General features: G+C 68.2%; 56 protein-coding genes, 1 rRNA gene, 2 pseudogenes, 1 riboswitch and 1 other annotated feature (2 of these 61 only partly in view). Of the genes and pseudogenes, 35 read left to right on the top strand and 24 right to left on the bottom strand.

Going from position 1 to position 55529, the window contains the following annotated elements; all coding sequences use genetic code 11:
• Positions 1-2475 (top strand) — a sequence feature (most likely nonfunctional fraction of RNA operon) (it extends 1685 nt beyond the left edge of the window).
• A gap of 79 nt (positions 2476-2554) precedes the next feature.
• From rrf to ACFVYE_RS21650, 11 genes are all read left to right on the top strand, one after another.
• A 5S ribosomal RNA gene (rrf, locus tag ACFVYE_RS21600) occupies positions 2555-2671 on the top strand.
• Positions 2672-2819: 148 nt separating this feature from the next.
• Positions 2820-3428, top strand: coding sequence for a CDP-alcohol phosphatidyltransferase family protein (locus ACFVYE_RS21605; RefSeq protein WP_093897307.1), 609 nt, complete (start codon positions 2820-2822; stop codon positions 3426-3428).
• A 114-nt stretch (positions 3429-3542) separates the two neighbouring features.
• Complete coding sequence (locus tag ACFVYE_RS21610; protein ID WP_383974862.1) at positions 3543-6038, top strand: sugar phosphate nucleotidyltransferase; 2496 nt, start codon at positions 3543-3545, stop codon at positions 6036-6038.
• Positions 6039-6136: 98 nt separating this feature from the next.
• Positions 6137-7060: a DUF881 domain-containing protein gene (locus ACFVYE_RS21615; RefSeq protein WP_383974860.1), complete on the top strand. Its 924-nt coding sequence runs from the start codon at positions 6137-6139 to the stop codon at positions 7058-7060.
• Positions 7057-7389, top strand: coding sequence for a small basic family protein (locus ACFVYE_RS21620; protein WP_003970459.1), 333 nt, complete (start codon positions 7057-7059; stop codon positions 7387-7389). The genes ACFVYE_RS21615 and ACFVYE_RS21620 overlap by 4 nt, the downstream gene beginning before the upstream one ends.
• Before the next feature lie 5 nt (positions 7390-7394).
• Complete coding sequence (locus ACFVYE_RS21625; protein ID WP_383974857.1) at positions 7395-8183, top strand: DUF881 domain-containing protein; 789 nt, start codon at positions 7395-7397, stop codon at positions 8181-8183.
• A 190-nt stretch (positions 8184-8373) separates the two neighbouring features.
• Positions 8374-9162 (top strand): FHA domain-containing protein, encoded by a 789-nt coding sequence (locus ACFVYE_RS21630; protein WP_383974854.1) that lies wholly within the window; start codon positions 8374-8376, stop codon positions 9160-9162.
• Positions 9163-9179: 17 nt separating this feature from the next.
• Positions 9180-9923: a MerR family transcriptional regulator gene (locus ACFVYE_RS21635; protein ID WP_389606923.1), complete on the top strand. Its 744-nt coding sequence runs from the start codon at positions 9180-9182 to the stop codon at positions 9921-9923.
• A 53-nt stretch (positions 9924-9976) separates the two neighbouring features.
• Positions 9977-10450, top strand: a complete 474-nt coding sequence (locus ACFVYE_RS21640; protein WP_006123076.1) for a bifunctional nuclease family protein — start codon at positions 9977-9979, stop codon at positions 10448-10450.
• Between the two features lie 168 nt (positions 10451-10618).
• Complete coding sequence (locus ACFVYE_RS21645) at positions 10619-11236, top strand: MerR family transcriptional regulator (protein WP_389606925.1); 618 nt, start codon at positions 10619-10621, stop codon at positions 11234-11236.
• Between the two features lie 58 nt (positions 11237-11294).
• Positions 11295-12755, top strand: a complete 1461-nt coding sequence (locus ACFVYE_RS21650) for a DNA polymerase IV (RefSeq protein ID WP_383974846.1) — start codon at positions 11295-11297, stop codon at positions 12753-12755.
• On the opposite strand, the gene ACFVYE_RS21655 is transcribed toward ACFVYE_RS21650, so the two are convergent.
• Entirely contained in the window at positions 12680-13048 is a 369-nt protein-coding gene (locus ACFVYE_RS21655) for a PRC-barrel domain-containing protein (protein ID WP_383974844.1), read from the bottom strand. The two genes, ACFVYE_RS21650 and ACFVYE_RS21655, sit on opposite strands and share 76 nt — an antisense overlap.
• A gap of 113 nt (positions 13049-13161) precedes the next feature.
• Positions 13162-13258: riboswitch (glycine riboswitch) on the top strand.
• Positions 13259-13452: 194 nt separating this feature from the next.
• On the opposite strand from ACFVYE_RS21655, the gene gcvP reads away from it, so the two are divergent.
• Entirely contained in the window at positions 13453-16338 is a 2886-nt protein-coding gene (gene gcvP / locus ACFVYE_RS21660) for an aminomethyl-transferring glycine dehydrogenase (RefSeq protein WP_389606928.1), read from the top strand.
• Positions 16339-16425: 87 nt separating this feature from the next.
• On the opposite strand, the gene ACFVYE_RS21665 is transcribed toward gcvP, so the two are convergent.
• Together ACFVYE_RS21665 and ACFVYE_RS21670 are read right to left on the bottom strand one after the other, a co-directional pair.
• Positions 16426-16632, bottom strand: coding sequence for a DUF5999 family protein (locus ACFVYE_RS21665; RefSeq protein WP_093897298.1), 207 nt, complete (start codon positions 16630-16632; stop codon positions 16426-16428).
• Positions 16633-16954: 322 nt separating this feature from the next.
• Entirely contained in the window at positions 16955-17548 is a 594-nt protein-coding gene (locus tag ACFVYE_RS21670) for a hypothetical protein (RefSeq protein ID WP_383974838.1), read from the bottom strand.
• A 484-nt stretch (positions 17549-18032) separates the two neighbouring features.
• Here ACFVYE_RS21670 and ACFVYE_RS21675 point away from each other — a divergent pair, with 484 nt between their 5' ends.
• Complete coding sequence (locus ACFVYE_RS21675; protein WP_389606931.1) at positions 18033-19538, top strand: glutamate-cysteine ligase family protein; 1506 nt, start codon at positions 18033-18035, stop codon at positions 19536-19538.
• A 51-nt stretch (positions 19539-19589) separates the two neighbouring features.
• On the opposite strand, the gene ACFVYE_RS21680 is transcribed toward ACFVYE_RS21675, so the two are convergent.
• Complete coding sequence (locus ACFVYE_RS21680; RefSeq protein WP_389606933.1) at positions 19590-21380, bottom strand: substrate-binding and VWA domain-containing protein; 1791 nt, start codon at positions 21378-21380, stop codon at positions 19590-19592.
• Positions 21381-21564: 184 nt separating this feature from the next.
• Between ACFVYE_RS21680 and ACFVYE_RS21685 the strand changes: the two genes are divergently transcribed.
• Entirely contained in the window at positions 21565-22344 is a 780-nt protein-coding gene (locus tag ACFVYE_RS21685) for a CPBP family intramembrane glutamic endopeptidase (RefSeq protein ID WP_383976232.1), read from the top strand.
• A gap of 125 nt (positions 22345-22469) precedes the next feature.
• Here ACFVYE_RS21685 and ACFVYE_RS21690 read toward each other — a convergent pair whose 3' ends face one another.
• Entirely contained in the window at positions 22470-23291 is an 822-nt protein-coding gene (locus tag ACFVYE_RS21690) for a PhzF family phenazine biosynthesis protein (RefSeq protein WP_383976224.1), read from the bottom strand.
• A gap of 212 nt (positions 23292-23503) precedes the next feature.
• On the opposite strand from ACFVYE_RS21690, the gene ACFVYE_RS21695 reads away from it, so the two are divergent.
• Positions 23504-23941, top strand: coding sequence for a VOC family protein (locus tag ACFVYE_RS21695; RefSeq protein WP_383976222.1), 438 nt, complete (start codon positions 23504-23506; stop codon positions 23939-23941).
• A 216-nt stretch (positions 23942-24157) separates the two neighbouring features.
• On the opposite strand, the pseudogene ACFVYE_RS21700 reads toward ACFVYE_RS21695, so the two are convergent.
• From ACFVYE_RS21700 to ACFVYE_RS21710, 3 genes and pseudogenes are all read right to left on the bottom strand, one after another.
• A pseudogene (locus ACFVYE_RS21700) lies at positions 24158-24628 on the bottom strand (DUF3995 domain-containing protein); the annotation flags it as partial.
• A 588-nt stretch (positions 24629-25216) separates the two neighbouring features.
• On the bottom strand, positions 25217-25861 hold the full coding sequence (locus ACFVYE_RS21705; RefSeq protein ID WP_389607022.1) for a class I SAM-dependent methyltransferase: 645 nt from the start codon (positions 25859-25861) through the stop codon (positions 25217-25219).
• 332 nt (positions 25862-26193) lie between these two features.
• On the bottom strand, positions 26194-26853 hold the full coding sequence (locus tag ACFVYE_RS21710; RefSeq protein WP_383976228.1) for a DNA alkylation repair protein: 660 nt from the start codon (positions 26851-26853) through the stop codon (positions 26194-26196).
• A gap of 202 nt (positions 26854-27055) precedes the next feature.
• Here ACFVYE_RS21710 and ACFVYE_RS21715 point away from each other — a divergent pair, with 202 nt between their 5' ends.
• A complete protein-coding gene (locus ACFVYE_RS21715; RefSeq protein WP_383976220.1) occupies positions 27056-27670 on the top strand; it encodes a PadR family transcriptional regulator in 615 nt (204 codons plus the stop codon).
• Positions 27671-27738: 68 nt separating this feature from the next.
• Here the strand turns inward: ACFVYE_RS21715 and ACFVYE_RS21720 are convergent, their stop codons facing one another.
• Positions 27739-28170: an SRPBCC family protein gene (locus tag ACFVYE_RS21720; RefSeq protein WP_383976218.1), complete on the bottom strand. Its 432-nt coding sequence runs from the start codon at positions 28168-28170 to the stop codon at positions 27739-27741.
• 61 nt (positions 28171-28231) lie between these two features.
• Positions 28232-28453, bottom strand: coding sequence for a hypothetical protein (locus ACFVYE_RS21725; protein WP_389606937.1), 222 nt, complete (start codon positions 28451-28453; stop codon positions 28232-28234).
• Between the two features lie 246 nt (positions 28454-28699).
• On the opposite strand from ACFVYE_RS21725, the gene ACFVYE_RS21730 reads away from it, so the two are divergent.
• Positions 28700-29269, top strand: coding sequence for a Clp protease N-terminal domain-containing protein (locus ACFVYE_RS21730; RefSeq protein WP_389606939.1), 570 nt, complete (start codon positions 28700-28702; stop codon positions 29267-29269).
• 24 nt (positions 29270-29293) lie between these two features.
• Here the strand turns inward: ACFVYE_RS21730 and ACFVYE_RS21735 are convergent, their stop codons facing one another.
• Positions 29294-29860, bottom strand: a complete 567-nt coding sequence (locus tag ACFVYE_RS21735) for a TetR/AcrR family transcriptional regulator (RefSeq protein ID WP_383976212.1) — start codon at positions 29858-29860, stop codon at positions 29294-29296.
• Positions 29861-29963: 103 nt separating this feature from the next.
• Here ACFVYE_RS21735 and ACFVYE_RS21740 point away from each other — a divergent pair, with 103 nt between their 5' ends.
• Positions 29964-30416, top strand: a complete 453-nt coding sequence (locus ACFVYE_RS21740; RefSeq protein ID WP_383976210.1) for a nuclear transport factor 2 family protein — start codon at positions 29964-29966, stop codon at positions 30414-30416.
• A 63-nt stretch (positions 30417-30479) separates the two neighbouring features.
• The gene (locus tag ACFVYE_RS21745; RefSeq protein WP_383976209.1) at positions 30480-31499 is read left to right on the top strand and encodes a DMT family transporter; all 1020 of its coding nucleotides are present in this window, start codon (positions 30480-30482) and stop codon (positions 31497-31499) included.
• Positions 31500-31684: 185 nt separating this feature from the next.
• On the opposite strand, the gene ACFVYE_RS21750 is transcribed toward ACFVYE_RS21745, so the two are convergent.
• Together ACFVYE_RS21750 and ACFVYE_RS21755 are read right to left on the bottom strand one after the other, a co-directional pair.
• Positions 31685-32419, bottom strand: coding sequence for an IS701 family transposase (locus ACFVYE_RS21750; RefSeq protein WP_383976207.1), 735 nt, complete (start codon positions 32417-32419; stop codon positions 31685-31687).
• A gap of 251 nt (positions 32420-32670) precedes the next feature.
• Positions 32671-33861 carry a serine/threonine-protein kinase gene (locus tag ACFVYE_RS21755; protein WP_389606942.1) on the bottom strand — a complete coding sequence of 397 codons (1191 nt, stop codon included), beginning with the start codon at positions 33859-33861 and terminating at the stop codon, positions 32671-32673.
• Between the two features lie 237 nt (positions 33862-34098).
• On the opposite strand from ACFVYE_RS21755, the gene ACFVYE_RS21760 reads away from it, so the two are divergent.
• Positions 34099-35055, top strand: a complete 957-nt coding sequence (locus ACFVYE_RS21760; protein WP_383958734.1) for a DMT family transporter — start codon at positions 34099-34101, stop codon at positions 35053-35055.
• Between the two features lie 56 nt (positions 35056-35111).
• Here ACFVYE_RS21760 and ACFVYE_RS21765 read toward each other — a convergent pair whose 3' ends face one another.
• Positions 35112-35807, bottom strand: a complete 696-nt coding sequence (locus ACFVYE_RS21765; RefSeq protein WP_383958732.1) for a pyridoxamine 5'-phosphate oxidase family protein — start codon at positions 35805-35807, stop codon at positions 35112-35114.
• A 35-nt stretch (positions 35808-35842) separates the two neighbouring features.
• On the opposite strand from ACFVYE_RS21765, the gene ACFVYE_RS21770 reads away from it, so the two are divergent.
• On the top strand, positions 35843-37174 hold the full coding sequence (locus tag ACFVYE_RS21770; RefSeq protein WP_383958730.1) for an aminotransferase class I/II-fold pyridoxal phosphate-dependent enzyme: 1332 nt from the start codon (positions 35843-35845) through the stop codon (positions 37172-37174).
• On the opposite strand, the gene ACFVYE_RS21775 is transcribed toward ACFVYE_RS21770, so the two are convergent.
• Positions 37165-38052 (bottom strand): DMT family transporter, encoded by an 888-nt coding sequence (locus ACFVYE_RS21775; RefSeq protein ID WP_389607025.1) that lies wholly within the window; start codon positions 38050-38052, stop codon positions 37165-37167. The genes ACFVYE_RS21770 and ACFVYE_RS21775 overlap by 10 nt on opposite strands.
• 126 nt (positions 38053-38178) lie before the next feature.
• Between ACFVYE_RS21775 and ACFVYE_RS21780 the strand changes: the two genes are divergently transcribed.
• A complete protein-coding gene (locus ACFVYE_RS21780; protein WP_383958726.1) occupies positions 38179-39093 on the top strand; it encodes a LysR family transcriptional regulator in 915 nt (304 codons plus the stop codon).
• 16 nt (positions 39094-39109) lie between these two features.
• Here the strand turns inward: ACFVYE_RS21780 and ACFVYE_RS21785 are convergent, their stop codons facing one another.
• Positions 39110-39586 carry a pyridoxamine 5'-phosphate oxidase family protein gene (locus ACFVYE_RS21785; RefSeq protein WP_383958724.1) on the bottom strand — a complete coding sequence of 159 codons (477 nt, stop codon included), beginning with the start codon at positions 39584-39586 and terminating at the stop codon, positions 39110-39112.
• 111 nt (positions 39587-39697) lie between these two features.
• Between ACFVYE_RS21785 and ACFVYE_RS21790 the strand changes: the two genes are divergently transcribed.
• The gene (locus tag ACFVYE_RS21790; RefSeq protein ID WP_383958722.1) at positions 39698-40345 is read left to right on the top strand and encodes a cysteine hydrolase; all 648 of its coding nucleotides are present in this window, start codon (positions 39698-39700) and stop codon (positions 40343-40345) included.
• Positions 40346-40369: 24 nt separating this feature from the next.
• On the opposite strand, the gene ACFVYE_RS21795 is transcribed toward ACFVYE_RS21790, so the two are convergent.
• Together ACFVYE_RS21795 and ACFVYE_RS21800 are read right to left on the bottom strand one after the other, a co-directional pair.
• Positions 40370-40822, bottom strand: coding sequence for a Rieske (2Fe-2S) protein (locus tag ACFVYE_RS21795; RefSeq protein ID WP_383958720.1), 453 nt, complete (start codon positions 40820-40822; stop codon positions 40370-40372).
• Positions 40823-40894: 72 nt separating this feature from the next.
• Positions 40895-41252 (bottom strand): annotated as a pseudogene (locus tag ACFVYE_RS21800) (alpha/beta hydrolase family protein); the annotation flags it as partial.
• A 207-nt stretch (positions 41253-41459) separates the two neighbouring features.
• Between ACFVYE_RS21800 and ACFVYE_RS21805 the strand changes: the two are divergent.
• Positions 41460-41840: a hypothetical protein gene (locus ACFVYE_RS21805; protein WP_389606946.1), complete on the top strand. Its 381-nt coding sequence runs from the start codon at positions 41460-41462 to the stop codon at positions 41838-41840.
• Positions 41841-42123: 283 nt separating this feature from the next.
• On the opposite strand, the gene ACFVYE_RS21810 is transcribed toward ACFVYE_RS21805, so the two are convergent.
• Positions 42124-42603, bottom strand: a complete 480-nt coding sequence (locus tag ACFVYE_RS21810) for a TetR/AcrR family transcriptional regulator (protein ID WP_389606948.1) — start codon at positions 42601-42603, stop codon at positions 42124-42126.
• Positions 42604-43087: 484 nt separating this feature from the next.
• Here ACFVYE_RS21810 and ACFVYE_RS21815 point away from each other — a divergent pair, with 484 nt between their 5' ends.
• The 7 genes from ACFVYE_RS21815 to ACFVYE_RS21845 all read left to right on the top strand — a co-directional run bounded on the left by ACFVYE_RS21815 (position 43088) and on the right by ACFVYE_RS21845 (position 49221).
• Entirely contained in the window at positions 43088-43945 is an 858-nt protein-coding gene (locus tag ACFVYE_RS21815) for a HipA family kinase (protein WP_383958714.1), read from the top strand.
• Positions 43942-44325 (top strand): DUF3037 domain-containing protein, encoded by a 384-nt coding sequence (locus ACFVYE_RS21820; RefSeq protein WP_383958712.1) that lies wholly within the window; start codon positions 43942-43944, stop codon positions 44323-44325. The genes ACFVYE_RS21815 and ACFVYE_RS21820 overlap by 4 nt, the downstream gene beginning before the upstream one ends.
• A 236-nt stretch (positions 44326-44561) precedes the next feature.
• A complete protein-coding gene (gene fabG, locus ACFVYE_RS21825; RefSeq protein WP_383958710.1) occupies positions 44562-45323 on the top strand; it encodes a 3-oxoacyl-ACP reductase FabG in 762 nt (253 codons plus the stop codon).
• A gap of 20 nt (positions 45324-45343) precedes the next feature.
• Entirely contained in the window at positions 45344-46099 is a 756-nt protein-coding gene (locus tag ACFVYE_RS21830; protein WP_383958708.1) for an SDR family oxidoreductase, read from the top strand.
• A 117-nt stretch (positions 46100-46216) separates the two neighbouring features.
• On the top strand, positions 46217-47797 hold the full coding sequence (locus tag ACFVYE_RS21835; RefSeq protein WP_383958706.1) for an ABC transporter substrate-binding protein: 1581 nt from the start codon (positions 46217-46219) through the stop codon (positions 47795-47797).
• 88 nt (positions 47798-47885) lie between these two features.
• Positions 47886-48569, top strand: a complete 684-nt coding sequence (locus tag ACFVYE_RS21840; protein WP_383958704.1) for a uracil-DNA glycosylase — start codon at positions 47886-47888, stop codon at positions 48567-48569.
• Between the two features lie 166 nt (positions 48570-48735).
• Positions 48736-49221 (top strand): hypothetical protein, encoded by a 486-nt coding sequence (locus ACFVYE_RS21845; RefSeq protein WP_383958702.1) that lies wholly within the window; start codon positions 48736-48738, stop codon positions 49219-49221.
• Positions 49222-49275: 54 nt separating this feature from the next.
• On the opposite strand, the gene ACFVYE_RS21850 is transcribed toward ACFVYE_RS21845, so the two are convergent.
• Both ACFVYE_RS21850 and ACFVYE_RS21855 read right to left on the bottom strand, forming a co-directional pair.
• Positions 49276-49728 (bottom strand): hypothetical protein, encoded by a 453-nt coding sequence (locus ACFVYE_RS21850; protein WP_383958701.1) that lies wholly within the window; start codon positions 49726-49728, stop codon positions 49276-49278.
• A 75-nt stretch (positions 49729-49803) separates the two neighbouring features.
• Positions 49804-50388 (bottom strand): TetR/AcrR family transcriptional regulator, encoded by a 585-nt coding sequence (locus tag ACFVYE_RS21855; RefSeq protein ID WP_383958699.1) that lies wholly within the window; start codon positions 50386-50388, stop codon positions 49804-49806.
• On the opposite strand from ACFVYE_RS21855, the gene ACFVYE_RS21860 reads away from it, so the two are divergent.
• The 3 genes from ACFVYE_RS21860 (at position 50318) to ACFVYE_RS21870 (ending at position 52111) form a co-directional block, all read left to right on the top strand.
• Positions 50318-50485 carry a hypothetical protein gene (locus tag ACFVYE_RS21860; protein WP_383958744.1) on the top strand — a complete coding sequence of 56 codons (168 nt, stop codon included), beginning with the start codon at positions 50318-50320 and terminating at the stop codon, positions 50483-50485. The two genes, ACFVYE_RS21855 and ACFVYE_RS21860, sit on opposite strands and share 71 nt — an antisense overlap.
• 245 nt (positions 50486-50730) lie before the next feature.
• Positions 50731-51630 carry a Gfo/Idh/MocA family protein gene (locus ACFVYE_RS21865; protein WP_383958697.1) on the top strand — a complete coding sequence of 300 codons (900 nt, stop codon included), beginning with the start codon at positions 50731-50733 and terminating at the stop codon, positions 51628-51630.
• Between the two features lie 133 nt (positions 51631-51763).
• Positions 51764-52111 carry a hypothetical protein gene (locus ACFVYE_RS21870; protein ID WP_383958695.1) on the top strand — a complete coding sequence of 116 codons (348 nt, stop codon included), beginning with the start codon at positions 51764-51766 and terminating at the stop codon, positions 52109-52111.
• A gap of 18 nt (positions 52112-52129) precedes the next feature.
• Here the strand turns inward: ACFVYE_RS21870 and lnt are convergent, their stop codons facing one another.
• From lnt to ACFVYE_RS21885, 3 genes are all read right to left on the bottom strand, one after another.
• On the bottom strand, positions 52130-53773 hold the full coding sequence (lnt, locus tag ACFVYE_RS21875; RefSeq protein ID WP_389606952.1) for an apolipoprotein N-acyltransferase: 1644 nt from the start codon (positions 53771-53773) through the stop codon (positions 52130-52132).
• A 99-nt stretch (positions 53774-53872) separates the two neighbouring features.
• Complete coding sequence (locus ACFVYE_RS21880) at positions 53873-54370, bottom strand: nuclear transport factor 2 family protein (RefSeq protein WP_383958691.1); 498 nt, start codon at positions 54368-54370, stop codon at positions 53873-53875.
• A gap of 68 nt (positions 54371-54438) precedes the next feature.
• Positions 54439-55302: a universal stress protein gene (locus ACFVYE_RS21885; RefSeq protein ID WP_383958689.1), complete on the bottom strand. Its 864-nt coding sequence runs from the start codon at positions 55300-55302 to the stop codon at positions 54439-54441.
• Positions 55303-55513: 211 nt separating this feature from the next.
• Between ACFVYE_RS21885 and ACFVYE_RS21890 the strand changes: the two genes are divergently transcribed.
• Positions 55514-55529, top strand: the 5' portion of a protein-coding gene (locus ACFVYE_RS21890; RefSeq protein WP_114248874.1) for a hypothetical protein. The gene runs 254 nt beyond the window's last position; only the first 16 of its 270 coding nucleotides appear in the window; it begins with the start codon at positions 55514-55516; its stop codon lies off the right edge, out of view.

Raw genomic sequence — 55529 nt, forward strand, 5'->3', positions numbered from 1 at the left:
TGTCGTGACTGCGTGCCTTTTGAAGAATGAGCCTGCGAGTTTGCGGTGTGTTGCGAGGTTAACCCGTGTGGGGAAGCCGTAGCGAAAGCGAGTCCGAATAGGGCGTTTCAGTAGCACGCTCAAGACCCGAAGCGGAGTGATCTAGCCATGGGCAGGTTGAAGCGGAGGTAAGACTTCGTGGAGGACCGAACCCACCAGGGTTGAAAACCTGGGGGATGACCTGTGGTTAGGGGTGAAAGGCCAATCAAACTCCGTGATAGCTGGTTCTCCCCGAAATGCATTTAGGTGCAGCGTCGTGTGTTTCTTGCCGGAGGTAGAGCACTGGATAGGCGATGGGCCCTACCGGGTTACTGACCTTAGCCAAACTCCGAATGCCGGTAAGTGAGAGCACGGCAGTGAGACTGTGGGGGATAAGCTCCATGGTCGAGAGGGAAACAGCCCAGAGCATCGACTAAGGCCCCTAAGCGTACGCTAAGTGGGAAAGGATGTGGAGTCGCAGAGACAACCAGGAGGTTGGCTTAGAAGCAGCCACCCTTGAAAGAGTGCGTAATAGCTCACTGGTCAAGTGATTCCGCGCCGACAATGTAGCGGGGCTCAAGCGTACCGCCGAAGTCGTGTCATTCGTACATGTATCCCCAACGGGAGTACGGATGGGTAGGGGAGCGTCGTGTGCCGGGTGAAGCAGCCGCGGAAGCGAGTTGTGGACGGTTCACGAGTGAGAATGCAGGCATGAGTAGCGATACACACGTGAGAAACGTGTGCGCCGATTGACTAAGGGTTCCTGGGTCAAGCTGATCTGCCCAGGGTAAGTCGGGACCTAAGGCGAGGCCGACAGGCGTAGTCGATGGACAACCGGTTGATATTCCGGTACCCGCTTTGAAACGCCCAATACTGAATCAGGCGATGCTAAGTCCGTGAAGCCGGCCCGATCTCTTCGGAGTTGAGGGTAGTGGTGGAGCCGACGAACCAGACTTGTACTAGGTAAGCGATGGGGTGACGCAGGAAGGTAGTCCAGCCCGGGCGGTGGTTGTCCCGGGGTAAGGGTGTAGGCCGTGTGGTAGGTAAATCCGTCACACGTTAAGGCTGAGACCTGATGCCGAGCCGATTGTGGCGAAGTGGATGATCCTATGCTGTCGAGAAAAGCCTCTAGCGAGTTTCATGGCGGCCCGTACCCTAAACCGACTCAGGTGGTCAGGTAGAGAATACCGAGGCGTTCGGGTGAACTATGGTTAAGGAACTCGGCAAAATGCCCCCGTAACTTCGGGAGAAGGGGGGCCATCACTGGTGAGGGGACTTGCTCTCCGAGCTGGGGGTGGCCGCAGAGACCAGCGAGAAGCGACTGTTTACTAAAAACACAGGTCCGTGCGAAGCCGTAAGGCGATGTATACGGACTGACGCCTGCCCGGTGCTGGAACGTTAAGGGGACCGGTTAGCTGACTTTCGGGTCGGCGAAGCTGAGAACTTAAGCGCCAGTAAACGGCGGTGGTAACTATAACCATCCTAAGGTAGCGAAATTCCTTGTCGGGTAAGTTCCGACCTGCACGAATGGCGTAACGACTTCTCGACTGTCTCAACCATAGGCCCGGTGAAATTGCACTACGAGTAAAGATGCTCGTTTCGCGCAGCAGGACGGAAAGACCCCGGGACCTTTACTACAGTTTGATATTGGTGTTCGGTTCGGCTTGTGTAGGATAGGTGGGAGACTTTGAAGCAGCCACGCCAGTGGTTGTGGAGTCGCCGTTGAAATACCACTCTGGTCGTGCTGGATGTCTAACCTGGGTCCGTGATCCGGATCAGGGACAGTGTCTGATGGGTAGTTTAACTGGGGCGGTTGCCTCCTAAAGAGTAACGGAGGCGCCCAAAGGTTCCCTCAGCCTGGTTGGCAATCAGGTGTTGAGTGTAAGTGCACAAGGGAGCTTGACTGTGAGACCGACGGGTCGAGCAGGGACGAAAGTCGGGACTAGTGATCCGGCAGTGGCTTGTGGAAGCGCTGTCGCTCAACGGATAAAAGGTACCCCGGGGATAACAGGCTGATCTTCCCCAAGAGTCCATATCGACGGGATGGTTTGGCACCTCGATGTCGGCTCGTCGCATCCTGGGGCTGGAGTCGGTCCCAAGGGTTGGGCTGTTCGCCCATTAAAGCGGTACGCGAGCTGGGTTTAGAACGTCGTGAGACAGTTCGGTCCCTATCCGCTGTGCGCGTAGGAATATTGAGAAGGGCTGTCCCTAGTACGAGAGGACCGGGACGGACGAACCTCTGGTGTGCCAGTTGTCCTGCCAAGGGCATGGCTGGTTGGCTACGTTCGGAAAGGATAACCGCTGAAAGCATCTAAGCGGGAAGCCTGCTTCGAGATGAGTATTCCCACCAACTTGATTGGTTAAGGCTCCCAGTAGACGACTGGGTTGATAGGCCAGATGTGGAAGCCCGGTAACGGGTGGAGCTGACTGGTACTAATAGGCCGAGGGCTTGTCCTCAGTTGCTCGCGTCCACTGTGTTAGTTCTGAAATAACGAACGGCCGTGTTTTTGCCCGGTGTTGGTTAATTTCATAGTGTTTCGGTGGTCATTGCGTTAGGGAAACGCCCGGTTACATTCCGAACCCGGAAGCTAAGCCTTTCAGCGCCGATGGTACTGCAGGGGGGACCCTGTGGGAGAGTAGGACGCCGCCGAACTCCTTTTACGGGAAAGCCCCGTGCCCTTGTGGCACGGGGATTTTCTGCGTTCACGAGGTCTTGCGTTACCCCTGTGCGCCTGCCTGCAGTGGCTGAGGGTAAGGTCAGGGGGCATCATTGGCACGTTCTTCACACAGGAGGCCCCCGGGTGGAGGTCCAGGAGACTCGGGTTCAGACGGACCGGGTACTCACCATCCCCAACATCCTCAGCATGGCTCGCCTTGTCGGGGTTCCGCTCTTCCTGTGGCTGATTCTTCGCCCCGTGTTCGGCGGCCCCCAAAGCGATGGCTGGGCCTTGCTGGTGCTGATGTTCAGTGGCATCAGTGACTACCTCGACGGGAAGCTCGCCCGCCGGTGGAACCAGATCAGCAGCCTCGGTCGGCTTCTGGACCCTGCTGCAGACCGCCTCTACATCCTTTCGACCCTCGTCGGTCTGACCTGGCGGGAGATCCTGCCGCTCTGGCTCACCGCGGCACTTGTGGCCCGCGAGCTGATGCTCCTCGTGATGGTGGGAATCCTTCGCCGCCACGGCTATCCGCCGCCCCAGGTGAACTTTCTGGGGAAGGCTGCCACGTTCAACTTGATGTATGCGTTCCCCTTGTTGCTGCTCAGCGACGGAAGTGGTTGGCTTGCATCGCTGGCCGCCATTTTCGGATGGGCGTTCGCAGGTTGGGGTACAACGCTCTATTGGTGGGCAGGGATCCTCTACGTGGTTCAGGTCCGCCGGCTCGTCAAGGCGGATGTAGCAGCCGATTGAGCTCGTTGATGCGGGTGCCGCGCAGTGTGGCCGGCCCGCCGCTGATGACCCGGGTGGTGCCCTGACGGGTGAAGTCGGCTAAACCGTCGTCTCTGCAAGGAGGACGTTTCCGACATGAAGGCCGTCGTGATGGCTGGCGGCGAAGGCACTCGTCTTCGCCCCATGACCTCAAGCATGCCAAAGCCGCTTCTGCCCGTCGCCAATCGGCCGATCATGGAGCATGTGCTTCGGCTGCTCAAGCGGCACGGGCTCAACGAGACCGTCGTAACGGTCCAGTTTCTTGCCTCGTTGGTCAAAAACTACTTCGGGGACGGCGAAGAGCTCGGGATGGAGCTCAGTTATGCCAATGAGGAGAAGCCGCTCGGCACCGCGGGGAGCGTGAAGAATGCCGAGGAAGCGCTGAAGGACGACACCTTCCTCGTTATTTCCGGTGACGCGCTCACCGACTTCGATCTCACCGACCTCATCGCCTTCCACAAGGAAAAGGGCGGGCTGGTGACGGTGTGCCTGACCCGTGTGCCGAATCCTCTGGAATTCGGTATCACCATCGTGGACGAGGCGGGCCAGGTCGAGCGTTTCCTGGAGAAGCCGACCTGGGGCCAGGTCTTCTCGGACACCGTCAATACGGGCATCTACGTCATGGAGCCCGAGGTGTTCGACTATGTCGAGGCCGACGTCTCCGTGGACTGGTCCGGTGATGTCTTCCCGCAGCTCATGAAGGAAGGGAAGCCCATCTACGGCTATGTCGCCGAGGGCTACTGGGAGGATGTCGGTACCCACGAGAGCTATGTGAAGGCCCAGGCAGACGTTCTTGAGCGCAAGGTCGACGTCGAGATCGACGGCTTCGAGATCTCGCCGGGCGTATGGGTAGCGGAAGGCGCGGAAGTACATCCCGACGCGGTACTGCGGGGACCCCTCTACATCGGGGACTACGCAAAGGTCGAAGCCGGAGCGGAGATTCGCGAGCACACGGTCATCGGGTCGAACGTCGTCGTGAAGAGCGGCGCCTTCCTGCACAGGGCAGTGGTTCACGACAACGTCTACATCGGCCAGCACAGCAATCTGCGCGGATGCGTGATCGGTAAAAACACCGACGTCATGCGGGCCGCCCGCATCGAGGACGGCGCGGTCATCGGAGACGAGTGTCTGATCGGTGAAGAATCGATCATTCAGGGCAATGTCCGCGTCTACCCGTTCAAGACCATCGAGGCCGGCGCCTTCGTCAATACCTCGGTGATCTGGGAATCTCGCGGACAGGCCCACCTATTCGGGGCCCGGGGAGTGTCCGGGATTCTGAACGTCGAGATCACGCCGGAGCTGGCGGTCCGGCTCGCCGGAGCCTATGCCACGACCCTCAAGAAGGGCTCGACGGTCACCACCGCCCGTGACCACTCCCGCGGCGCCCGTGCGCTGAAGAGAGCGGTTATCTCGGCGCTCCAGGCCAGTGCCATCGATGTCCGGGACCTGGAGAACGTACCGCTGCCCGTCGCACGTCAGCAGACCGCCCGGGGCAGCGCAGGCGGGATCATGATCCGTACATCCCCCGGCGTGTCCGACTCGGTCGACATCATGTTCTTCGACGAGCGGGGCGCAGACCTCTCCCAGGCGCGGCAGCGGAAGCTGGACCGGGTCTACGCACGTCAGGAATACCGCCGCGCCTTCCCGGGAGAGATCGGGGACCTGCACTTCCCGTCCAGCGTCTTCGACTCGTACACCGGATCGCTGCTGCGGAATGTGGACACCGCGGGGATCGCCGACGCGGGTCTCAAGGTTGTCGTCGACGCATCCAACGGCAGTGCCGGGCTTGTCCTGCCCAGCCTGCTGGGCAGGCTCGGCGTGGACGCATTGACCATCAACCCCGGCCTCGACGAATCACGGCCCACCGAATCCGCCGAGACCCGGCGCTCAGGACTGGTGCGGTTGGGCGAGATCGTCTCCTCTGCACGGGCCGCGTTCGGCGTGCGGTTCGACCCGGTAGGTGAGCGGCTCTCCCTGGTCGACGAACGGGGCAGGATCGTGGAGGACGACCGGGCGCTCCTGGTGATGCTCGACCTCGTGGCGGCCGAGCGGCGCAGCGGGCGGGTGGCGCTGCCGGTGACCACGACGCGGGTCGCCGAGCAGGTCGCCGCGTACCACGGTACGCAGGTCGAATGGACGACGACATCGCCCGACGATCTGACGCGTGTGGGACGCGAGGAAGGCACCATCTTCGGTGGAGACGGCCGCGGTGGATTCATCGTTCCCGAATTCAGCAGCGTCTTCGATGGATCGGCTGCTTTTGTGAGACTCCTCGGGCTCGTCGCCAGGACCCAGCTCACTCTCAGCCAGATCGATGCCCGTATTCCCCGCGCCCATGTCCTGCGCCGTGATCTGGCCACACCCTGGGCCGTCAAGGGCTTGGTCATGCGGCGGGTGGTGGAGGCCGCCGGTGACCGCAGTGTCGACACGACGGACGGTGTACGGGTCGTGGAGGCCGACGGGCGATGGGTGATGGTACTGCCGGACCCGGCCGAAGCGGTCACCCATTTGTGGGCTGAGGGTCCGGACGACGCCTCCGCGCAGGCGCTGCTGGACGAATGGGCGGCGGTTGTGGAGAGCGCAGGTCACTGAGGGTTCCACCGGTGTTCCCGGCGGCGTCCAGCGACGCCTTTGGGCACACCGGTGGGGCCATTCGGCGGTAGCAGTGGCGACGTGCGACGATGTGCGGCATGTCGCAGCAGCCCCCCGATCGGAGTACCGCCTCGCCTCCTGCGCGCCCCGACGCGTCCATGTCGCTGCTGACCAATGTGATGGACCACAGCCTGGACGACGGATACGCCGAGGCATCGGCGCGTCGGAAGGCCGACGGGAGCGCGGGCATGCCCCGCACGCTCAAGTCGAGACTCGGCCTCGCCGCATGTCTGGTGCTTGCTGCACTTGTGGTCACGCTGGGGGCTGCGCAGGCACGTGTCTCCGCGCCGGTCCTCGCCAAGGAGCGCCAGGAGTTGATCGATCGTATCGGCGGGGAGACGGCGGCGGCCGACACTCTTGAGTCGCAGGTCGACACGCTCCGGGACGACGTGGGCAGGCGCCAGCGCAAGGCGTTGGAGAAGCACGGCGGGGATCAGGGGGAACTGGTGGCATTGCTCGCCGGGGCGACAGCGGTGGAGGGGCCCGGCGTGAAACTCGTCGTCGACGACGCCAAGGACACTGACCAGGGCGGTGGCGGGCCGAGGGAGACCAGCGGATTCGCCGATACCGGGCGGGTCCGCGACCGGGACCTGCAACGGGTCGTCAACGGACTCTGGCAGTCCGGTGCGGAAGCGATCGCGATCAACGGGCAGCGTCTGACGGCCCTGTCGGCGATCCGTGCGGCCGGCGACGCCATACTGGTCGACAACAGACCGCTCGTGCCGCCGTACACGCTGCTGGCGGTGGGGAACGGGAAGCAGCTCAGCACTGCATTCCAGGACAGCGCTGACGGCCAGTATCTGCAGGCGCTCAAGGACACCTTCGACATCCGGACGAGCATGTCCGTCCAGGAGAAGGTGAACCTTCCGGTCGCGCCGAGCCTGATCGTACGAACAGCAGAGCCTTATAAGGCCGCAGACACCGGCAGTGGTGCGGCAGACACAGGGAAGGGCACATCGTGATCGCCGTACTGGGCCTCGTCGTGGGAGTCGTGGTCGGACTGTTGGTCCGCCCCGAGGTGCCGGCGGTGGTCGAGCCCTATCTTCCGATCGCTGTCGTGGCTGCCCTCGACGCAGTCTTCGGGGGTCTGCGGGCCATGCTCGACGGAATCTTCGTCGACAAGGTGTTCGTCGTGTCGTTCCTGTCGAACGTCGTGGTGGCCGCACTGATCGTGTTCCTGGGAGACAAACTGGGCGTGGGAGCGCAACTCTCCACCGGTGTGGTGGTCGTGCTCGGGATCCGGATCTTCTCCAACGCCGCGGCCATCCGCCGACACGTCTTCCGGGCCTGACGCCGATGAGCAACGAAGAACTTCCCAGCGACAAGGGGCGCATCGGCGAGCAGTCGGCGGACGCCGCCAAGGAGCTCACCGGACGCCAGCGGCTGATCGCCGGACTCTGGCCGCCGCGGGTGACGCGAGCCCAACTCATCGTCGCAGTGCTGCTGTTCGTCCTCGGTCTGGGGCTGGCCATTCAGGTGCGCTCGAACAGTGACAACAGCGCACTGCGGGGTGCCCGCCAGGAGGACCTGGTCCGCATTCTCGACGAGCTGGACGACCGAACGCAGCGTCTGGAGGACGAGAAGCAGCGCCTCGACGCTCAGCGTACGGAGCTGGAGAACAGCTCCGACCAGGCTGAGGAGGCGCGTAAGCAGACGGTGGAGAAGGAGCGGCAACTCGGTATTCTCGCTGGCACCGTGGCCGCACACGGGCCCGGGATCACACTCACCGTCAATGACCCGGGAGACGGGATCAAGGCGGACATGCTGCTCGACGCGCTGCAGGAGTTGCGTGCGGCGGGTGCCGAGGCGATCGAGGTCAACGGAGTGAGAGTGGTGGCCAATACGTTCTTCTCCGGTGATGGCGGCAACGTCAAGGTTGACGGCCGTAAAATCACCGCGCCGTACGTGTTCAAGGTGATCGGCAAGCCCCAGGATCTGGAACCGGCGCTGAACATCCCTGGCGGTGTGGTGCAGACACTGGAGAAGGAGCAGGCCACCGTGCATGTGGAGCAGGCCGACGACATTGTCGTGGACGTCTTGCGACCGGCGAAGCGGCCTGACTACGCTCGGTCGTCATCCTCGTGAGACCGCGCCACGGAGGGGTCGAAGGACACGGGCAGGAGGTTGCGGGGGGTCGCCGCATCGTAATGGTGGTGCGTGGTGGAAACTGTCGAGTGGATACGGACGTTGTGAAGATGTCCGGGTCGGCAGGTGTGTTCGTTCAGGGTTCGTCCTGCCCCACGGGCGGGTCTATTTCGGTCAAGGGGAATCGCCCGTGAAGTTGTTTGGGAAGTTGTTCGGCAAGAGCGCTCGCGATGAAGCTGCCCGCCATCGCGCACCGCGTCATGGCCAGGCAGAGGAGCAGGGTTCGGAGCGCCCGCTCTTCCGTGATCAGGTGTCCGGTTCGGGCAGTGACAATTCGGGCGCTTCCGGCGCGTCGTCTGTTGACCCTGCCGGTGCCGGCCGCATAGGTTTCTCGGAACCGTCAACCTCAAGTGCGGGTGGAGGGTTCCCCCCGAGGCAGGAGGGTTCATCCATGCCGGTCTGTACGAGGTGCGGGCATCGCAACGCCGAGGCCAGTCGCTTCTGCTCCAACTGCGGTGCGCCGCTGAAGGGTGGAATTCCCGAGCGTGCCTCGGAGACGACCTCGACCATCTCCATCTCCGGTCTTGAGGCATACGAGGCGGAGGCCACCGGGCAGACGCCCGTACCGTCCCTCTCGCCTGAGGCGCAGGCCGCAGTCGATGCTCTTCCGCTCGGCTCGGCACTCCTGGTGGTACGACGTGGTCCGAACTCCGGCAGCCGCTTCTTGCTGGACGGTGAGCTGACCACGGCAGGCCGCCATCCGCAGAGCGACATCTTCCTCGACGACGTGACGGTGTCGCGGCGGCATGTGGAGTTCCGTAGGAGCCCCGACGGCAGCTTCACGGTCGGGGACGTGGGCAGCCTGAACGGCACCTACGTCAACCGCGAGCGCATCGACTCCGTCGCCCTGTCCAACGGTGACGAAGTGCAGATCGGCAAGTACCGACTGGTCTTCTACGCGAGCCAGCGGGGCATCTGACCCGTCAGGGAAGGTCCATGCTGAGAACACCGACGGGCGGTGCCGGTCACGGCACCGCCACCGCCGACGACCGCCCGATGAGCATCGGCACGGTGCTCCTGCAACTGCGGGACGAGTTTCCCGAAGTCACGATCTCCAAGATTCGCTTCCTGGAGGCCGAAGGTCTCGTCGAACCGCAGCGGACCCCCTCCGGTTATCGCAAGTTCCGTGGGGCCGACGTGGAGCGGCTGGCTCAGGTGCTGCGTATGCAGCGGGACCACTACCTCCCGCTGAAGGTCATCCGAGAGCATCTGGATGCTCTCGCCCGTGGCGAACAGTCCACGCTGCCGTCCGGGGGCGATCCGCGGGATCCGACCGACGGCGGCTGGGACGTCGGCCCCGGACGGGCGACCGCGGCCCGTATCGGCCGTGCCGAGCTGCTGGCGGCCGCTGAGGTCGCCGAGAGCGACCTGGATGAGTGGGAGTCGTACGGCCTGGTCGTTCCGACCGCCGAGGGCGGTTACGAGGCGGAGATGGTCACGGTGGCCAAGCTTGTGGCGGATCTGGGTCGATTCGGTCTGGAACCGCGTCACCTGCGTGCCATTCGGGCGGCCGCGGACCGAGAGGCGGGACTCATCGAGCAGGTGGTCGCGCCCCTGCGCCGGCACCGGAATCCGCAGACCAGAGCGCATGCGGAGGCCACCGCGAGGGAGCTCGCAGAGCTGTCCGTACGGCTTCATTCGGCGCTTGTGCAGACCGCTCTGCGGGTCCGGTTCCACTGATCACGTCGGTGCCCGACTACCCAAACCTGCCGAGCACGTCCTAGGGTTGCTGTGTGAACGAGCTCGACGTTGTGGGTGTCCGGGTGGAAATGCCCTCCAACCAACCGATCGTGCTCCTGCGTGAAGTGGGAGGCGACCGGTACCTCCCCATTTGGATCGGTCCTGGTGAGGCGACCGCGATCGCCTTCGCCCAGCAGGGCATGGCTCCGGCCAGGCCGCTGACCCATGATCTCTTCAAGGATGTGCTCGAGGCCGTCGGCCAAGAGCTCACCGAGGTCCGTATCACGGACCTGCGGGAAGGGGTCTTCTACGCGGAGCTGGTCTTCGCCAGCGGGGTCGAGGTGAGCGCGCGGCCGTCCGACGCCATAGCGCTCGCACTGCGCACCGGAACGCCGATCTACGGCAGTGACGGGGTGCTCGACGATGCCGGTATCGCCATCCCGGACGAGCAGGAGGACGAGGTGGAGAAGTTCCGCGAGTTCCTTGACCAGATTTCACCGGAGGACTTCGGTACCAACAGTCAGTAACCGTTCTACGGGGTCGCAGTCAGCGCATCCGACAAGCCTTTCCCGCTCGCAGGACACGGGAAACCACTCTCAGGGTGATTATCACTCGGCGTGCCGAGTGTGGCGATCGTTGACGCACCCCGAGTGACTGCCTACCTTCGAGATGGCAGGTCAAGGACGGAGGTCGGCGTGAGAAGCAGCGGCGACGGTACGGCAGCGGGTGGGCCGTATCCGCAGCAGGGGAGTACAGCCGGCCACACCATCAGGCAACCGGTTAAACCGGCGGCGGTGGCGGGGGGCGGCGTGGCATCGGCCAACGACATCGGCTATCGCGGGCCGACAGCTTGCGCGGCCGCGGGGATCACCTATCGGCAGCTCGACTACTGGGCGCGCACGGGGCTGGTCGAGCCGAGCGTGCGTCCGGCATACGGCTCGGGCACACAGCGGCTCTACAGCTTCCGGGACGTTGTCCTGCTGAAGATCGTGAAGCGTTTCCTGGACACGGGTGTCGCCCTGCAGAACATCCGCACCACGGTTCAGCATCTGCGGGCCCGCGGTTTCCAGGATCTTGAGCGGATGACGCTGATGAGCGACGGGGCGACGGTCTACGAGTGCTCCTCGCCCGACCAGGTCGTCGATCTGCTCCAGGGCGGCCAGGGGGTTTTCGGTATCGCCGTGGGTGTGGTGTGGCAGGACGTCGACTCCGCCCTGTCACAGCTGCACGGTGAGCGGGTGGACACCGGCGAGACGCTGGTCAGGAACAACCCCGCCGATGAGCTCGCGCGTCGACGCAACCGCGCCGGCTGACCCCGGCCGGGGAATCGGGCGCGGCGATTGTCAGTGCCGTAGGGCAGCATCGATTGATGTGAGAGCCGCGCCCACCATCCTGCATCTGGACATGGATGCCTTCTACGCCTCTGCCGAGCAGGCGGCGAAACCAAGCCTGCGCGGCAAACCGGTCGTGGTGGGCGGGCTGGGACCGCGTGGAGTCGTCGCCACCGCGTCGTACGAGGCACGGTGCTTCGGGGTGCATTCGGCGATGCCCACGGCGCAGGCACGGCGGCTGGCTCCGAACGCGGCCTATCTGGTGCCCCGCTTCCTGCTGTACCGGACGGTCAGTGACCAGGTGATGGAGCTGCTGGGGCGGCTCTCCCCGCTGGTGGAGCCGCTCAGCCTGGACGAAGCCTTTGTGGACCTCGAAGCGGGTGGCACGGCCGATGACGCCGCTTCCGCGCTGGAGATCGGTGAGCAGCTGCGTACGGCCATCAAGGCGGTCACGGGGCTCACCGGCTCGGTTGGGCTCGCCGGTTCCAAGATGCTGGCCAAGATCGCTTCGGAGGAGGCGAAACCGAACGGGCTGCTGCTCATAGAGCCGGGGACGGAGCGGGAACTGCTCGCGCCGATGTCGGTACGGATTCTCCCCGGCGTCGGGCCCGCGACGGCGGACCATCTGCGCCGCGCCGGGATGACGACGGTCAATGACCTGGTCGAGGCGGGTGAGGCGGAGCTCGTACGCCTGCTGGGGAAGGCGCACGGCGGCTCGCTGCACCGCATGGCGTTCGGATACGACGACCGGCCCGTGGTCGCGGAGCGGGACGCGAAATCGGTGTCGGTCGAGGACACCTTCGACGCGGATCTGCACGACCGGGTGCGGGTCAGGACGGAGGTGGAACGGCTGGCCGACCGATGCGTCCAGCGGCTGCGGGGTGCGGGGCGGTCCGGGCGGACGGTGGTACTGAAGGTACGGCGGTACGACTTCTCCACGCTCACGAGGTCCGAGACGCTGCGTGGGCCCACGGACGACCAGGCAGTGGTCCGGGAGGCCGCCGCACGGCTCCTGGAGGCCGTGGACACCACCGGAGGAGTGCGGCTCCTGGGGGTGGGCGTCACGGGGCTTGCCGACTACACGCAGGAAGACCTCTTCGCCCAGGCCGCCGGTGAGCAGCCCGTCACCGGCGAAGCCGCCGAGGAGGAGACAGAGGCGGGGGGCGACGGGGACAAGCCGGTGGACGGTGCGTGGGAGGAGGTCCAGGAGACCGCCGAGCAGCTCGCCGCACGGCGCTGGCCCGCCGGACACGACGTACGTCACGACACCTACGGCCATGGCTGGGTGCAGGGCAGCGGTGTCGGCCGGGTGACGGTGCGGTTCGAGGAACCCGAATCGGCGCCCGGCCGGGTGCGCACGTTCCGCATCGACGATCCGGAACTGCAGCCGGCCGATCCGCTGCCGCTGGTGCGGAACCCGGTGGACTACTCGTCCTGGCCGGCCAGTCTGCCGAAGTCCCCGTCCGGGCCGGTCTCCGCGGGCGGGGAGTCCAGACCGTAGTGCCGGTAGAGCTGGAGTTCCTGTTCCGGTGAGAGATGGCGGCCTACGCCGAAGTCTGGCGCGTCCTTGATCAGCGCACGGTCGAAGGGGACGCGGAGCGAATCCTCCACGAATTCGCTGGGTTCCAGCGGGACGAACGCATCCCGGCTGAACAGTCCGGTACGTACGGCCGCCCACTCGGGCACACCGGTCGCGTCGTCGAGGTACACCTCGTCCACGGTTCCGATCTTGGTGCCCTTGCGGTCGAACGCTTTGCGGCCGATCAGGCTGCGCGGATCGATGTCGGTCTGCACGGTCCCTCCCACTGGTCGCGGCTACTCCACAAGCACTACAGAAGTGCAGATCCGAGGGGTTGGCCACTCGAGAATTCCGCCGCGAACCCCGCTGGTAGGCTGGTGATGGCTGCTGACCCCGTGCGGGAGAGTCCTCCGGAGCGAATCCGAAGGCGCCGAAGGAGCAAATCCTCCCCGGAATCTCTCAGGCCCCCGTACCGCACGGACGAGGTCACTCTGGAAAGCAGGGCGGGTTTCGTGCGGCCGAGTGCCGGTACGATTCCCTTCCTCACCGACGGTGAAAGCCGGTACGCCGCAGGGCGCGCCGGTGAAGCTCTCAGGTTGAGATGACAGAGGGGGAGGCCGTTCGGGCACCCGCGCCGTGGTGCCCCTCGCAGGTCGTGACAGACCAGGAGGCCTCCACCATGACCCCCCGTCGCACTTCGCTCTCCCAGCTGGAGCAGGGCATTCCGTTCGAAGAGCGCCACATCGGTCCCGATGCCGAGGCGCAGTCGAAGATGCTCGCTCAGATCGGTTACGGCTCGCTGGACGAGCTGACCGCGGCAGCGGTGCCCGATGTCATCAAGAGCGCGGAGGCGCTGCAGCTGCCGACCGCCCGCACCGAGGCCGAGGTCCTGGCAGAGCTGCGTTCCCTCGCCGACCGCAACCAGGTGCTGGCCCCGATGATCGGGCTCGGCTACTACGGCACCTTCACCCCGCCGGTGATCCTCCGCAACGTCATGGAGAACCCCGCCTGGTACACGGCCTACACGCCGTACCAGCCGGAGATCTCGCAGGGCCGCCTGGAGGCGCTCCTCAATTTCCAGACGATGGTCGCCGAGCTGACCGGGCTGCCCACCTCCGGCGCCTCGCTGCTCGACGAGGGCACCGCGGCCGCCGAGGCCATGGCGCTCTCGCGGCGTGTCGGCAAGGTCAAGAACGGTGTCTTCCTGGTCGACGCCGACGTCCTGCCGCAGACGATCGCCGTCATCGAGACCCGCGCCGAGCCGACCGGTGTCGAGGTCGTCGTCGCCGACCTCTCCGACGGCATTCCGGCGGAGATCGCCGAGCGCGGCGTCTTCGGTGTCCTGGTGCAGTACCCGGGCGCCTCCGGTGCGGTACGGAACATCAAGCCCGTCATCGAGCAGGCCCACGAGCTCGGTGCGGTCGTCACGGTCGCCGCCGATCTGCTGGCCCTGACCCTGCTCACCTCGCCGGGCGACCTGGGCGCGGACATCGCGGTCGGCACCACGCAGCGCTTCGGTGTACCGATGGGCTTCGGGGGACCGCACGCCGGCTTCATGGCCGTACGCGAGAAGTTCGCCCGCAGCCTGCCGGGCCGCCTCGTCGGCGTTTCCGTCGACGCGGACGGCAACAAGGCATACCGGCTGGCCCTGCAGACCCGCGAGCAGCACATCCGCCGCGAGAAGGCCACCAGCAACATCTGTACCGCTCAGGTGCTGCTCGCCGTCATGGCCGGGATGTACGCCGTCTACCACGGCCCGGACGGGCTGCGGACGATCGCTCGGCGCACCCACCGCTACGCGACGATCCTGGCCGAGGGCCTGCGCGCCTCCGGTATCGAGGTCGTGACCGGCGCCTACTTCGACACCCTCACCGTGCGTGTCCCGGGGAAGGCCGCCGATGTCGTGGCCGACGCCCGCGAGCGCGGTGTCAATCTGCGGCTCGTCGACGCAGACCTGGTCTCCCTCGCCTGCGACGAGACCACCACGCGTACGCAGATCGCCGCCGTCTGGGCCGCCTTCGGCGCCGACGGGGACATCGAGGCGCTGGACGCCGCGACCGCCGACGCACTGCCCGAGGGCCTGCTGCGCACCGACGAGATCCTCACCCACCCGGTCTTCCACCAGCACCGTTCCGAGACCGCGATGCTGCGCTACCTGCGCAAGCTCGCCGACCGGGACTACGCCCTGGACCGCGGAATGATCCCGCTCGGCTCCTGCACCATGAAGCTGAACGCGACCACCGAGATGGAGTCGATCACCTGGCCCGAGTTCGGCGCACTGCACCCCTTCGCGCCGGCCGAGCAGGCGCAGGGCTTCCTCACCCTCATCCGTGAGCTTGAGGAGCGCCTCGCCGAGGTCACCGGGTACGACGCGGTCTCGATCCAGCCGAACGCCGGATCGCAGGGCGAGTTCGCCGGTCTTCTGGCCGTGCGTGCGTACCACCGGGCAGGCGGCGACGACCAGCGGACCATCTGCCTCATCCCGTCCTCCGCGCACGGCACCAACGCCGCCAGCGCCGTGATGGCCGGCATGAAGGTCGTCGTGGTGAAGACCGCCGACGACGGCGAGGTCGACATCGAGGACCTCCGCGCCAAGATCGAGAAGCACCGCGACGAGCTTGCCGTGCTCATGATCACGTACCCGTCGACGCACGGTGTGTTCGAGGAGCACGTCGCCGACATCTGCGCCGAGGTGCACGATGCCGGCGGTCAGGTCTACGTCGACGGTGCCAATCTCAACGCGCTGGTCGGCCTCGCCAAGCCGGGACGGTTCGGCGGCGACGTCTCGCACCTGAACCTGCACAAGACCTTCTGCATCCCGCACGGCGGCGGCGGTCCCGGCGTCGGCCCGGTCGGTGTCCGCGCGCACCTCGCGCCGTACCTGCCGAACCACCCGCTGCAGCCCGCGGCGGGCCCCGAGACCGGTGTCGGACCGATCTCGGCCGCTCCGTGGGGCTCGGCCGGTATTCTCCCCATCTCCTGGGCGTACGTACGCCTGATGGGCGGGGAGGGCCTGAAGCGTGCGACGCAGGTTGCCGTACTCGCCGCCAACTACATCGCCAAGCGTCTCGAACCGCACTACCCGATCCTGTACAACGGCCCGGCCGGGCTCGTCGCGCACGAGTGCATCGTGGACCTGCGGCCGATCTCCAAGGCCACCGGCGTCAGCGTCGACGACATTGCCAAGCGTCTGATCGACTACGGCTTCCACTCGCCGACCATGTCGTTCCCGGTCGCCGGGACGCTGATGATCGAGCCGACCGAGAGCGAGAACCTCGCGGAGCTCGACCGATTCTGCGACACGATGATCGCCATTCGTGGCGAGGTCGAGAAGGTGGCCTCCGGCGAGTGGAGCGCGGACGACAACCCGCTGAGCAACGCTCCGCACACCGCGGCGATGCTGGGCGGGGAGTGGGACCACGGCTACAGCCGTGAGGTGGCGGTCTTCCCGGCCGGAGTCTCGGCCGCCGACAAGTACTGGCCGCCGGTGCGACGGATCGACGGTGCCTTCGGTGACCGCAACCTCGTCTGCTCCTGCCCGCCGCTGGACGAGTACGACAACTGAGGCATGAGCGGTAGGGCGTGACGCGGACATGCGTCGGGGCCGGTGCGGAGGGTTCTCCGGGCCGGCCCCAGTTCGTACCGGCCGCGGTCAGGCGGCCTTCATCACCCGGCCGGTCTCCAGGGGCCGGTGCGGGGCGATGATCTGCCCGTCCGGGAGCAGCTCACCGGTGTCCTCGAAGAGCAGGACGCCGTTGCACAGCAGGCTCCAGCCCTGTTCCGGATGGTGTGCCGTCAGGCGGGCGGCTTCCCGGTCGGCTGAGTCGGCGGTCGGGCATGGTGGCTGGTGCTGGCACATGGATGGGTTCTTTCGCTGCGTCGTGGTGAATGTCCTGCGGCTTGATGAGGTGTTCATGGCCGCCCCCCCCGTATCGATCGGTCCGGTCCCAGTGTTGCCCCACGGGCGTCAATCCGCAGGGATTTCGCAGCAGCACTTCTCCTTACTCCAAGGACGTGTCACCCGGCCGGACGGTTCACAGCAACTGCACTGTCACTTCGGGTGGTTCGGGGTGGCCGGACCGGGCTAGTCCAGATGGGCAGGATGTGCGCCCCGCAGCACTGTGCCCCACCACCAGGGAGGGGGCGGGGCACAGTGCGGTGATTGTGGGGTGCGGCCGTCGTCAGGCCGGTGAGCCGAGCAGGGGGCCGGTGCCCGGGGTGATGCGCAGTGTCATCACGCGGAGCAGATCGGCGACCCGGTGTGGTCGATGCGCCGCGATACCCGGCGGTGCGGGTGCCAGCGGTACCAGGAGATCGGCGGGGGCGAGTGCCCCGCCGGAGGCGTCGGCCTCGGTGTCGGCGTGCAGCCACAGCGCCAGCATGTAGAGCTCCGGGATGGACAGCAGCCGTGGCTGGTAGTGCGGTGCCACCGTCTCGGCCTGGCGCACGGCGAGTTCGGTCGAGGCGATGTAGGGGCCCTCGAAGAAGTGCGAGAAGGTCCAGCCGTCCGGAGTGAGCATGGTGTCTGCCGCGGCGACGGCCTGCTCCGAGCTGCGGATCAGGAACCGCCACGCGGCAAGCCGGGTGGCGGGTGCGAGCCCGCTCGGGCCGATCCGGTCCAGTACATGGACGGGGAGCGGGAGCTCGGGGCTCAGTGGTCCCTGGGCGGCTCGGAGGGCAGGTGTGCGGGCCTCGCGGACTGCGGTGGGTGAACCGAGTGCCGCGAGAACGCTGCGCAGAGCGGGCGCGGGAGCCGGGGGAACATGCAGCGGCATAGTGGGTCGCCTCTCACTTCGGAGACACGGTGATGCGTGGGCGGGTGCAGACGGCGCTGTCGGCGTGCGGGGCCAGAGGAGGCCGGTGACTGGGCCGGTGCGTCAACTCTCTGCCTCGTCCGCGAAGTTTATACGACACGTGTTCACGCAGTGATTCCACTAGCCGTCGCAGGTATTGCCGACAAGGCGGTATCAAGACTTTATTATGCGGAGATTCTGCTGATTCTTCGTCAGCGGCGCAGCCACCGCCAGGGATTTTTCCCTGGACGCGGTCGGCCGAAACGCGTCGGCGTTTTCACCACGCGCCGGGCGGCGGAAACTGCGCACTGCACCATGCCGAGGGAATGTGCCCCGGACGGCTGCCCTCAGATTACTGGGTGCGCGGCGTTCGCAGGGGCGTTATGGATCACCCGGCCTGGGCATTATCGATCGTGACGCGAGCGGCCTGGGCCGCGGGCCGCCCACTCGAGGGAGGGACGCTTCGATGGGGGAGAAGGTCGTGGCGGGCGCCTTTGATCTGTCCGATCGGCAGAGGTACCGGAGGAAGCTTCACCAGTGCCTGGAGGGGCTGGAGAGGCTCCTGGCGGAGCGGAGGTTCGACCGCCCCCGCAACCTCATGGGCATGGAGATCGAGCTGAATCTGGCAGGCTCCGACGGCATGCCGAAGATGATGAATGGGGAGGTGCTCCCGCGCATCGCGAGCCGTGATTTCCAGACCGAACTCGGGATGTTCAATTTGGAGGTGAACATAGTCCCGCACCACCTGGACGGACGCGTTTTCGATCAGCTGGCGGAAGAGCTCAGGACCGGCCTCGGATATGCCCATCGGAAGGCGGGCGAGGTCGATGCCGGGATCATGATGATCGGAATTCTGCCCACTCTGGGCCGCCAGGACCTCGTTGCGGCGAACCTCTCGGACGTGGACCGCTACACACTGCTGAATGATCAAATGGTGGCTGCGCGGGGCGAGGATTTCTCCCTCGATATCCAAGGCGTGGAACGATTGGTATCCACCGCCTCCTCGATCACTCCCGAGGCCGCCTGCACATCGGTTCAGCTGCATCTGCAGGTGACACCGGCGCGCTTCGCGGCCGTATGGAACGCGGCCCAGGCCGTCGCCGGGGTCCAGATCGCCCTCGGTGCCAACTCGCCCTTCCTGTTCGGCAGGGAGCTGTGGCGGGAATCGCGGCCGCCGCTCTTCCAGCAGGCCACGGACACCAGGCCGCCCGAACTCCAGAACCAGGGGGTGCGGCCCAGGACCTGGTTCGGCGAGCGGTGGGTCGGTTCGGCGTACGAGCTCTTCCGGGAGAATCTGCGCTACTTCCCCCCGCTGCTGCCGATCTGTGACAAGGAGGACCCGCTGCGGGTGCTCGACGAGGGCGGGGTGCCGCGGCTGCAGGAGCTCGTGCTCCACAACGGTACGGTCTACCGCTGGAACCGGCCCGTGTACGGGCTGGCCGACGGCGTACCCCATCTGCGGGTGGAGAACCGGGTCCTGCCCGCCGGCCCCACGGTCACCGATGTGATTGCCAACGCCGCCCTCTACTACGGGCTCGTGCGGGCGCTCGCCGAGGAATCACGTCCGGTGTGGACCAGGCTTCCGTTCGCAGCAGCGGCCGAGAACTTCGACACCGCCTGCCGCCACGGCATCGACGCGGAACTGATCTGGCCCCGTCCCGGCCGTTCGGGCGGGTTGACCCGGGTGCCGGCGGTCAAGCTCGTACGGGACGAACTGCTGCCGCTGGCCGCTGCGGGGCTCGATGCCTGGAACATCGAGCCCGCGGACCGCGACCGCTACCTCGGGGTCATCGAGGAGCGCTGCAAGCGCCGGGTGAACGGAGCGTCCTGGCAGGTGGACACTTACCACCGGGCACGGGAGGCCGGACTCGACCGGCACGCGGCACTGGCCGCGACCACCCGTCGGTACGCCGAGCTGATGCACAGCGGCGAACCCGTGCACAGCTGGCCGACGGGTGTCCCCGCACTGTGACCCGTCGTCGCGGGCGCCGCCGACCGCTGCTGTTCCCGACCGCGCCGAGCGCTACTCCTGGGCGGCGTGGTTGCTCTGCCCGGCCGTCATGACGGCCTGCAGAATCACGGCCTGGATCTCGGCCGGGTCGGTGACCTGGTAGCCCCCGCCGCCGGTGACCTTCGCTATCTCGTTCACCTCTTCGCGGTCGGCCTCGGGGCCGACCGCGATGGCGAGGAGCGGCACCGGACGTTCCGGGTCGGCGATCCGCTTCAGTTCCGCGACCAGGGCACTGCGGGAGATGGAGCGGTTGTCCTGGTTCGAGCCGTCGGTGAGGATCACCACAGCGTTGAACTTGCCCTTCACATACGTTGCCTGGGCATCCTTGTATGCGGCCAGGGTGGTGTCGTACAGACCGGTTGCGCCGCCTGGCACCGGCTGCAGCGCGGAGAACGCCGCGGCGAGCCTCTCGCGGTGGGTGCCGCCGCCCTTCGCGGGGTCCCCGAGCCGGCCCGTCGGCACCAGCCTGCGGTAGTCCTTGTCGCCGTCGAGCGTGGTGGCGAACTCCCAGAGCCCGATCTCGTCGTTCGGGGTGAACTGATTGAGAGCCTGGATCAGTGACGCCTTCGTGACGTCCATCCGGGACTGGTTGCGCCCCGGCACGATCGTGGCCATCGAACCCGAGGCATCGACGACCGTCGTCAGCCGGGCGCTCTGCACAGTGATCGTCCACATGCCGAGCGTCTGCTGGAGTGCCTCGGCGGACGGTGCCGCGGCGGCCGCGGTGGCGTACGGCTGGGGCTTCCTGCCGCCCGCCGATGCGACCACCGACTCCCCGGTCGTTCCGTCGACGTTCCTGAAGCCGTGCGCCTTCAGGATGGTTTTCGCGCCCGGCTCATTCAGCAGTGTCATGAACCGCAGGGCCGCCCGGCCCTCGGAGGTGCTCATTCTGGTCTCGTCCACCAGTGTGTACGGATAGTCGAGCAGCGGAGTGCCGTCCTTGGGGTAGAAGAGATCGAGCCTTCCACCGTCGGTCGACTCCGCGTTGTGGGCGAATGCGGCCTGCTCGGAGAGGAGCACCGCCTGGTTGCGCTCCGGATTGCCCTGCTCGGCGCCCGAATCGCCCTGCGCCAGCGTTTCGAGCACCTGGGTGTCACTGTCCGACATGCGCTGTGCCAGCAGCTTGGCGGTCGCCGCGACCCTGGTGTCGCTGTCGCCGCCCTGTTTCTCGGAGGAAGCGCCGATGCTGGAGAGCGCGAGCAGACCGGTTGCACTGCGTGCCGGGTCGGCCGCGCCGAGACGCACCTTGTCCGAGTCCATTGCCGCGGCCGTCAACTCGGCCCAGGAGTACTTCTTCTTCGGCCAGCCGAGGCTCTTGGCCGCCGACGGCACCATGGCCAGGGTGACGGGGGAGGAGGCGACGGAATCGCCGGGTGTGATCGGGGTGCCGTCACCGGAGCCCTTGGCCCGGTCGATCCAGAGGTCGGAGTCGGGGAGCCAGATCTGGTAGTCCGGGGTACGGGTGCCGGAGGAGAGAGCGTCGGCGACCTTGTAGGAATCGCGGGCCACCACCCGCATATACAGACAGCGGCCGTCGGATCTCAAGTCGTCCTTGCGCGCCTTGTCGGCGACGGCACGCACGGCGGGGGCGATGTCCGGTGAGGCCACCATGGAAAGACGTACGGCGGAGTCCTCGCAGGACTTCGAGAACGACAGCAGATCGCCCTGCACCGCGACTGCCGTTCCCGCCGCCACCGCGAGGACGAGCATGGTCGCGATCGCCACGGTCCGCCGACGGCGCGGCGGTGGACCGTCCCCGCTTCCATCGGTCGCGTAGTCGTCGGGCAAGCTGTGACGTCCCATGACGGTGGTGCCCCTCCTTGAGGATGAACAAGGAAAAGGGGGACCACACCATCGCCAATGGTGGTTGTCCCCCGGCCAGTCGCGCATGATCTTCGTACCTGCATTCGAGACCTTAGCGGGACGGGGAGCGGGATGGGGCGTGAATGCACAACTCAAGGCAGGTGTACAGGTGGAGGCGGGGCACGTGGCTGAATCTTTCTCCCAAGAGGCTGTGTCGCGACGGATCTTGCGGTCCGAAACGGTGCTGGTGCTGGCCCTCTCATTGGGCGCCAGCGGGGTGTCTGCCCTGATCAGTTTTGTTGGATCACTGACGAAACCAGGGGGTTTGAAGGAGCAGGCCGCGACGCTCAACAGCTCGTACGCACCAGGGCGTCCATGGCTGGATCTCGCCTGGCAGCTCTTCGGAATCGCGACGGCTCTGGTGCCCGTCGCCCTCGTCGCGCATCTGTTGATGAGGGAGGGGGCCGGCCTGCGTGCCATCGGATTCGACCGGACCAGGCCATGGCCGGACCTGGGACGCGGTGCGATGGTCGCGGCGGGCATCGGAAGCGCCGGGCTCGCGTTCTATCTGGTGGCGCGGGCAGCCGGTTTCAATCTGACCGTGGTTCCGGAATCACTGCCCGATGTGTGGTGGAAATTCCCGGTCCTGATCCTTTCCGCGCTCCAGAACTCCGTGCTGGAGGAAGTGATCGTTGTCGGGTATCTGCTGCGCAGACTCGGTCAGTTGGAGTGGACGCCGATGGCGGCCCTGGTGGCGAGTTCGGTGCTGCGCGGCTCGTACCACCTGTACCAGGGCATCGGCGGCTTCATCGGCAACATGGTGATGGGTGTTGTCTTCGTGCTGCTGTACCGGCGATGGGGCCGGGTCGGTCCGCTGGTCGCGGCGCATGCACTGCTCGATATCGGGGCATTTGTTGGATACGCCCTGCTTGCGGGGAAGGTGGGGTGGCTGCCCACACCGTGAGTGGGGTGGGACGTCGCTGGGTGGTGTCCGCCGACGGGGCGCTCGGCAGTGGTCCGTGGGTGGTGTTCAGCGCAGAGGGCGTACGGGAATGGTCCGTACGCCCTCTGCGGTGTCGCCGGAAGGCGTCAGAGCGCCGTCAGCAGTTCGCCGTCGATGACCGTCACGGCGTTGCCGGTCAGCAGGGTGCGGTCGCCGCGCAGTGCGGTGCGGACCAGACCGGAACGGGCGGAGGCCTGCAGTCCGGTCAGCTCGGCACGGCCGAAGCGGGCCGACCAGAAAGGGGCCAGCGCGGTGTGGGCGCTGCCGGTCACCGGGTCCTCGTCGATCCCGACGCGTGGGAAGAAGCCGCGGGAGACGAAGTCGTAGCCGCGGGCGGGGTCCTCGGCGGCGGCTGTGGCGATGATGCCTCGCCGGGAGAGCCGGGTCAGTGCGGCGAGATCCGGGGTCAGTCCTCGTACGGTCGCCTCGTCGGCCAGTTCGACGACCAGGTCGCCGATGTGAGGGCCGGTGTCGTGGACGGAGAGCGGTTCCGCACCCAGGGCGACGGCCAGCCCGGCCGGGGCGGTCTCCGGTGTCAGTGGGGCAGTGGGGAAGTCGAGCGTGACCGTGCCGTCGGGGTGGGAGGTCGCGGTGAGGATGCCGCACCGCGCCGCGAAACGCACCGTGCCGCTCGCAGCCTGGGTGGTGTGCAGGACGTGCGCGGTCGCGAGGGTGGCATGCCCGCACATGTCGACCTCGGTGGTCGGGGTGAACCAGCGAAGTGCCCAGTCCGCGTCGCCGCCCGGCGGCAGCGGGTGGGCGAAGGCGGTCTCGGAGAGGTTCAGCTCCATGGCGATCCGCTGGAGCTGTTCGTCGTCGGCAAAGGCGTCGGAGTCCAGCAGCAGGACTCCCGCAGGGTTGCCGGTGAAGGGGCGGTCGGTGAACGTATCGACGATTCGGATCCTCATGGCGTGACCGTACGTGCGGCGGAAAGCCGCAGACCAAGGCCAATTCCGTGTCGCTGGACCGAAAAGCCCGGACGATGACAAGGACTTCGACCGTCTGCCACCGATTCCGGGTCCTGCTCTGTTCGTCAGGCCGTGAGCGCCGGGCTCGATGCGGCGGACCGAGGGTGTCGGAGGCGGGCGGTACGTTTCGCACATTGGACCGAGGAGGCCTCATGGCGACCAGGTGGAGCTTGACGATCGACTGCGCGAACCCGGCGAAGTTGGCCGAGTTCTGGGCGCTGGCACTGGGCTATACGGCAAAGCCCGCGCCGGCAGGGTTCGAGAGCTGGGAGGAATGGTTTGCGCATCACGAGATCCCGCAGGACGAGTGGGATCAGGGCGCCTATCTCTGCGATCCGGACGGGGTGGGCCCCGGTCTGTCCCTTCTGCAGGTGCCGGAGTCGAAGGTGGTGAAGAACCGACTGCATCTGGACGTGCAGGTCGGTGGCGGTCGTGACAAGCCCTGGGAGGAGCGATGGCCGCGTGTGGTCAAGGCGGTGGAGCGGCTGACTGCTGCGGGTGCGACCGTGATCCGCGTGGACGAACTGGAGGGCAGGCCCGATCATGTGGTGATGGCCGACCCGGAAGGCAACGAGTTCTGCCTGGTCTGACAGCGGCCTTCGCTCCGTTGCGGATGCTGGACAACGCTGCGGTGCAGAAGGTCCGTCGGAGTTTGCGGTGGCGTCGCTGAAGGCACCGCAGGGGTTCCGGCCGCAGATCTTGAGTACCGGCCCGCTCTTGACCGCTGCCGCCGCCACTTCGCCCCCGGGGTGAGCCGCCTGCCGGCTGCGCCGGGTGGCGATCGCGGTCGAGGCCGCGCGTGCGATGCACAACGGCGAATGGGTGAGCCGGTCAAGACGCCGGAAGCGGGCCGATACCGATTCCGGGGACAGCAGGTCGGTCCGCCCCGAGAGCCCGGCCACACCGCGCACGCCGAGCGCGGCCGTGACGCCGGCCCTGCCGATCCGGGACAGCGCCGGCTCTGCCGCGACCAGCAGCGCCGCGGCCCTCAATGCGCCTGCCACTGCGAAGCACACCACGGGTCCGGGCGGGTCCGGGCGGACGGTCACCACGTCCGAGAAGGTTTGCCGGCCGGGGAGCGGCCATGGCGAACCCAGAGCGCACGCGATGTGCACACCGGCAGGAGCGGACGGTGTCGTCAAGCGGCGGAGGTGTGATGGGGCCGTCCAGGACGGCTGTGCCGGTCGGGGTGAGGGCATGGAGGGGAGCGCGCCGGTCGGGACGGCGGCCACCAGGATGTCGACCAGTCGGGAGGCGCTGGGCATGCTGATGCCCATGCCGCGTGCCAGGTCGCCGAGCGGGAGGGGGCGTGAGCGGACAGAACACCCAGTGCGGTCAGGTGACTTGGGGCCAGGGGCGTCCGCGCGCCGCTGACCTGTGTGGCCTGGATCGGGTGAGACGCGTGGACTCGGTGCGTTGAGACAGACGGTTGGCCATGACGTTGCTCAGCCAACAGGCGGTGCAGGTGGCAGCCGCATGAGCGGCGCCCGATCAGCATCCTGAACAGACCCCTGCCGGGCTCCTGCGCCATTCCCTTGCTGCCGCTCCTGTCGGCTGCTTGGAGATGCGTTTGTACTCACAGTCGTTCGGGTTTCCGGGCCAGACAGGTGGCGATCGTCCTCATCACTCCTCTGTCGGGCTCCTGCACGAGTTGCGCGGTGATGGCGAGGCCGGCCCGGCCTTGAACGCGATGAACTTCCTGACCTTGGTGGCATGTTCGAAAGACTCGTCCCAGTAGCGGGCCAGTGATCCAAGTTGCCCGACCCCGTCGACACTGACGAATCCCACCTGTACGTCCGACGCGTACTCCCAGGCGGATCCCGCCTGTCTGAATATGGTCGGCCGCAACCTGACCGCTGACGTGGCTAGGACTGACGGCGTGCGAAGAGGACCGCCCCCGGAACGCTCTCGTCGAGGTCGATCAGCATTTGGGCCTCGATGGTGAACCCGGTATCGCGTAGCCAGGCTGCCACTTGGTCAGGCCGGCGACGGTGAACGTGGACATTCATCGGGTGACCGCCGTAGCCCTGCGTCTTCAGCCTCGACTCGTCGCCGACGTGAAAGCCGAGCAGCAGTGGTCCGCCGGGACGCAACACGCGCCGGAAGTGGCGGAAGACCGTGGGGACTGCTTCGTCGGGGACGTGAATCAACGACCAAAAAGCGAGTAGGCCGACGACTGAAGCATCGGCGAGGTCGAGGTCCGTCATCGAGCCCACCTCGAACCGCAGGCGGGGGTGGTCACGCCGAGCCACGTCGATCATCACGGATGAAAGGTCGATGCCGAAAGCGTCCACACCCAGCTCGTGCAGGTGAGCGGTGACGTGTCCAGGTCCGCAGCCCACGTCCGCCACCGGCCCACCGCCAGCGGTGTGCACCAAGTCGGCGAATACAGCCAGAACCGCCCGAAGGTACGGTTCACCGGCCAGAACCTCGCGTATTTGGTCGGCATAGCTGACCGCGACCGTGTCGTAGGAGGTCCGGGTGTCTGCCAACCAGCGGTCCGCGTTCATGGCTTGACACAGTAGTGCAGTGATCAGGATGACGAACCAGATCGACTGAGACCAACGACGAATCGGACCAGGCCACTTGTGACGGAGGCCAAGTCCTTCGAGACGCGACACCCTGTCGCGTCCCACGGAAGGTCGAGCGGGGCTTGCGGTTGGTGCCGGAGGGGCGGGCGTATTGTCCCGTCCTGAGAGCTCGAGCGGCCAGGTCGCTTCAATCGACTCGGGCAGGCCCGGCGTGCTCTCCAGCCGTAGGCGACGTGAGGCCCCACACGGCCGGTTCGCGTCGGGTGCCGCGTTCTGAGGGAGTAGGGGCACGAGCGTGAGCGCGAACCTTCCTACTCATCGTGCTGTCGGCGCACCATCTCGGTGATCCAGACGGGTGCGAACGGAGACGTGCAGCCCGGGGAAGTCCGGTAGTCCTTGAGCACCTCCAGACGCTCACCGATGTCGATTGCGCGGGTGCGGTGCTCTGCGTGCTGGATCCCGATCTGAGCCAGGCAGTGGTTCATCGCCCACTGGAGGCGATCCGGGGCGTCTTTCATCTCCGCCTCGATGACGTCGAGCAGTCCTACAAGGTCGAGGCCCTCGGGCTTCTTCGTCACGCGTTCGGTGGTCAGCGCCCAGCCGGCACTCGCGACCACTGGATCCGGATCGGCGAACCAGGCCAGGCGCAGCTCTTCGGAGTGCGGGTTCTTGTTCACCACGTAGTTCACGAGCCAGTCGTGCACCTTGGGTGTGCGCGCCTCGCGCAACATGACGTCCAACTCGTCGCGCTCGAAAGCCTTCGGGCGGCAGATCAGGATCGCCAGCAGTCTCGCCGCGGTGTCATCCGTCTCCCAGAGCCGGCACGCGAGTTCCTGCTGCGTTTTCAGCCGCTTCGCGAGCGCGCGCAGCTTGCCGAGGTTCACACCGTGATCGTCACCGTGCTTCTCGTTCACCTCGCGTGCCTTCGGGTCCTGGAGTTCGGCCAGCTCGGCCATCACCTCGCCCAGCATCGTCTCGGCCACCTGAGCCTCCGCACGTTCGGCCGCTCGAACTTCAGTGAGACGAACCTACCGGTCACCAGGCTCCAATGAGAATGATCAACCTTCACCGAGACGGGACGCACCCGAAGGCCGACCAGGCTATTTGCCAAGCGACCGGTTCCGATATATCGTTGACGCATCGCGACAGATCAACGATGGAAGGAGCGTAGCGATGCGTTCACATGGACATGAGCACGGACATGGGCACTGCGGGCCCGGTCATCAAGGTCGGGGCGACTTCGAGGGGCGGCGGGCGGCCTTCGGGCAGTTCGGTCCGCCGTTCGGTGGCGGTCCCTTCGGGGGTGGCCCCTTCGGCGGCGGACGCGGCCGGGGCGGTGGCCGGGGGAGGGCGCGCCGCGGTGACGTTCGCGCGTCGATCCTGGCGCTGCTGAAGGACCGGCCGATGCACGGGTACGAGATGATCCAGGAGATCGGCGAGCGCAGCGGCGGGGCCTGGCGGCCCAGTCCGGGCTCGGTCTATCCGACCCTCCAGCTGCTGGAGGACGAGGGCCTGATCGTCAGCGCGAGCGAGGGCGGCAAGAAGCTGTTCACGCTCACCGAAACCGGCCGCACCGAGGCGGAGTCGGGTCCCGACGCGCCCTGGGAGGAAGCCGGGCGGGGAGTCGACTGGGAGAGCGTCAATGAAATCCGGCAGGCCGGTTTCGGTCTGATGGAGGCGTTCGGCCAGGTCTGGAAGACCGGCTCGGCCGATCAGCGCCAGAAGGCGCTCACAGTCATCAATGACGCCCGTAAGAAGCTCTATCTGATCCTCGCCGACGAGCACTGAGCCCGTGGGCGGGGCGCTGAGGGCCTCGCGGCCGAGCCGCGGGGCCCTTCCCGTCGCCCCGGTGGCGGTCAGGCGGCGACGAGCCCGCCCAGTTTGCGCAGCGACTCGACGAGCGCGGCGGTTGCCGAGTCCTTGAGCTTGCCCGCCATCAGGGAGACCGCGGCGCCGGTGAACTCCCCGTCGATGCGTACCGTGGTCGCGTCCCCGTCGGGGGTCAGTGAGTAGCGCATGGCCAGGTTGACGCCCATCGGCCCCTTGCCCTTGGTGGTCAGCAGGCGCGCGGTCTCCAGCTCCGCCACCGTCCAGGTCACCTCGGCGGGGAAGCCCATGAGCTTCATGTTCTCCTCGTAGGTGGCCGCGAGTTCGAGTGCCGTCGGGCCGCCCTTGGGGAAACTGGTGTGGGTGGCGTTCCACTGGCCGTACGCGGTGAAGTCCGTCAGCTGGGCCCAGACCTTCTCGGCCGGTGCTTCGATGCGTGCTTCTGCACTGACTTCGGCCATGCGACCACCCCTTCTCGGCGGGTTACGGTGTCGCGGAACGTAGTCGCAGTGACGTGAACATTCAATGCTGATGAACTGTCAGATCTGTGTGGTCCGTTCCCTCCGCTCCCGCCGGCCAGATCAGTGCGGCATCGAATCGGTCGGAGGCGCGCGGGTGCGGGCCGTCGTCATGGCAGTGGAACGCGGCCCAGAAGATATCGGCGCGCAGGGCGTCCGCCGGTGCGTGGATCCGGTATACGTACTCCCGTCCGTCGAGCGCCGGTAGGGCGACCAGCCAGGACACGTCCGCGGGCTCCCTTCCGGCTGCTGTATGGGTGGTGTGGCGTATGGGGTGTACGAGAGAGGCTCGCGGTCGCTGAGGGGGTGCGGTGCAAGGCGGCGCGCGCCGTTTTCCCGGATCGGATCCGGAAATGGCGAGATCTCATCCGTAAGGAGGAGGAACCGCTCTGTTGTGCCCAACTTGCGTGGGATGCCTAAATGGGCCCCTCCGGCGATGCTTCGGCGCGGTGGGACTGATGGGGTAAGAGGTGTGCAAAACCGGACGCCGCGGATCCCTCAGCAGCCCGCACCGAACCGTGCTGAGTTCGACGCCAGACTCACTGTGGAGCTGGCCGCCGTGGTGACGGGTGCCCGAAGGCGCGCACTGCGCGACGGCGACCGGCAGATCGACACCGCGCATCTGCTGCACTCCCTCATCGAATCGGACCCCGAGGTGCGGGCGGCCTTCGAGGGCGGACCCCAATTGGCCAAGGTGCTCGGATATCTCGTCCAGCGCAGTATCGGATACGGGCTCCGCTGGCAGGGTGCCGTGGAGGACTCCGGTGCTGTCCCGGTCGTCGAGGACCGGGATTCCGCGGTGCGGGACACGGGGGTGGAGGGCTGGTCGCCCTCGGCCGCTTCGGCAATGGCCGAAGCCCGCGAGCGGGCGGAGCTGCGCGGCGACGCGCGGGCCGGAGGGCTCGATCTGCTGGCGGCACTGGCCTCGGACCACGAGTGCCGGGCCGTCGAGGTGCTGCAGCGGGCCGGCGTCGACGCGGAGCGGCTTGCAGCCCGGATCGTGGGGGCGTCCGGCCAGGGGTGGCAGGGAGTCGGGGGCTGACGGCCTGACGTGCGGGCGCCCGATTCAGCGTGATGGTTCGGTCAGGGCCTTGAAGGCCGGGCGGAGCAGGGCGGCGATGCGGTCGGCGGGAGCGTCGCGGAGGGCGTCGAGGCCGAGGAGCTGGTGGCCGATGGTGACGCCGACCATGGTGGTGATGACCAGTGCGGCGCGCAGCTCGGGGTCCTCGGCCTCCGGCAGCGCCGCGCCGATGTTGTCGATCTGCCGGTCGAGGATCGCGCGGGCGTGATCGGCCGCGGCCGGATCGGTGAGCATGGAGCGCATCATCGCCAGCGTGCCGTCGGGAAGGCCACCGAGCTTGAGGCCGAGCGTGGCGATCAGTTGATCCACCAGCGCGTCGCCGTCGGTGTCGGTCGGCAGCGCGGGGGGTGCCTGCAAGGCCTGGGTGAACAACTCGCGTTTCGCCCCGAAGTACTGCATGACCAGAGCCGGATCGACGCCTGCTGCGGCTGCCACGGCACGGATGGTGGTGCGATCGAAGCCCCGCTCGGCGAACAGCTCACGGGCGCTGTCGAGGATGCGGGCCTCGGTGGCTCGGCGGCGGTCGGCGCGGGAGATGTGAGGGACGGTCACGATTTCACTCTACAGCCGTTGACCGAAGCCTTGACGGGCTCGTACGTTGATTGGGTCAACATTCGTTGAGTGAACGGAGTGAGCAGTGGATGGAGTGAGTTCCGTGTCAGGTCTGCAGAAGCCCTCAGCCCTTACGCCCCGCGAGGTGCTGGCCCGCTACCACCAGGCCATGCTCGACAAGTCCGCGGACGACCTCGCCGACCTTTACGCCGCGGACGCGGTGCATGAGTTCCCGTTCACCTCCCCCGGGTTTCCCTCCCGCTATGAGGGGCGCGAGGAGGTGCGTGCCGGATACCGGGCGGCCTGGGGTGCGAGCCCCGTCCGGGTGGAGGCCATCGAGGACATGGAGATCCACGAGACCGCCGATCCGGAAGTGATCATTGGCGAGCACGTCGTGGTCGGCGCACTGCCGACCGGGACCCTCACCGTGCCCGGTGTGCTGATCGTCCGCGTCCATGACGGACTGATCACGCGGGTCCGTGACTACATGGACGGACTGGCTGCCGCCGAGCGGGGCGAGCTGATGGCGGAAGCTGCGGTGGAGCCGGGCGTCTGACGGAGAGCGTGCGTCAGGGGTCACAGGGGTGACGCTACTGACCGCAGCTGTCATGATGTGCCGATGCACGCGTCTCAGGGGAGAAGCGCCAGCCTGGGACTTGCCCTGGCCTCGGCGTTCGCATTCGGTGGTTCAGGGGTGGCGGCCAAGCCGCTGATCGAGGCAGGACTCGATCCGCTCCATGTGGTGTGGCTACGGGTGGCGGGTGCCGCCCTTGTCATGCTGCCCGTCGCCTGGCGCCACCGGCTTCTCGTGCGTAGCCGGCCAATCCTGCTGCTGGGGTTCGGGCTGCTCGCCGTGGCCGGTGTGCAGGCCTTCTACTTCGCTGCGATCTCCCGTGTCCCCGTCGGTGTCGCTCTTCTCGTCGAGTATCTGGCGCCCGCGCTCGTCCTCGGCTGGGTCCGCTTCGTCCAGCGCCGGCCGGTCGCCCGGCGTGCCGCGGTCGGTGTGGTGCTCGCCGTCGGCGGACTCACCTGTGTGGTCGAGATCTGGTCGGGGCTGAGCTTCGACGTGGTCGGGCTGCTGCTCGCGCTCGGCGCCGCCTGCTGTCAGGTCGGCTACTTCGTCCTGTCGGACCAGGGCGGCGCGGAAGGTGTCGAACCTCCGCATCCGGTCGGAGTCATCGCGTACGGGCTGCTGATCGGCACGGTCGTCCTCACCGTGGTCGCACGGCCCTGGGGCATGGACTGGTCGGTTCTGGGCGGCAGCGCGGGCATGGACGGCACGGATGTACCCGCCTGGCTGCTGCTCGTCTGGACCGTGCTGATATCGACGGTGATCGCCTACGTCACCGGAGTGATCTCGGTGCGGCTGCTCTCACCCGCGGTGGCGGGTGTCGTCGCCTGTCTCGAGGCGGTCATCGCCACCGTGCTCGCCTGGGTGATGCTCGGCGAGCACCTGTCGGCGCCGCAGCTCATCGGCGGTTCCATGGTGTTGATCGGTGCCTTCATCGCCCAGTCCACGACACCGAAGACGCCCTCCGGTCCCGTCGCATCCGGACGGGGCGAGGGGCACACTGCGGGACCGGACGGAGGCCGTACCGCTGCCGAGGGGGAGTTGGCCGCGCGTCGTGCTGCGACGTAATGTGACGATCATGCATTCGACCGTACTTCCGCCGCCTGCCGCCTAGTACTGCAACCGCTGGAGGTTGTGGCCTCGGCGTTTGTAGTGGGATCTGCGGGCTCGGGCTTGGCTTCGTCGTCGGTAGCGTGACCAGTGCAGACGGTGGTCGTTGCTGTGGCAGTGGCGCGTGACGAGGGTGTGGCCCATCAACCGGCAGATCTCCGGGGCGCTGAGGGGTATGAGGTCTTGCTCGTCGTCTTCGGTGCCCCTTTTATGGCTTCTGCGGCGCGGACTGCGGTCAGGTAGGCGTGCGTGGCCATGGCCAGGGTGATGTGGCGATACCAGGCCCGGTAGAGGCGGACCTGGTAGTGGTCCAGGCCGCACTCGCCCTTCGCGCTCTGGAAACACTCCTCGACCTCCCGCCGTACGGCAGCCACCCTGACCAGGTCTTTCAGGCGCGAGGTGACCGGCCCGAAGCAGACGTGGTAGGCGATCTCGCTCGGGTTATCGACGGAGCGCCGGGCCAGGACCCGGTGCCCGAAGCCGTTCTCCCAGGCGTACCGGATCGGGACGCGGGCCCAGTCGTAGATCCGCTCGCCGTGGGCGCCGGCGCCGCCCGACAGGCGCTTCCACCGCTGGTGGGGATGCAAGGCGACGAGGGCGTCGACACGGGACTCCCCGCCCTGGGCGGTGTTCACGGTGTCGTTGACCTTGGCGGCCAGGACGTAGGCGATGCCGCGTTCCTCCAGCCAGAACCGTGTGTGCTTGACCTGCCCGTACGCCTCGTCCGCGGTGACCCACGCGAACGGGATGCCGGCATCGATGGCGCGCTGCAGCATCCAGCGGAAGTGTTCGTTCTTGGTCGCGAAGGCGATCTCGTCACCGATCCCGGCGGCGCGGCAGCGGTCCCGGTCCTCGGTAGGCCGGGATGTAGAGCTCACGGTCGGTCAAGGCCCGGCCCTTGGGGGAGGCATGGGCCAGGAAGGTACCGATCTTGAAGGTGTGGCACTGCCTGGCGCGTTTCGGGGCGCCCGGGAAGGCCGACAGGGCCATCAGGGTTCCCGACAGCGGAGGTGAAGTGCCCCTTGTCCTTGCCGCCGTCGTAGCCGCTGAAACCGATCCGGCGCCCGACATCGGGAGGCCCGTGGGAAATCCGGGGCGGCGGCCGGCCGTGCGGGGCGGCGTGCGTGCGTCAGACGAAGCACTCCAGGATCAGCGGCAGATCCTCCAGCCACTCCTGGAGGCGGGCCCGCCTGCGGGCGGCGAGCAGGGACTGGTGGGTGGTGCCGTTGTGGAGGCGGACGGTGACCTTGAGGTGTTTGGGGCCCTCGGCCGCGTACTCGACGGTGCTGATCTCCGCCCAGGTGAACGCCTGGTCCCCGGCCTTCGAGCCGAGCACGACACCCCCGGCGTCGACCAGGAGGGAACTCTCCGGGGCAAGCGCCACGAAGGCGAGGTCGCTGTCGTCCGGTGCGTCGCCCACGGGGGCGGCCTCGGTGGGCGCCTGATGCAGGGGGACGGCGCTGGACGGTGCGTAGGCGGGCAGCGGGGGAATCGCCACGGTGGGGGAGTACGTCGTACCGTCCGGCGCCAGCAGGTCCAACACACCGTCCGGTGTGGGCCGTTGGTCCGGTTCCTTGGCGAGGCACGCCGCCAGGACCGGCCGCAGGCCGTCCGGCACCGCGGCCAGGTCCGGTGCCTCGTGCACCGACCGGTACATCAGGCCCATCGGCGTACCCGCACCGAACGCACTGCCGCCCGCCGCCGCGACGAGCACCGCCCCCAGCGCGAACACATCCGCGGCACCGCCGACCTCAAGCCCCTGCGCCTGCTCGGGCGCCAGGAACCCCGGCGTCCCGAACGCCACACCGGTGGCCGTCAGACGGGTCGACTCCAGCGCCCGCGCGATGCCGAAGTCCAGGACCCGCGGGCCGTCCGCGGCCATGATGATGTTGCCGGGCTTCAGATCACGGTGCACCAGGCCGCAGCCGTGGATCGCCACCAGCGCCTCGGCGAGCGCCGCGCCCAGCTGCCGCAGCCGCGCCTCGCCCATCGGCCCCTCGGCTTCGAGCAGCGCGGCGAGCGTGGGCCCGGGAACGTACGCCGTGGCCAGCCAGGGCGCCACCGCCGCCGGGTCCGCGTCCACCACCGGGGCCGTGTGGAAGCCGCCCACGCTGCGCGCGGCCGCGACCTCGGCCCGGAACCGCTCCCGGAAGTGCGGGTCGGCCGCGAGCTCCGGGCGCGCCACCTTCACGGCCACCGCACGCCCGCCGCGCGAACGCGCGAGATACACGGTGCCCATCCCGCCGGCCCCCAACTCCCGCTCCACGGCATACCCGCCGATACGATCCGGCAGGCCCGCACCGTTCACCCCGTGCCCCATGCGCTGTAAGCCCTTCCCTGTGTTCGGCGCATCAGTATGACTCAGCGCCCGGGGCCCCGGCGCCGGTGGTGCGGGCGGCACGACAGCGACCAAGACCCGTCACACCAGATGCGGTTGCAGTACCAGCGCGGGCGGCCACTCCTGACGAAGACCGGGCTCGGGCAGTTCCGAGCGGTTCGTCGCTGCCCGTGTACGGAGCCGAGCGACCACCGTCCTGTCTTCATCTGGAGAAGTCACGTGCCGAACCCTGCTGCCGGCCTGCCCGTCGGGCGGAGCCTCTTCTATCTGATCGTTGCCGGTGTCGCCTGGGGCACTGCCGGGGCCGCCGCTTCGCTGATCTTCGAGGTCAGCGACCTGGGTCCGCTCGCCCTGTCGTTCTGGCGCTGCCTGGGCGGCCTCGTGCTGCTGCTCGCCGCTCTGGCGCTACGGCCTCGACGTGCGGCCGTCCCCGCCGAACCGCGCCGTCGTCGGCTGCTGCGCGTCCTGGGGACCGGCATCGGTCTCACCGTCTTCCAGAGCGCGTACTTCGCGGCCGTCGAGGCGACCGGCCTCGCGGTCGGGACCGTCGTCACCCTTGGAGCGGGCCCCGTGTTCATCGCGGTCGGTGCACGGCTGACCATGGGAGAGCGGCTGGGACGCGGCGGACTCACCGCGGTGGTGGGTGCGCTGGCCGGGCTCGCCGTACTGGTGCTCGGCGGCGACGGAGCGACCGTGCGGCCCGCCGGAGTCGCCCTGGCACTGCTCTCCGCGGCCGGCTACGCGACGATCACCCTGCTGACCCGCTGGCTCGGCCGCGACGGCGGAGCCACCGACTCGCTCGCCACCAGCGCATGGGCATTCGGGATCGGAGCCGTCGGACTGCTGCCGATGGCCGCGGCCGAGGGGCTCGTACCGCATACCGCTCAGGCCGCGCACGTCGTGACGCTGCTGGTGTATGTGGCGGCGGTACCGACCGCGCTCGCCTATGCGCTCTACTTCGCGGGCGCCGCGGCGATACGTGCCGCGACGGTGTCCGTGATCATGCTGCTCGAACCGGTCAGCGCGGCGGTCATCGCCGTGGTGGTGCTCCGCGAACAGCTCACCACGGCCACCGTCGTCGGGACACTGCTGCTCCTCGGGGCCGTGGCGGGGCTGGCGTTCGCCGAGGCGCGCAGCGCCGTGCACGCCCGCCGCCGGGCGGCCGTGCCGGCCTGACCACCGGGGTGGCCGGGCCGTACCCGGCGGGGCGGGCTCGGCCACCCCGTGAGGGGTCAGAGCGCAGTGATGTAGTCCGGCACCCCGATGGCGGGATCGAGGTCGTGCGAGGGGAGCGGCGTCGCATAGCCGTGGGCGAGCGGGACGACGCCCGCCCAGTGGGGCAGTTCGAGGTCGCGGGGTTCGTCGTTGGGTCCGCCGGTGCGGATCTTGGCGGAGACCTCCTGGAGGTCCAGGCGGATGACCGCTGTCGCGGCCAGCTCCTTCTCGTCGGCGGGCCGCGAGTCCGCGGACCGGCCCGGCACCACGTGGTCGACGATCGCGTCGAGGGCCGTCCGCCGTTCCTGCGGGTCGGTGACCGTGCGCGCGATGCCGTGGACCACCACGGAGCGGTAGTTGATCGAGTGGTGGAAGGCGGAACGGGCGAGCACCAGCCCGTCGACATGCGTCACCGTCAGGCAGACGGGCAGGCCGGGATCGGTCCGGCCGGCCTCCCGCAGCGGCCGGGAGCCGGTCGAGCCATGTACATAGAGCCGCTCGCCGACCCGGCCGAAGAGCGTCGGCAGAACGACCGGTGAGCCGTCACGGACGAAGCCGAGATGGCACACGTACGCCTCGTCGAGTATCGAGTGGACCAGTTCCCGGTCGTATGCCGCGCGATCGCGGGAGCGGGTCGGGACGGTGCGCTCGGTCGGCTGGTATCCGGCTGCGGCGTCCGGGCCCGTGGTCTGCGGCGATGCGGTGTCCGGCATTGCGTACTCCATTGCACTAGTGCATAATCTTGTTTGTGCTAGGAGAGTATCGGATCGTTGGGCGGCGTGCAGCGGAAATTGCCGCCAGTGTGGAGCGCGGGGTCGGTTCGGGGGAGCTCGCCCCCGGACAAGTGCTGCCGCCCATGCGGGAGTTGGCGGACCTGCTGGGGGTGAATCCCAATACGGTCGCGGCCGCCTACCGCACGCTCCGCGAGCGCGGGGTGATCGAGACGGCCGGGCGCCGGGGCAGCAGGGTGCGGCCGCGACCCGCGAGTACGGCGCGCGGTTCGCTCCGGGTCGAGGCGCCGCCCGGGGTGCGGGACCTGGGGGCGGGGAACCCCGATCCGGCGCTGCTGCCCGCGCTGGGGGAGGCGTTCGCGGCGGTCGCGGGTGAGTATGCGCGGCGGCCCGGAATGTACGGACAGGCTTCGGTGGACCCGGAGTTCGCCGCACTCGCCCGCGCCGCGCTGGATGCCGACGGAGTGCCGGCCGGATCCGTCGTCGCGACCTCCGGATCGCTGGATGCGATCGAGCGCGTACTGGTCGCGCATCTCAAGCCCGGTGACGCGGTGGCCATCGAGGACCCGGGGTGGGGGAGCCTGCTGGATCTCGTACCGGCGCTGGGGCTGCGCCCGGTGCCCGTCGCGCTCGACGACGAGGGACCGCTGCCCGATGCCGTCGAGCACGCGCTCAACGCCGGTGCCCGCGCCCTCGTGATCACCGACCGCGCGCAGAATCCGACCGGGGCCGCGATCAGCGCCGCGCGCGCCTTCGAGCTGCGGGGCGTTCTCGCCGGACACCGCGGCGTCCTCCTGATCGAGGACGACCACGGGCATGCCATCGTCGATCTGCCGCTGTATCCGCTGGCGGGCGCCACGGACCGGTGGGCATTCGTGCGGTCCGTGGCCAAGGCGTACGGACCGGATCTGCGGGTCGCCGTGCTGACCGGCGACCCGGTCACGGTCGACCGGGTGTCGGGCCGGCAGCGGCTGGGCCCCGGCTGGGTCAGCAGACTGCTGCAACGGGCCGTGGTGCACCTGTGGTCCTCGGGCGCAGTCGATACGGGCGAGGTGGCAGCGGCGTACGCAGAGCGGCGGGACGCGCTCGTGAAGGCGCTGGAGGAGCGGGGCGTGGAGGCGCACGGACGCAGTGGCATGAACGTGTGGGTACCGGTCGCCGACGAGACCGGTGCGGTGGCGCGGCTGCTGCACGCAGGCTGGGCGGTGGCGCCCGGGGCGCGGTTCCGGATGACCGCGCCCCAGGGGATACGGCTCACCGTCTCACCGCTGGCCGGGGCCGACATCGGGCCGCTGGCCGATGCGGTGGCGGCAGCGGCGGGACCGGCGAAACCGCTGAACTACGGCTGAGCCTCGGTCCGGGCCTTGCCGCTGCGCGCCCTGCTCTGGGTGAGAGCGGCACCTGCCAGGACCACGAGCGCGCCGACCGGAGTGTTCCAGCTCAGCTGCTCGCCGAGCACGACGACTCCGGCCGCGGTGGCGATCACCGGAATGAAGTAGGTCACCATCTGTGCGGTCGTCGGTCCGACCTCCTCCACCAGGCCGTACTGCATCAGCACCGCGAGGCCCGTGCCGAGCGCCCCCAGGGCGACCACGGCAAGCGTCGGGAGCAGCGGAAATCCATCGGGAGCCGATGTGAACAGCGGGGTCACCAGGGCGATCTGCACCGTGCCGAGAAAGAGCTGGCTGCCGGTCAGGGCCAGAGTGGACGAACCGCTGCCCGCCAGCGTCCTGCGGACGTAGATCCAGCCGACCGGATAGCTGAGGGAAGCGAGCAGAGCCATGGCCGTACCGCTGAAGTCCAGCCCGGAGAAGCCCTGCCAGGCGCCCAGCACGGTAAGTACACCGAGGAATCCGAGCCCGAGTCCGGCGACGCGGCGACGGGTCGGCCGGTCCTCGGAGAGTGCGACGAGCGAAAGCGCCATGCCCCACAGGGGCGAGGTCGCATTGCAGATTCCGGCCAGCGTCGACGGGATGCTCAGCTCGGCGTACGCGAAGAGCGAGAACGGCAGTGCGTTCAGGAAGAACGCGGCGACGGCAAGGTGCCCCCACGTGCGGGCGCCGCGCGGCAACCGCTCACGCCGTACCGCCATCGCGACGGCAAGCACTGCCGTGCCCGACAGAAGGCGGCCGAGAGTCACCTGGAACGGGGCGTACCCCTCGGTTCCGACCTTGATCAGAAGGAAGCTGAAACCCCAGATGAGCGGTCGTCCCGGCCGGCGGGGCAGGGGCGGAGGGCTTGGCGGGAGGAGTGGTTCTCGGCGTGGCAGGGGCGCTCATGGGGTCAACCATGACGAAAACAATCGCGTAGGACAAGTGAGATTTTGTGCGGGAATTCGCGTAGCATTGCTTACATGTTGAACCTGGAGCGCCTGCGTACCCTGGATGCCCTCGCCCGGCACGGTTCGGTCAGCGGTGCCGCCGAGGGGCTGCACATCACCACATCGGCGGTCTCCCAGCAGATGTCGAAGCTGGAGCGGGAGGTGGGGCAGCAGCTCCTCGCCAAGAACGGCCGCGGGATCCGGCTCACCGACGCCGGTCAACTGCTCGCCGACCACGCGGCCCGGATCCTGTCCCAGGTGGCGCTGGCCCAGTCCGACATCGAGGCGCAGCGCGGTGAGGTGGTGGGCGAGATCCGGCTCTCCGCATTTCCGACCGCAGCGCGTGGACTCTTTCCCGCGGCGCTCCTCGCACTGCGCGCCGATCACCCCGAACTCCGTGTACGCACACGGGAATTGGAGCCCGAGGATGGAATCCGTGCGGTGATCAGGGGCGACGTCGACCTTGCGGTGGTGCTGGACTGGAGCAACAAGCGGCTGCCGGTGCCCGGTGGCCTGGCCAAGTCCGAACTCCTCGACGACGCACCGGACATCGCGATGCCGGCCGGTCATCGGCTCGCGGACCGGGCGGAGGTGGACCTGGAGGAGTTCGCCGACGACGAATGGGTGTCATGGCCGGAGGGCGAATTCTGTTACGACTGGCTGATGTTCACTCTGCGCTCGAAGGGCATCGAACCGCGCATCGCGCATCTGGCGGGCGAGCACCACACCCAACTCGCCCTGATCGCTGCAGGGATGGGGGTCTGTGTGGCGCCGCGGCTGGGCCGAGGGCCGGTGCCCGACGGGGTGCGGCTCGTGCCCGTACGACAGAAGATGCGACGACACGTCCATGCCGTGTGGCGTACCGACGCGGACCGGCGTCCGTCGATCAGGGCGGCCGTGGCGGCGCTGCGGATGGCCGGTCGGGAGCTGGATGCGCCGTCGTCGTAGGACGGAGAAGGGGGCCTCAGGTCGCGGACGGTCCTGCGAGCTTCCGGAAGTCCCAGGAGGTGATGGACTGAGGGGTGAGTCGCAGCCAGGCGTGCCGGCCGTCGTGCGGCATGGTGTCCATCCCGAAGTACTTCGCCGCGAACAGCCTCTCCGGCACGTCGAGTTCCGGGCACGGTTCGCCGGTGCGGGGTGCCTCGCCCACAGGGACGGCCGCGCCGGAGAGTTCGATGCCGCGCAGATCCGCGTATTCCACCCCGTCGTCCACGACCACCGCGATTCTCGGATCCTTGCGCAGCTGGGACCAGCGCAGGCTGCGGGTGATGGAGTACAGCCAGATCGAGGTGCCGTCCCAGGTGAACCAGAGGGCGCCGATATGCGGGCGGCCGTCCGCGGACACGGTGGCGACCCGGCAAGTGCGCTGCTCGACGAGATAGGTGTCGCGTTCCGCGTCCGTCATCATGATCCGACGGCCCCGTCGCTGAATGGCGGCCATTGGGCGCCCCTCCCGATAGCTGACTCTGTGTCAGAAAGCATGGGGTCCATTCCCTCATCACGCAATGGCGGCTAACCTCGCGCGCCCGATCCGCCACCGAAAGGGGCAGCCGTGCCGTCGAAGGAACAGCTCGCCGAGCAGCTCGATCCGGCCACCACCGTGCTCCTGACGGTCGAATGCCAGCAGGGCGTCGTGGGCCCGGGCAGCGCGCTGCCCGAACTGGCCGAGGAGGTCAGGTCCTCCGGCGCCCTCCACCGCGTCGCCCGACTGGTCGCAGCCGCCCACGAGGCCGGGGTCCAGGTACTGCACGCGGTGGCCGAGCGTCGTCCCGACGGGCGGGGTGCCAACAACAACGCCCGCCTCTTCCGGGCCGCCGGCCGGTTGCCCGTACAACAGCACTCGGGCACCATGGCGGTACGGATCGCCGCACCCATCGAGGTGGCGGACGAAGACCTTGTCGTGCACAGACTCCACGGCCTCTCGCCCATCGCCGGCACGGATGTGGACGCACTGCTCCGCAACCTCGGCTGCCGGACGCTCGTCGTCACCGGCGTCTCGGCCAATGTCGCCATCCCCAATGCCGTGTTCGACGCGGTGAATCTCGGATATACGGCGGTGGTGCCGTCCGACGCCATCGCGGGGGTGCCGGCCGACTACACCCCCGCGATGATCCGCAACACACTTGCCCTCGTCGCCACCATCACGACCACCGATGACGTGCTCGGCTGCTGGCGGAGCCGAGGGCGTGCCGGGGCCTGATCGGCGGACCAGGCCGGACCGGGGCTAGGGCGCGAGCTTGATCGAGTCGCCCTCAACCGTGATCGGCCGCGCGGGCAGCGGCTGGGTGGCCGGACCTGCCGTCACACTGCCCGTCGCCACATCGAACTTGCTTCCGTGACAGGGGCAGTTGATGGCTCCGTCCGACACGCTCGACACCGCGCATCCCTGGTGGGTGCACTTCGACGAGAACGCCTTGAACTCGCCGGCCTTGGGCTGCGTCACCACGACGCCCTGGTCGGCGAAGATCTTTCCGCCGCCCTCCGGAATGTCGGCGGTCTTCGCCAGAGCGGGTCCGCCGCCGTCCGATCCGCCGCCGGCCGGCTCGACCGCATCCGAACCGCCCGAGTCCTTCTGGCTGCCGCACGCGGTGAGTACGGCAGCCACCGAGACGGCCCCGACCGCTGCGACAACGGTCCGACGCCCGGGACGGACCTCGTGGTCCTGCGATGCGCTCATGCTGGCTTTCCTTTCCGCGATGTTCATGACTTAGGTGTCCGACCAGGGGTACGCGCAGCTGAACGCCCGCGTTCAACGCCCCAGGGACTTCTTGAGGAAGTCCCGCTCCAGCAGCAACAGATTGCCGACTGTCTCCTCACCGGGTGACCGCATGGCCGGACCCGGACAACGGCAGAACCGTGTGCGACCGGCCCGCAGCCAGCAGCGCGGCGGAGAACCGCAGCGTGTGAGCGACGGCCACATTGTCATCGGCACGTCCGTGCACCAGCATGAGAGGGCGTGTCAGCCAGGCCGCCTCCGAGTGCAGTGAACTGCGGTCATGGTTCTCCGGAAGTACATCCGGGTGGCCGAGAAGCCGTTCCTCCCAATGGGTGTCGCAGAGCCGTCGGTCGGTCGGCGCACCACCGGCGATCGCCGCGTGGAAGACCTCCGAGCGAGAAGCGGAGGGTACGGACGGGCTGCCGGGGGAATCGCGGGTGTCGAGTGCGTCGTCAGCCGTGGAGTCGAACGGGGGAGCGATGGAGACAGTGCGACAGGCGGAATCCGGACTGACCGGCCCTTGCCCAGGCACGGGCCGGGCTGCGGGAAGGCCACGCATCGCGCGTGACTGTCAGAGGCGTCTGCAAGGCTGAGCGGTATGACACTGAGGAACTTCAACGATCTTGAGCGGGCCATTCGCGGCGGTTGGGGCGCGGACACCACGACGCCGGATCACCGTCCGAACTGGACCCCGGACAATCCGGCGCGCGACCAGTGCGGTGTCACCGCCCTGGTGGTGCATGACCTGTTGGGCGGTGAGCTGATGCGCGGTGAGGTTCATGTCAATGGCGAGCGAGTGGACTACCACTGGTGGAACCGTCTGGGCATGGGGATCGAAGTCGATCTCACCCGCGAGCAGTTCGGCCCCGATGAGAAAGTGGTCGGCGGAGTTGTGATTGAACGGCCTGCGGAGATCGTGCGGCTCCGTGAGGAATATGAGCTTCTCCGCAGCCGGGTCGAGGCGAGGCTGTGTTCGTAGGCGATACGTCTCCGGGGTTTCCCGCGCGGTGACGATGCGGGGTCAGCGAGCTGTCGCGTCGTTCGTGCGGAAGACCGATTTTCCCTCGCGCAACGCGGCGAAGAGGAGGGGCCGGTCCGGCTGACTCCGAGCGCACCGGTCTGGTCCATGAGCGCGCTGCTCTCCAGGAGCTCGCGTTCGGCCGTGCTGACAGCCATCCGTGTCACCGCTTCGGGGCGGTTTCTGGTGTCGGTGTTGGCGTGCGCGCCGAGACCGTCGATGACAACCAAGATCTGAATGGTCGTCACATACAGGTCAGTGGTGCGGAACTCTCCTCGGTCCACGCCCTCGCGGATGAGGCCCCCAGGCGGCTGCGCCATGTGGCCTCCTGGCGGCCGACCCTGTCGCGCAAGACGGGACGATGGCGACTCAGGTGCCGCGCGTTGATCCAGAGCCGGCTGATGTCGTCGTATGCGGCACCCGTCGCGAGTGCGAAGAAGCGCGCGAGGTGCTTCGTGGGCGTTTCCGCCGCCCTGCCCGTGGGGTGCGAGGGTGTCCGGTTCGGCGCCGCGGCAGTGCCGAATGCCTCGGCCACGAGGTCCTCCACCGCCGGGAAGTAGTGGCTGATGAGACCCGGGTGGACATCGAGCTGCTCGCCGATCCGGCGCGGAGTGATGCACTCCAGCCCCTCGGTCAGGGCGACGGCGGCAGCTGCGTCGACGATTTCCGCACGTCGGTCCGATGGTGTCTTATGAATCCGCTTCCGCTGGATGTCTGACGACATACCGGCGAGGCTATTGAGTGTGCGACCAATAAGCGAGCGAGTGGGTACGGCCGGCGCTCGGAGGGCTCCGTGGCTTCCACGATTCCCGCCCCGCACACTGACGCATCCGGCATCCGGCATCGGGCCGGTCTCCGATCGGGCCGGACGCATAGAGGCCCACGGCATCGATCACATTCCCGAGCGTGAACGGAACGGCCGCGCGGGGATTGTTCGCTGTCTGGGCGTCGAGGGCCCGCTCGCCCGTGCCCCGGGCCGGGGGCGCCGACCTCGCCCTGCCCGTCGGTGTCGTGGCCGCGTCGGCCGTCCACGCGCTCATGATGCGCTCCGGCCCCGGGCTCGGCGCCCGTGCCCGCGCGGCAGACCTGCCGGTTCAGGCCCACAACTCCCCGGATTCTCCCCCGGGTCCGTACCGGGTCTCACAGGAGGACCGAGGCTCCGGCCCGACCGTGGATCGTACGGTCCGAGCGCCGGATAGCCTGGAAAAATGCTCACCGAAGTCACCGCGACCCGCTACGTCACGCCCTTGCGGGAGGGCGGATCGCTGCCCGGAATCGTCGAAGCCGACGACCTCGGCACCTACGTCATGAAATTCACCGGCGCCGGACAGGGCCGCAAGACACTGGTCGCGGAGGTCATCTGCGGACAACTCGGCCGCAGGCTCGGCCTTCGCGTCCCCGACCTCGTACAGATCCAGCTCGACCCGGTCATCGGGCTCGCCGAGCCCGACCAGGAGGTGCAGGAACTCCTGAAGGCCAGCGGCGGGCTCAATCTCGGGATGGACTTCCTGCCCGGCTCGATCGGCTTCGACTCGCTCGCCTACCAGGTGGACTCCCGGGAAGCCGGACGTGTCGTCTGGTTCGATGCTCTGATCAACAACGTCGACCGGTCCTGGCGCAACCCGAACATGCTGATCTGGCACGGCGACCTGTGGCTCATCGACCACGGCGCCACCATGATCTGGCACCACAACTGGCCCGGCGCCCAGGCCTCCGCCGCCAAGCCGTACAACGCCTCGGACCATGCGCTGGCCCCGTTCGCCCCCGATATCGCGACGGCCGCCGCCGAGCTCGCCCCGTTGGTCACCGAGGAACTGCTCACCGAGGTCGCGGCCGATGTCCCCGACGAGTGGCTGGTGGACGAGCCCGGCTTCGACTCCACCGACGAACTGCGCCGCGCCTATGTGGCAGCGCTGCTGCCGCGCGCCGCCACCATTCATGAGCGGATCACCATGGAGGGCCCCACCGAGCCCAAGCCGTCGCAGGCCCCCGGCTGGCTCACCGAGCACCTCACTCCCTGGCCGCACCCCACCAAGAAGAAGAACGACAAGGACGGCCAGCGGTGACCAAGCGCGATGTCTTCGAGTACGCGCTGCTGCGCGTGGTGCCGCGAGTGCAGCGCGGCGAGTTCTTCAACGCGGGCGTGGTCGTCTACTGCCACGCGCAGGGTTTCGTCGCCGCCCGTACCCATCTCGACGAGACCAAGCTGAAGGCCCTGGACCCGACCGCCGATGCGGTCGGTGTACGGGCCGCCCTGCATGCCGTCGAGGGCGTGTGCCGCGGCGGTACGGACGCGGGCCAGGCGGCCCGCGACGACGCAGGCCGTCGCTTCCGCTGGCTGATCGCACCGCGTTCCACCGTTGTCCAGCCGAGCCCCGTGCACAGCGGTCTCACGACCGACCCGGAGGCCGAGGTCGAACGGCTGCTCGACCTGCTGGTGCGCTGATCCGCCCGCCCTGCGGCGCCGCCCGCAGCCACCGCGGCAGCGGCGCCGCCGGGTGTGACATGCGCCCCTGCGGCCGTGGGCCGTTGACACCGAGTGCCAGGGCTTCTAGCGTCTCGTCTGCTGAAGGTACTAAGCGGTTGCTCAGTTATCGGGAAGGCTCCGCGCACGCGAAGGTTCCGTGCCGGGGGTGCCCCGACGTCCGCTGAGCCGCGATCCAAGGGCGAGGAGAACCAAGCATGTCCACCACCGAGCAGCGCGTCGCCATCGTGACCGGAGCGGCGCGGGGCATTGGCGCCGCCACCGCGGTACGCCTGGCGGCCGAGGGCCGCGCCGTCGCCGTACTCGACCTCGACGAGGCGGCCTGCAAGGACACCGTCGAGAAGATCACCGCCGCCGGGGGCACCGCCCTCGCCGTTGGCTGCGATGTGTCGGACAGCGCCCAGGTGGAAGCCGCGGTTGCGCGGGTCGCCGCCGAGCTCGGCGCCCCGACGATCCTTGTCAACAACGCGGGCGTGCTCCGCGACAACCTGCTCTTCAAGATGAGCGAGTCCGACTGGGACACCGTGATGAACGTGCACCTCAAGGGCGCGTTCCTGATGGCCAAGGCCGTCCAGAAGCACATGGTGGACGCCAAGTTCGGCCGTATCGTCTCGCTCTCCTCCTCCTCGGCGCTCGGCAACCGTGGCCAGGCCAACTACTCGGCTGTCAAGGCCGGTCTGCAGGGCTTCACCAAGACCCTCGCCAAGGAGCTCGGCAAGTTCGGCATCACCGCCAACGCCGTCGCACCCGGCTTCATCGTCACGGAGATGACCGCGCAGACCGCGGCCCGGGTCGGCATGGGCTTCGAGGAGTTCCAGGCCGCTGCCGCCACCCAGATCCCGGTGCAGCGCGTCGGCCGCCCCGAGGACATCGCCAACGCCATCGCCTTCTTCGCGGGCGACGAGGCCGGCTTCGTCTCCGGCCAGGTCATGTACGTCGCCGGCGGACCGCTCAACTGACCCGAAGGGTTTCGGACATCATGGCTGTGCAGGACAGTGGGAAGGTCGCGCTCATCACGGGCGCGAGCCGGGGCATCGGCTACGGCATCGCCGAGGCGCTCGTGGCGCGCGGCGACCGCGTGTGCATCACCGGGCGAGGCGAGGACGCTCTCAAGGAGGCCGTCGAGCAACTCGGCTCCGACCGCGTCATCGGCGTGGCGGGCAAGGCGCACGACGAGGCGCACCAGGCGGCGGCGGTCGAGCGCACCATGGAGGCGTTCGGACGTGTCGACTTCCTGATCAACAACGCCGGTACGAATCCGGTCTTCGGCCCGATCGCGGAGCTCGACCTCAATGTCGCCCGCAAGGTCTTCGAGACGAATGTGATCTCGGCGCTCGGTTTCGCCCAGCAGACCTGGAGGGCCTGGCAGAAGGAGAACGGCGGAGCGATCGTCAACATCGCCTCGGTCGCCGGTATCTCCGCCTCGCCCTTCATCGGTGCGTACGGCATGAGCAAGGCCGCCATGGTCAACCTGACCCTTCAGCTGGCGCACGAGTTCGCGCCGGTGGTCCGGGTCAACGCGATCGCCCCCGCGGTCGTGAAGACGAGGTTCGCCCAGGCGCTCTACGAGGGCCGCGAGGCAGAGGCTGCCGCGGCCTATCCGCTGGGCCGGCTGGGGGTCCCCGAGGACATCGGCGGCGCCGCCGCGTTCCTCACGTCGAGCCAGAGCGACTGGATCACGGGACAGACCCTGGTGGTCGACGGCGGGATCTTCCTGAATGCGGGCGTGAGCTGAGAGCGGCCTGAGCGGGTTTGGCCTGATTGACTCAAGTGCCTCGTCGGGCCTGCGGATTGACCCGACGAGGCACTGCGGTATGGTCTGCCGACCCATGGCTGATCGAGGAGCGTTCACGTGTTCTACCGGGCCAGTCTGCAGGCCGCTGCAGTCCTTGCTTCCCTCTCTCTGCTGGCAGGCTGCGGACTTCTCTCCGACAGCGGCTCGAAAACGGAGCAGAAGATAGTCGTCGGTACGACCAGCGAGCCCTCCACCCTCGATCCGGCGGCGGCGTGGGACAACTCCTGGGAAATGATGCGGAATGTCTTCCAGACCCTGGTGAGTTTCCCCACAGGCAGCACCAGCCCCGAGCCCGATGCGGCGAAATGGTGCAAATTCACCGACACGACCAGCACGGCCTACCGGTGCAAACTCCGCGAGGGCCTGAAATTCTCCAATGGCGACAAACTCGACGCCGAGGCCGTGAAGTACTCCATGGACCGGATCACGGCCCTCAAGGTCAAGGGCGGCCCTGTCGGCATGCTCGGCTCGCTCGACCGGGTCGAGACCAAGGGGGACGACATGGTCGTCTTCCATCTCACCAAGCCGGACGCCACATTCCCGTTCGTCCTCGCCACGCCTGCGATGTCGCTGGTGGCGCCCAGCGACTATTCGAATCACAAGGTCCGCAGCGACGGAAAGGTCACCGGATCCGGCCCCTATCTCCTGGATTCGTACAAGCCGGGGAACCGGGCCGAACTGGTGAAGAATCCGGACTACAAGGGTTTCGCCAACCGCAAGAACGACGCTGTGACCATCCGGTACTTCAAGGATTCCGCCCCCGTGGTCACGGCGCTGAAGAAGAACGAGATCGACGCGATCTACCGCGGCCTCACCGCCGAGGAGGTCGTCAGCCTGGAAGACAACAAGGACAAGAACAGCAATCTGCAGATTGTCGAGACGGTCGGCGCCGACATCCGCTTCCTGGTCTTCAACCCCGAGGACCCGGCCGCCGGGAATGTGGCCGTACGGCGGGCCATCGCCCAGCTCGTCGACCGTGACGCCCTGGTGGCCAAGGTCTACCAGGGGACGGCCGAACCGCTGTACTCCATGGTCCCCAAGGGCATCGCCGGACACACCACCAGTTTCTTCGACGCCTACGGTGATCCGGACAAGGACAAGGCGAAGCGGATTCTCGTCAAGGCGGGCATCACCAAGCCCGTCTCGATGACGTTCTGGTTCACGACCGACCGGTACGGCTCGTCCACGGCCCCCGAGTTCGACGAGCTGAAGCGACAGCTGGAGGCCTCCGGGCTGTTCCGGATCACGCTGAAGAGCAAGCCCTGGAAGGAGTTCCAGGAAGGCTTCAACAAGCGCCAGTACCCCGTCTTCGGCCGCGGCTGGTTCCCGGACTTCCCGGACCCGGACAACTTCATCGCCCCCTTCGTGGGCAAGGACAGCATCACCGGGATGCCGTACATGAAGAGCGAGATCACCGAGCAGGTGCTGCCGCAGACCCGCAAGGAGAGCGACCGGGGCGCGGTCAGCAAGCAGTTCGAACGGGCGCAGCAGATCCTGGTCGACGACGTGCGGCTGCTGCCGCTGTGGCAGGGCAAGCTGTACGTCGCGGCGGGCGAGGACATAGGGGGCGGCGAGCGTGCCCTGGACCCGCAGACGGTCATGCAGATGTGGGAGCTGTACCGCAAGGCCAGCTGGTAGGCCCCGGCAGGGCTCGCAGGGTCCGTTGTCAGTGGCCCCCGGTAGGTTCTCGGTTGAAGAACTGATTACTTGACGGAGGTTTGTTGACGTGACCGACACCGACCTGCTGCCCGAGTCCTGGCGCGGCGTCCTCGGCGAAGAGCTGCAGAAGCCCTATTTCAAGGAGCTCACCGAGTTCGTCGAGGAGGAGCGGGCCAAGGGGCCGGTCTATCCGCCGCGCGACCAGGTGTTCGCGGCCCTGGACGCCACGCCCTACGACAAGGTGAAGGTCCTTGTCCTCGGTCAGGACCCGTATCACGGGGAGGGGCAGGGACACGGGCTGTGCTTCTCCGTGCGGCCGGGCGTGAAGACGCCGCCCTCCCTGCGGAACATCTACAAGGAGATGAAGGAGGAGCTCGGCCTGCCGGTCCCGGACAACGGGTATCTGATGCCGTGGGCCGAGCAGGGTGTGCTCCTGCTCAACGCCGTGCTGACGGTGCGCGCCGGCGAGGCGAACTCGCACAAGGGCAAGGGCTGGGAGAAGTTCACCGACGCGGTGATCCACGCGGTCGCCTCGCGGCCCGATCCGGCGGTCTTCGTGCTCTGGGGCAATTACGCGCAGAAGAAGCTTCCGCTGATCGACGAGGAGCGCCATGTGGTGGTGAAGGGTGCGCACCCGTCACCGCTGTCCGCCAAGAAGTTCTTCGGCTCCCGTCCGTTCACGCAGATCAACGAGGCGGTGGCGGCGCAGGGGCACGAAGCCATCGACTGGCGCATTCCCGACCTGGGCTGACGCTGCGGTTCGGCCCGGGCCGGCGGCGGGCGCCGGTGGACGGGTCCGGGCCGGGGGTGGGCGCCCGGTGGACAGGTCCGGGACGCCCGCCCGAGCCTCAGCGGGATTGGCCGCGGCTGCGGCTAGCGTCGAACGGAAACGGGTGGACGTGGACAGGGAGGCCGCAGTGACTGAGCAGCGGGAGGCGTCGAAGGATGCCGTCATGACCAGGATCGGCCAGGCGATCATGCTGCTGCACGGCGGCGACCGGGAGGAGGCCCGCAATCGCTTCGGCGAGCTCTGGGCCGAGATCGGCGAGGACGGGGACGCCCTGCACCGCTGCACCCTCGCCCACTACATGGCCGACACGCAGGACGACCCCGGTGATGAGCTGGCCTGGGACCTGAGGGCATTGACCGCGGTCGGCAGCCTGACCGACGAGCGCGCGGTACAGCACTCCGATGCGCTCGCGGTGCGGGCGTTCTATCCCTCGCTCCATCTCAATCTGGCGGCGGACTATGTGAAGCTCCACCGTCCCGAGGCGGCCCGGATTCATCTGGACCGGGCCCGTGCCGCCTCCGGTGTGCTCGCGGACGACGGGGCTGACGACGGGTACGGGGGAGGGGTCCGCGCGGCGATCGCGCGGCTGGAGCTGAGGCTGCGGGAGCTGTAAGGGGTGGCCCGTCCATGGCGGACGGGCCACCCGCTCGGCTCTCGCCTGCCGGTTTCAGCGGCCGTAGGTGTGCTCGCAGATACGGGACTGCGGACTGCCCGCGGGCCAGTGCCCGTATCCCCGTCCCAGTGCGCAGACGTCCTTCCCGGTGGCGGGGTCCGGCAGGGCCGGGACGGGCGCGGACACGGCGGGCGGGGCCTGACGCGGTCGAGGCCGCGCCGCCCCGGGGTGCTTCCGTTGCTGTGGTGCGCGGGGCGCGGCGCGGCGGGTGTCGGGCGGTGCGCCGGGTGCCGGGGTGGATACGGAGGCGGACGGCTCGGGGGCCGGTACGGCTCCCAGACTGTCGTGTACCGGCGGCTGCACGATCTGTGGCGCCAGGTCCTGGGCGGGCCGACTGGCCCCGGGCCGGGACGGAACGTCCGGCTGCGGCGCCACGGACACACAGCCGGACAGTGTCGTGACCGCCATGCCGACCAAGAGCTTCACGGTGATTCGGGTTCGTTGCACCTGATCAACTCTGCTGTGCGGACCCGGTTTTGAGTGAGCCGGGAAGCCAAGATTGGCCCGCACGAGTGACGCCGGTCAGCGCAATGCCGCCTGCGATCCGAGCGTCCCGAGCAGCAGTTCGGTGGTCGGAACGGAGCGGTGGTACGCCCCCGCGGCGCACGAAAACATCAGTCCCTCGCACCAGGCCACCACGGACAGGCTGTGCCGCTCATGCTCGGCCGACCCGGCCGCCGTCATCAGCGTCATCAGCGGCTCGCGGAACTGCCGGCCCGTCGCGTCGAAGAACTCCCGCAGCTCCGGGCACCGGGTGGCCTCCAGGGCGAGCTCGTAGCGGCGGGTGAGATACCGGTGCAGGGCCGGCGCGAGACCGGCGACCAGCGCCTCCGGGCCGATGCGCGCGCTGTTCTCCGCGCCGGTGCCCGAACCGCCGTGCGGGCCGCTGCCTGAACCGCCTTCCGGGCCGCCCTCCGCGTCGGCGTCCGGGCCGTCCGTCCTGCCAGTGCCCGAGACCGGAAGTTCACCGGGTGCGAGCACCCGCGCCTCGCGCTCCGTCGGCCGTCGCACCGTCACCTCCAGCAGGGACTGCCGAGTGCGTGCGTCATCGGACGTCGAACCCCGGGGGAGTCCGGCGCGCTCGTCCACCGGCAGCCAGGGGCTCAAGGGCGGCCGCCCATACGCCTACGGGGCCGCCGTCGCCCCCGCCGGTGACCATGCCGCCGACGACGAAAAGGCGGAGCTGATGCGCCGGTGCGCCTGACCAGTGCCCCGGCCGTGGCGCTGAGCGACGCCCTGATGTCCACCGTCTCGCGACTCGGGCCCACTCTCGTCCTGCGCACCTTCGACGGCATCGCGGACCGGCAGCCGCCGCAGCACACGTATGCTGCCCCGACGAAGCAAGCGCACAGGTCACTGCGGCAGACATCGGGTCGAAGAGCTCGACGGGGCACGCTCAACCGGTGAACACCGCGCCGGTCGGCGCTGAACAGCGAGAGGGAGACCCCTGTGAAGGTCGGCTGCATCGGGCTCGGCGACATCGCGCAGAAGGCGTATCTGCCGGTTCTGACGACCCTGCCCGGCGTCGAACTGCATCTGCAGACCCGTACCCCCGCCACTCTGACCGCGGTCGCCGAGACCCACCGGATCCCGTCGGGGCAACGCCACACCGACCTCGAATCGCTGCTCGCCGAGGGCCTGGACGCCGCGTTCGTCCACGCACCGACCGCCGTACACCCGGAGATCGTGGGCCGGTTGCTGGACGCGGGCGTCGCCACGTACGTCGACAAGCCGCTGGCCTATGAACTCGCCGATTCCGAGAGGCTGGTGGGCCTCGCCGAAGAGCGTGGAGTGAGCCTCGCCGTCGGTTTCAACCGCAGGGTCGCGCCCGGCTACGCGCAGTGCGCCGAGCACCCGCGCGAGCTGATCCTCATGCAGAAGAACCGGGTGGGCCTGCCCGAGGATCCACGGACCATGGTGCTCGACGACTTCATCCATGTCGTCGACACACTGCGCTTCCTGGCGCCGGGGCCGATCGAGCACACCGTCGTACAGGCCAGGATCCGCGACGGTCTGATGCACCATGTCGTGCTGCAACTGGCCGGTGACGGATTCACCGCCATCGGCGCGATGAACCGGCTCAGCGGCTCGAACGAGGAACGGCTGGAGGTCTCCGGCCAGGACTCCAAGCGCGAGGTCGTCAACCTCGCCGAGGTGATCGATCACAAGGGGCAGCCGAGCGTACGACGGCGCGGCGACTGGGTGCCGGTGGCCCGCCAGCGTGGCATTGAGCAGAGCGTGCTGTCCTTTCTGGACGCCGTGCGGGCCGGAAAGGTGCTGAGCGCCGGGGACGCCCTGCAGACGCATGAGCTGTGCGAGCGCGTCCTGCGTGACCTGGACCTCGCCTAGGGTCTTTCCGGCGGGTCAGGGCCGGACAGGCTCTGGAGCCGTGTCCGGCCGGGGCCCTTCGGCCTCGGGATGCGTCGGGTCCCGCTGCGATGCAGGCTGGGGTGATGGACCACCGGCCCGTGGAGGTGACCTCGTGAGGCCCCACGACGAGCCAAAGGGCTGGGGAGCACTCCAGCCGCCGCCCGGCTACTACTCGGCCGACGGGCGGCCGCCCGACGCGATGCAGCGCGGGCTGATCCTCGACTGGGCGGTCAATCAGCGGATCGCGAGCGGCTGGCGAGTGGAGTCACGCTCCGAGACACAGGTCGTCATGGTCCGGGGCCGGCCGCTGAACCACGTGCTTCACGCCATCCTGATGGTGTTCACCTGCTTTCTCTGGGGCGCCGTGTGGCTGGCGCTGGCCGTGACCAACAAGGTTGAGAGGGTCTCGCTCACCGTCGACGCCCAGGGCCACATCGTCTCCGTGAACGGCCCCGGATAGTCCGGCCGGTCGCCGCGCTCACGACTTGGAGCGACCGGTGGATTCGTTGGTTTCGGCGGGTGAGGCAACCACCGGAGCCGCCGCACCCCCCGCAGCGGCCGACCCGCCCCGGTGGCGCCTCCGGAGCGATCGCACCCCTTCGAAGGCGCAGAAAACGGCCAGCACCGCCGACGCCCCGTGCACCGGCCAGTCGCCCAGCCGTACGTAGAGCGTCGTACCGGACGCCAGAGGTACATCGAACACGGCAGCCCCGCTCGTGTCCGTACCCAGCGGGGCCCCGATCCGCTCGCCCTGCGGGCCGTACACCGCACTGACGCCGGTGAGCGTCGCGTGCACCATCGGGCGGCCGTTCTCGGCAGCCCGCAGCGCCCCGAGCGAGGCATGCTGTTCAGGAGCCCAGCTGTGCTGGAACGTCGCGGTCGACGACTGGTCGATCAGCAGTTGCGCTCCGTCCAGGGTCAGCCGCCGGCTCATGTCGGGGAACGCGGACTCGAAGCAGATCAGCGGCCCGATGCGCAGACCCTTCCCTCCGGCGGCTCCGGGAAGCCACATCGTCACCGGGTGGGTGCCCCGCAGCCGGTCCTCGCCCGCCGCCCTGCCGAGCGACGTGGCCCACCCGAGCACCGAACGGGCCGGGATGTACTCGCCGAACGGCACCAGCCGCATCTTGTCGTACCGGTCCCCGGTCAGTCCGTCCGGACCCACCAGCACCGCGGATTTGAAGATTCCCGTCCGACCCGATCCACCGGTCTGCCGGGCGTCCATGTTGACCAGCACGTCCGCCCCCACTCGACGCGAGAGGGCCGCGATCCGGGCGGTGATTTCCGGGTGCCGGGTGAGATCGACACCGACACTGCTCTCGCCCCACACCACCAGATCGAGATCGCGTCCCGCCAGCTCTCCGGTCAGCCGCTCACTGACGGCGAGCCGACGCTCAACGCTGTGGGGACCCGCGATCACACCCGGCTGTACGACGGCGATCCGGGCCACGCCCGACTGCTCGGGCTGCGGTGCCCACTGCACCATCGCCCCCACGGCCAGGGCGTACACCACGATGCCGGCGACGGCGACCGTACGGGCGGTGGCGGCCATGAACAACAGGGCGACGGCGGTGTTCACCGCGACTACCAGAAGGCTCACCAGCCACACCCCGCCGACGGATGCCACGCGCAGTGCCGGAGCCACCTCCCACTGGCTCGCGCCGAGCAGCCCCCAGGGACCGCCGAGGCCCTCCCAGGAGCGGGCCAGCTCGATCATCAGCCAGCCGCACGGCACGACGACGACCGCGGCCATGGCTGCTGCGACCGAAACCGGCGCGCGCAGTACCCGGAAGACCAGCAGACCCCACGGCGCCCACAGCAGACCGAGCAGGGCCGCCAGGACCACGATGAACACATGGAGACTCGGCACCAGCCAGTGATGCACGGCGAGCAGGTAGCCGATCCCGCCGAGCCAGCCGTCGAGCGCCGCCCGGCGCCCCGTACCGGCGGACCGGAGCAGCAGCAGCCACGGCACCAGACCGACATAGGCGAGCCACCACAGGGAAGGCGCCGGGAAGGCGAGCGCGGGCAGCGCACCGGCGAGCAGCGCGAAGCAGCCGCGCCACCGGCCGGACCGCAGCATCCGCTCCCACTGCTCGCGCCGACCGGCCGGAATCCGCATGCCGCGCCTCCTCGTCCTGCTGATCAGCAGTGTCCCCCCTGGTCACCCGTTCCGCAGTTCTTTCCCGGCGCGAGAGGGCGCAAGCACCGGGGGGCGGGCTCAGGCGGGGGTGAGCGAGTCAGCTGCGCCGCGCCACTTCTCGTGCACGGTCACAGTCCGGATCCGCCAGCCGTTCCCCGTACGCGACAGCGTGAAGGCGTACCGCCCGCCGGAGACGAAGTTCGGCGCGGTCGCCCCTGCCCCGGAGCCGCCTTCGCCGCCCGCCGTGCTGTCCAGCCGCATCGGGTTGAGGTAGTCGGCCCGCACTTCGGCCCGGTCGCCCGGATAGCCGCCCAGGTCCTGGATGTCGAGCCGGCGGTTGACGATCAGATGCTGGCGTACGGGGAACAGCCGCATGGTCTCCGCGAGCCACCGGGCGACCTCGGCGGCAGGCCCTTCGATACCGCCCGCGCTGCGGTAGTCGGCGCGGCCGTCCGCGGTGAACAGGGCCCGGTAGTCCCCCCATTCGCCGTCGTCCACCGCCATCGCATAGCCGGTGATCACTGCATCGATGGAAAGCTGGTCCATCACGGTCGAGAGATCCACGCGCTGCGTCATCGGGTCAGTCTCTGCCCGCCGGCGTCCGAGGCCAAGGGGCGTGCACGCACGACGGGCCGGCACAACCCTCAGCAGGGCACCACGGCCACCGGGCCGAGCGCATGCGTGAGCGTGGTCTGTGCGACGGGGGAGAGCCCGAGCCCGAGGGCCTCACCACCCCTGCGCCGCCCGATCACGGTCAGCGCCGCGGTCGCCGAGGCCGTGACCAGAGTGCGTGCGGCGGAACCCCCGACCGGTTCCCTGACGACCTCGACCTGCGGGTACTTCTCCCGCCAGCCGGCGGTGAGTTCGGCGAGGGTGCGCTCGGCCGCACCTGCCGCCGCGTCCCGGTCGAAGACCGGGCCGCCGGACAGCATCGAGGAGAACATCGTCCAGCCGTGCACGATCCGCAGTCGCGCACCGGGCCGGGAAGCGGCCGTCGCGAAGGCGAATTCCAGTACCGCTTCGCTGCTCTCGTCGGCGGCCACGCCCGCGACAATGTCGGGAAACGCTTGGTTCGCCTCCCCTTCGTCCTCGTCCGAAGGTCCGCTGTGGATGACGACGACGGGGCACTGGGCCATTGAGGCGGTCGCCAGACTGTTGGAGCCGAGCATCAGGGACCGGAAACCGCCCAGACCGCGCGAGCCGACGACCACCAGCGACGCATCACGGCTCAGCGAGGTGAGCGCCGCCGAGGGGAAGTCCAGCGGTGCGAGCGTCGACGGGTGCAGATCCGGAACGATCTCGGACACCCTTCGTACGGACTGGGTGAGCAGTTCCTCGGCCTCGCGCTGCTGTGTCTCCTGACCGGTGCGCCGGTTGGGCGTCCGGGCGTGCACGATCACCAGCGGGAGCCCCCGGCGGACAGCTTCGTGGGCGGCCCAGTCGAGTGCCTCACGGCTGTGCGACGAGCCGTCGACGGCTGCGATCACGGGAAGCTCGGTGGTGGTCATGATTTCCTCCAGGTTCCGGCGGTACATGTCCCAGGCTGGTACGCGCACACGTCGTACGGCAGGGACTTTCGGCCCCATCTGCCCGGGAAGATCCGGGCGGAGCCACCACCCGCGCCGGTCCGCGGCATGCCATGTACGCTACGGCCGGTCGCGGTCCGGCGATGGCCTCCGGCCCACTGCGATTGTCAGTGCCGGATGCGATCCTGCCCCCATGGACGAGCTGATGC

The organism is Streptomyces sp. NPDC058239, from assembly GCF_042882185.1.
In the GTDB taxonomy this organism is placed as follows: domain Bacteria; phylum Actinomycetota; class Actinomycetes; order Streptomycetales; family Streptomycetaceae; genus Streptomyces.

Bases quoted from the DNA above. Each gene is read 5' to 3' on its own strand.
- ACFVYE_RS21610 (WP_383974862.1), top strand. From the start codon at position 3,543: ATGAAGGCCGTCGTGATGGCTGGCGGCGAAGGCACTCGTCTTCGCCCC.
- ACFVYE_RS21615 (WP_383974860.1), top strand. From the start codon at position 6,137: ATGTCGCAGCAGCCCCCCGATCGGAGTACCGCCTCGCCTCCTGCGCGC.
- ACFVYE_RS21625 (WP_383974857.1), top strand. From the start codon at position 7,395: ATGAGCAACGAAGAACTTCCCAGCGACAAGGGGCGCATCGGCGAGCAG.
- ACFVYE_RS21635 (WP_389606923.1), top strand. From the start codon at position 9,180: ATGCTGAGAACACCGACGGGCGGTGCCGGTCACGGCACCGCCACCGCC.
- gcvP (WP_389606928.1), top strand. From the start codon at position 13,453: ATGACCCCCCGTCGCACTTCGCTCTCCCAGCTGGAGCAGGGCATTCCG.
- ACFVYE_RS21665 (WP_093897298.1), bottom strand. From the start codon at position 16,632: ATGTGCCAGCACCAGCCACCATGCCCGACCGCCGACTCAGCCGACCGG.
- ACFVYE_RS21670 (WP_383974838.1), bottom strand. From the start codon at position 17,548: ATGCCGCTGCATGTTCCCCCGGCTCCCGCGCCCGCTCTGCGCAGCGTT.
- ACFVYE_RS21675 (WP_389606931.1), top strand. From the start codon at position 18,033: ATGGGGGAGAAGGTCGTGGCGGGCGCCTTTGATCTGTCCGATCGGCAG.
- ACFVYE_RS21680 (WP_389606933.1), bottom strand. From the start codon at position 21,380: ATGGGACGTCACAGCTTGCCCGACGACTACGCGACCGATGGAAGCGGG.
- ACFVYE_RS21690 (WP_383976224.1), bottom strand. From the start codon at position 23,291: ATGAGGATCCGAATCGTCGATACGTTCACCGACCGCCCCTTCACCGGC.
- ACFVYE_RS21695 (WP_383976222.1), top strand. From the start codon at position 23,504: ATGGCGACCAGGTGGAGCTTGACGATCGACTGCGCGAACCCGGCGAAG.
- ACFVYE_RS21705 (WP_389607022.1), bottom strand. From the start codon at position 25,861: ATGAACGCGGACCGCTGGTTGGCAGACACCCGGACCTCCTACGACACG.
- ACFVYE_RS21710 (WP_383976228.1), bottom strand. From the start codon at position 26,853: ATGCTGGGCGAGGTGATGGCCGAGCTGGCCGAACTCCAGGACCCGAAG.
- ACFVYE_RS21715 (WP_383976220.1), top strand. From the start codon at position 27,056: ATGCGTTCACATGGACATGAGCACGGACATGGGCACTGCGGGCCCGGT.
- ACFVYE_RS21720 (WP_383976218.1), bottom strand. From the start codon at position 28,170: ATGGCCGAAGTCAGTGCAGAAGCACGCATCGAAGCACCGGCCGAGAAG.
- ACFVYE_RS21745 (WP_383976209.1), top strand. From the start codon at position 30,480: ATGCACGCGTCTCAGGGGAGAAGCGCCAGCCTGGGACTTGCCCTGGCC.
- ACFVYE_RS21755 (WP_389606942.1), bottom strand. From the start codon at position 33,861: ATGGGGCACGGGGTGAACGGTGCGGGCCTGCCGGATCGTATCGGCGGG.
- ACFVYE_RS21765 (WP_383958732.1), bottom strand. From the start codon at position 35,807: ATGCCGGACACCGCATCGCCGCAGACCACGGGCCCGGACGCCGCAGCC.
- ACFVYE_RS21780 (WP_383958726.1), top strand. From the start codon at position 38,179: ATGTTGAACCTGGAGCGCCTGCGTACCCTGGATGCCCTCGCCCGGCAC.
- ACFVYE_RS21785 (WP_383958724.1), bottom strand. From the start codon at position 39,586: ATGGCCGCCATTCAGCGACGGGGCCGTCGGATCATGATGACGGACGCG.
- ACFVYE_RS21795 (WP_383958720.1), bottom strand. From the start codon at position 40,822: ATGAGCGCATCGCAGGACCACGAGGTCCGTCCCGGGCGTCGGACCGTT.
- ACFVYE_RS21805 (WP_389606946.1), top strand. From the start codon at position 41,460: ATGACACTGAGGAACTTCAACGATCTTGAGCGGGCCATTCGCGGCGGT.
- ACFVYE_RS21810 (WP_389606948.1), bottom strand. From the start codon at position 42,603: ATGTCGTCAGACATCCAGCGGAAGCGGATTCATAAGACACCATCGGAC.
- ACFVYE_RS21815 (WP_383958714.1), top strand. From the start codon at position 43,088: ATGCTCACCGAAGTCACCGCGACCCGCTACGTCACGCCCTTGCGGGAG.
- fabG (WP_383958710.1), top strand. From the start codon at position 44,562: ATGTCCACCACCGAGCAGCGCGTCGCCATCGTGACCGGAGCGGCGCGG.
- ACFVYE_RS21830 (WP_383958708.1), top strand. From the start codon at position 45,344: ATGGCTGTGCAGGACAGTGGGAAGGTCGCGCTCATCACGGGCGCGAGC.
- lnt (WP_389606952.1), bottom strand. From the start codon at position 53,773: ATGCGGATTCCGGCCGGTCGGCGCGAGCAGTGGGAGCGGATGCTGCGG.
- ACFVYE_RS21880 (WP_383958691.1), bottom strand. From the start codon at position 54,370: ATGACGCAGCGCGTGGATCTCTCGACCGTGATGGACCAGCTTTCCATC.
- ACFVYE_RS21885 (WP_383958689.1), bottom strand. From the start codon at position 55,302: ATGACCACCACCGAGCTTCCCGTGATCGCAGCCGTCGACGGCTCGTCG.